The sequence below is a fragment of the Caviibacter abscessus genome (assembly GCF_001517835.1).
Lineage (GTDB): Bacteria > Fusobacteriota > Fusobacteriia > Fusobacteriales > Leptotrichiaceae > Caviibacter > Caviibacter abscessus.
Genome location: NZ_LOQG01000039.1, coordinates 1 through 57,671, shown reverse-complemented (window position 1 = coordinate 57,671; position 57,671 = coordinate 1). Strand labels below are relative to the sequence as shown.

Genomic DNA, 57,671 nt, shown 5'->3' with positions numbered 1-57,671 from the left:
GGTTCATATGATAGAAACTATAAACAAAATAAAAAAAGAAAGTAGAATAATACTTCAAGAAACAGGAAAGGAACCTACTCCAGAAGAATTATCAATGAAGCTTGAAATTCCTGTTGATAAAGTTAAAAGTATACTTGAAATGAATCAAGATCCTATATCACTTGAAACTCCTGTTGGAAGTGAAGATGATAGTGAACTTGGTGATTTTGTTGAAGATGATAAATTCTTAAATCCATATGATGCAACTACAAGAGTTTTACTTCGTGAAAAACTTGAAGATATATTAAAAGATACTTTAAATGAAAGAGAGGAACAAGTTTTAAGACATAGATTTGGTCTTGATGACGGTTCTCCAAAAACGCTTGAAGAAGTGGGCAAAATTTTTGAAGTAACAAGAGAAAGAATAAGACAAATAGAAGTTAAAGCAATAAAAAAATTAACATTTAATAAAAATAAAAAGAGTTTAGAAAATTATAGGATTCATTAGGAGTTTATATTATGGAAAACTTAATACCAAAAGCTGTCGGTCCATATAGTGCATATAGAGTAATTGGCAACACTATTTACATTTCAGGTCAACTAGGTTTAGAGCCTAATACAAATATGTTAGAAAAGACAGTTGAAGAACAGGCAAAACAATCATTAAATAATTTAAAGAATATATTGGAATTAAATGGTTTTAATATGAGTAATGTGATTAAAACTACCGTATTACTTAGTGATATTTCAGATTTCTCAAAAGTAAATGAAATATATGCAAGCTTTTTTAGTGAACCATATCCTGCAAGATCAGCATTTGCAGTAAAAGATTTACCTAAAAATGCTTTAGTTGAAATTGAAGCTATTGCAATAAAAGAATAAATAAAGAGGATAGAGGTGCAAAATTTATTAGTAATTGATGGAGGTGGCAACCAAAGAAGTTAATGAAAGGAAATTTTGCCGAAATATCCGGGTTGCAAGCCCTGATATTGGGTATACGTGAAATACGCGTATAACTGTCATTAGAAATAATGGAGTGCTATCAAATGTATATAAAATATTTTTTGTTATACACTGATAGCTAATCTATCAGTTTTTTTTATAAGAAAGGAAGATTAGCAATGAAAAAACTTATTGTTGTACTTATTACTACAATATCTATTATTATAAACGCAGAAGGTACATTAAGAGTTGGAATGGAAGTTGGTTATGCTCCATTTAACTGGTATCAAAAGGATGATAAACACAATGCTGTTAAAATACCGTCAGGATATGCAAATGGATATGATGTTCAAATTGCAAAATTAATTGCTGAAAAATTAGGTAAAAAATTGGTAATAGTTCCAAGTGATTGGGATTCTTTACTTGGACCAGCATTAAATTCTTCAAAAATTGATTTGGTTATTGCAGGAATGTCACCAACACTTGAGAGAAGAAAAAGTATAGATTTTACAAAATCATATTATGAATCAGATATAGTAGTTGTTGTAAAAAAAGATAGTAAATATAATATGGCTAAAAGACTAAATGATTTTAGACATGCCAGAATAACAGGTCAATTAAATACACTTCATTATGGACTTATAAAACAATTAAAAGGAGCTAAAAAGCAAGTTGCAATGGAAAATTTTCCGGCTATGATAGTTGCTCTTAATTCAAATAAAATTGATGGTTATATAGCTGAGAACCCAAGTGCATTGTCAGCAAGTTTTTCAGATCCTAATATTACATTTATTAAATTTAAGGATAATGGGTTTGAATATGATAAAAATGAAGTAAATGTTGCAATAGGTGTAAAAAAAGGTAATATAAAATTACTTAATGAAGTAAATAGAGCACTTTCTGAAATACCTAAAGAAGTTCGTGAAAAATTAATGGAAGATGCAATAAAAAACCAACCTTTATCATCATCAAAAGAAAATATTCAAAATAATGGACCAAATGGATTTTTTTCTTGGGTAAAATATATATTGATTAATTATGGCAATAGATACTTACTTGGGACTTTAACTACGGTTTATCTTGCAATAATAGGTACTAGTGCTGGGTTTATAATAGGTTTAATAGTTGCCCTTGTTAATACAGTATCAACTGAAGATAGCAGAAGAAAAGTTCATAATATAATATATAAAATACTTAAAAAATTAAATTGGATATATATTTCTGTGTTTAGAGGAACACCTATGATAGTTCAAGCCATGATATTTTATTATGGTTTAGGACAAGTATTTGACATTAATTTATCTCCTATAGTTGCTGCAATGATAATAATATCAATAAATACAGGTGCATATCTTTCTGAAATAATAAGAGGTGGAATTGAATCTGTTGATAAAGGTCAATATGATGCTGCACAATCATTAGGATTTACACATAGACAATCAATGATATATATAATTTTACCACAAGCTATTAGAAATATTTTACCTTCAGTAGGTAATGAGTTTATTATAAATATAAAAGACTCAGCTGTGTTATTTGCAATAGGAGTAACAGAGCTTTATACAGTTTCAAAACAAATAGCAGGAACTAATTTTAGATATTATGAAGTCTTTATTATTACTTGTGTAATATATTTTGTACTTACTACAGTTTTAAGTAAAATACTTAAATATATTGAAGTAAAAATGGACGGAAGCAATACATATGAAATAGTGGAATAGGAGTTTTGAAAATGAACGAAATATTAAAAATAAATAATTTAACAGTAATGTATGGAAATAGAACTGTGTTAGATAATATAAGTATAACGGTAAAAGAAAAAGAAGTTATAAGTATAATAGGTTCATCAGGTAGTGGTAAATCAACATTTTTAAAATGTATAAATTTACTTGAAGTTCCTACAAGTGCAGAAATTCTTTTTCATAATGAAAATATTATGACAGGAGATATAACAAAGGAACAATATCGTCAAAAAGTCGGTATGGTATTTCAAAATTTTAATTTATTTAATAATTTAACTGTACTTGAAAATTGTATATTGGCTCCAACAAAAATATTAAAAATGTCAAGAGAAGAAGCAGTTACAATGGCAAATATGTACTTAAAAAAAGTTGGTATGGAAAAGTATATAAATGCAAAACCTAAACATTTGTCAGGTGGACAAAAGCAAAGAGTTGCAATTGCAAGAGCATTATGTATGAAACCTGAAATTATTTTGTTTGATGAACCAACATCAGCACTTGATCCTGAAATGGTAAATGAAGTTTTAAAAACAATGAATGAACTTGCAAAAGATGGAATAACTATGATTGTAGTAACACATGAGATGGATTTTGCAAGAAATGTATCAAGCAGAGTAATATTTTTAGATAAAGGTAAAATACTGCAAGATGGAACAGCTGATGAAGTTTTAAATAATCCTACAAATGATAGAATAAAAGAATTTTTGAATAAGGAAAAAAATTATGAGCAATAATTATAAATATTTATTATAGTTATTAAAAAAATTGGTTATAAAAAGTTAATTACGTATATTTTTGTATTAATTATTGTGTATATATTATCAGTGTTACAACCACTTTTTATAAGTAACAGTATAGTTCATAAAAATAAATATTTTATTTTTCTTTTATTATTTCTTTAATAGTAGAAGAATTTTTAGGATTTTATAATAACTATATTATACAAAAAATAAGAAATATTCAAAATTAATACTTTAGAGAGGAATCCAAAATAAGAATTATTTTGAATTCTTAAATTTAGGGGAAATACAAAATTTAATTCAAGAAGGCTATTTTTTGATTAGAAGTATTTATGATGTTTCATTAAGGAATTTAAAAAATTTCATGATGATAGTAGTGTATACGGTTGTACTATATAAAGTATACAAATTAATTGGAATAATATATTTAATAAATATTTGAATGATAGAACAGTAATTATAATTTCACATAGTAATGTTATTAATATATAACAAATAATATAGGAATTACTTGGGTTTTATAAAGTAATTCCTTTTAAATTTATTTTTTGTTTTATGATTGAAATATAAATATGTTTCAATTGAAAACGCAAGATAATCGTGGTATAATATATTAAACTGGGGTGATTGTTTTGAAAAAAGCTAGGATATTTAATTTACAAAAATTTAGTTTGCATGATGGTCCGGGAATTAGAACTGTTGTATTTTTTAAAGGTTGTCCTTTAAAATGCCCTTGGTGTTCTAATCCTGAATCGCAAAAAAAAGAGATACAACTTGTTTGGAAAGATAATAAATGTAATTATTGTGAAGATTGTGGTATTACTGAACTATTATGGTTGTCAAAAGATGGAGAAAAGTTAAAAAAAGGTGATAATCAACGTTATGTTAATTTGAAGAAAATAACGGAAGAAGAAGCTATATTTTTGAAAAAAAGATGTAAAACGGGTTCTATTTCATATGAAGGTTATGATAAAGATCTTGAGGATATAATTTCTGAAATAAAAAAAGATATGCCTTTTTACGAACAATCTGGTGGGGGCGTAACTGTCTCAGGTGGCGAAGTTTTGACACAGGCAGATATTGCGACACAATTACTTAAAAGATGTAAAGAAGAAGGTATACATACTGCTGCTGAAACAACTTGTTATGCTCCTGAAAATAAATTTATTAAATTTGTTGAACAACTTGATCTTTTATTGTGCGATGTGAAGCATTGGGATAATGAGAAGAGTAAAAGAATATTGGGAGTTCCTCTTGATAGAATAAAAAGTAATATTAAATATGCTACCAGTGTTAAAACGTTGGAAGTTATAGGTAGAATTCCAGTTATACCTAAATTTAATTATACGATTGAAGATGCTAAAAAGATATCTGAATTATTGGTTGAATTAGGAATAAAAAATGTAGAATTGTTGCCTTATCATAATTTCGGAGAAAATAAATATAAACTTTTAAATATTCCTTATGAATATGAAGATGTTGAACAATTACATAAAGATGATGAAAAATTTATTGAATATAAAAGGATTTTTGTTGATGCTGGTTTAAATGTTAAATAGATATATTTGAAATGAAAAAAGTTTCAATTGTAACTTCTGATATTGACAATTGAAATATACAGGGTATACTTTGGATAGAAAGATAAAAAAATAACAATCTATTTAAAGGAGAAAAATTTCATGGAAAAACAAGAGTCAAGAATTTTTGAATTACTTCAAAAAATGAGTAAATCATTCTTTTTACCAATTTCAATTTTACCTTTTGCAGGTATATTTTTAGGGATAGGAGCTTCATTTACTAATCCAGCAAATATCAAAAGTTTAGGTTTAGAAACAATACTAGCAGATGGAACATTTCTAAACATACTTTTAAAAATATTTAGTGGTGTTGGAGAAGTTGTCTTTGGAAATCTACCTTTATTTTTTGCAATAGCAGTTGCAATAGGACTTGCTAGACAAAATAAAGAAGTTGCTGCAATGGCTTCTGCTGTTTCTTATCTTGTAATGAATATTACAGTAAATAAATTGCTTGTAAGCAGTGGGGAAATATTAGCAGATGGAAGTATAAGTTCTGATGTACCTTTAGGTTCAATAACATCAGTTTTAGGTATACAATCACTTCAAATAGGAGTTTTTGGTGGTATAGTTGTTGGGATGGTAGTGGCATATTTACATAATAAATATTACAAAATTGAATTACCATCAGCTCTTTCATTTTTTGGAGGGACTAAATTTGTTCCTATCATTTCAATAATTTTTGGAGTTTTTATTGGAATATTCTTTTATTTATTTTGGCCTTTTATACAAGCAGGTATAAGTAAACTTGGAAATGTTGTAATAAATTCAGGATATTTGGGTACTTTCATATTTGGCGCAACTGAAAGAGGTTTAATACCGTTTGGATTACATCACGCATTCTATTTACCTATTTGGACTACTGAACTTGGAGGTTCAATGGAAGTTGCTGGTAAAATAGTTTCAGGTGCACAAAGCATATATTTTGCACAATTACAAGATCCAAATACAACATCATTTTCAATTAATGCAGTTAGATTTTTAGTAGGTAAATATCCATTTATGATGGGTGGACTTCCAGGTGCAGCTCTTGCAATGTATCATTGTGTACCTAAAGAAAATAGAAAAAGAGTAAAAGGTCTTTATTTAGGAGCAGGACTTACAACTTTTTTAACTGGAATAACTGAACCAATAGAATTTACTTTCTTATTCCTTTCTCCTTTATTGTTTGTTATTCACGTTATATGTGCCGGATTTGCATTTATATCTTGTCATGTTCTAAATATCGCAGTTGGTACAACATTCTCTGACGGGCTTATAGATTTTACAATGTTCGGTTTATTACAAGGAATAGAAAAAACTAGATGGCCACTACTTGTAGTGCTTATGTTAGTATATTTTGTAATATATTATGTAATGTTTAAATATTTAATAATTAAATGGGATGTTAAAGTTCCGGGTAGAGATAATGAAAATTCTAAACTTTATACTAAAGCTGATTATCTTGCAAAAAATGCTCATGAAAAAGAAGACTTAGTTTCTGAATTAATAATAAAGGGTCTTGGAGGAAGAGAGAACATACTTGATGTAGATAATTGTGCTACAAGATTAAGAGTAACTGTAGTAAATGGAACTTTAATAGATGATGAGATATTAAAGGCAACAGGAGCAAGTGGAGTAATAAAGAGAAATACAGCTATTCAAGTTGTATATGGACCAAGAGTATCAATAGTAAAATCAAATTTAGACGATTATATGAGTACACATTTGGAAGATCAAGAAATCACTGAAAAAGAATTTGAAGAAATCAAAAAAGAAAAAGAATTGCCAAAAGAAAGACAATTAAGATGTGATATGGTAGTTCCAGTTAATGGTGAATTATTATGTATCAATAAATGTAGTGACGAAGGATTTGCAAGTAAAATGTTAGGTGATGGATATGTATTAATACCTAAAGATGGAAATATATATTCACCTGTTGATGGAGAAATAACAATAATATCAGATACAAAACATGCAATTTCTATATCTACAGCTTCAGGAGACGAAATGCTTATTCATATGGGACTTGATACAGTAAATATGAATGGAGAAGGTTTCAATATTTTATGTAATGTTGGCGATAAAGTAAAAATGGGACAAAAAATAGCGGAAGTAAATTTAGAAAAAATAAAATCACAAGGATATAGTACAGAAATGATATTTGCATATCCTGAATTAGAAGACACTTGCTTTGTAGAAGTAAAAGAGGGAGAAGTGAGTGCAGGAGACAAAGATAAAATTTCAATAAATAAAAAGTAAACTTTAACGGTTTGAATTGACAGAACTAAAACTTAATTATATACTTATTTCATAATATATGAAAGAAAGAAGTGTTGTAATTGAAAAGAAGAGATCAGATTTTAGATTTAATAGTATCAGAAGGAAAAATTTCTGTTGTAGATTTAGCTGAAAAAATGAGAGTATCGCAAGTTACTATTAGAAAAGATTTAGATTATTTGGTTTCAAAAGGTCTAATAACAAGAGAATACGGATATGCATTAACTTTAAGTAACGATGATATATCGAATAGATTAGTTCATAATTATTCAATAAAATTAAAAATAGCTAAACTTGCAGCACAAACTGTGTCAGACGGTGAAATTATTATGATAGAATCTGGTTCTACATGTGCATTACTTGCTGAAGAGTTATGTAAAACTAAAAAAAATATAAAAATAATTACAAACTCAATCTTTATAGCTAATTTTTTAAGAGAATATAGAAATGTTGATATAACAATCTTAGGTGGAGAGTTTCAAAGTATTTCTCAAGTAAACACAGGACCTATTACAAGATTATGTGCTGAACAGTATATGGTCGATAAATTATTTCTTGGTGTAGATGGATTTGATGAAAAATTTGGTTTTTTTGGTGCAGATATTTTAAGAACTTATGCAGTTAAAGATATGTCGGAATGTGCTAAAAAAGTTATAGTTCTAACTACATCTGAAAAATTTAAAGAAAGAGGTTTAGTTAAGTTATTCAAACCTGAAGAAGTATATGCGGTTTATACGGATTGTTCTACTTCTGAAAAAGTAATAAAATTCTTAAGGGAACAAAATATAGAAGTAAATATTGCAAAATAATAAGGGAGGCATAATGAGTAACAATTATTTTGGAAACTTAACAGACAGAATGAATAAATACAGAAATGATGTATTAGAAACAAAAAGAATGGTATGCGTTGAAAGGGCAATTTATACTACACAAGCTTATGATAAATATGCAGCGATGCCTTTAGCTATAAAAAGAGCTGAAATGTTAAAAAATATATTATCTAATATGAGTATATACATAGAAGATGAATCATTACTAGCAGGAAATCAGGCTTCTTCAAATTGTGCAGCACCAATATTTCCTGAATACGCAATGGATTGGGTTATTGATGAATTAGATAAATTTGAAAAAAGAGATGGAGATGTATTTTTTATAACTGAAGAAAATAAACAAATTTTACGTGATATAGCTCCATTTTGGAAAGGTAAAACAGTAAAAGAAATAGCTCTTTCTGCAATGCCAGAAGAAAGTAGATTATTCTATGATTTAGGTATAATTAAAGCTGAAGGAAATATTACAGCAGGAGATGCTCATTTATCTGTAAATTATTCAAGACTTATAAGAGAAGGACTTAAGAGTTTTGAAAAACAAACTAAAGAAGCAACGCAAAAACTTGATATGTCAACTTATGAAAATCAAGAAAAAATGCATTTTTATAAAGGAATATTAACAACTATTGAAGCAACAGTTAAATTTGCAAAAAGATATGCAGATTTAGCAAGAGAATTAATAGAAAAAACTGATTGTGAAAAAAGAAAAAAAGAATTACAAAGAATAGCTAATACATTGGATAAAGTTCCGTATGAGCCAGCAGAAAACTTTTATGAAGCAATTCAATCAATATGGATAGTTCATTTAGTATTACAAATTGAAAGTAATGGGCACTCACTTTCATATGGAAGAATGGACCAGTATTTATATGATTTCTATATTAACGATATAAAATCAGGTGTAATTAGTGAAGATGAAGCTATAGAATTATTATCAAACTTATGGATAAAGACATATACTATAAATAAAATTAGATCTTGGAGTCATACTCAATATTCAGCAGGAAGTCCTCTTTATCAAAATGTAACTATAGGAGGACAAACAAAATTTGGTGAAGATGCAGTAAATGAACTTACATATGCGATAATAAAATCAGATGCACAAGTGCATTTACCTCAACCTAATTTAACAATTAGATATCATGCAGGACTTGATGATAGATTTATGAAAGAAGCTATAGAACTTATGAAACTTGGAACAGGAATGCCTGCATTTAATTCTGATGAGATTATAATCCCATCTTTAATAGATAAAGGTGTTTCAGTTGAAGATGCATATAATTATAGTGCTATAGGTTGTGTAGAAGTTGCTGTTCCTGCAAAATGGGGATATAGATGTACAGGTATGAGCTTTTTAAATTATCCTAAAGTTTTACTTATTGCTATGAATGATGGAGTAGATCCTAAAACCGGTAAAAAATTAATGGAAGGTACAGGTAAATTTACTGATTACACAAGTTATGATGATATGAAAAAAGCTTGGGACAATATAATAAAACAATTTACAAGAGAACAAGTAATAATGGATACATCAGTTGACAGAACACTTGAAAAAACAACTATGGATGTTTTATGTTCTGCATTAGTAGATGATTGCATAGACAGAGGTTTAAGCTTAAAAGAAGGTGGAGCTGTTTATGATATGATATCTGATTTACAAGTAGGAATTGCAAACTTAGCAGATTCGTTATCTTGTATAAAAAAATGTGTATTTGAAGATAAAAGTATAACTACAAAAGAATTGTGGCAAGCTCTTATGAATAATTTTGAAGGTGAAGAAGGAGCTAGAGTTAGACGTATTTTACTTGAAAATCCACATAAATATGGTAATGATGATGACTATGTTGATAGCTTAATAAGAGAAGCATATGATTCACATATAGTTGAAATTAAAAAATACAATAATACCAGATTTGGTAGAGGTCCTATAGGTGGAAATTATTATGCAGGAACATCATCAATATCTGCAAATGTAGGTCAAGGACTTGGAACACTTGCAACACCTGATGGAAGATTTGCAGGAGAACCTCTTGCTGAAGGTTGTGCACCTTGTCATAATGCTGATATAAATGGACCAACGGCTGTATTTAAAACAATATCAAAATTACCTGTTATGGATATAACAGGAGGAATACTGTTAAATCAAAAGGTTAATCCTCAAACTATTTCAAATGAAGAGGATAAAATGAAGCTTATTATGTTAATTAGAACATTCTTTAATAAATTAAATGGATTTCATGTTCAATATAATGTTGTTTCAAGAGAAACATTAAGAGATGCACAAAAAAATCCAGAAAAACACAGAGATTTAATAGTAAGAGTTGCAGGATATTCAGCGTTCTTTAATGTTTTATCTAAGAAAACTCAAGATGATATAATAGAAAGAACAGAACAAAGTCTGTAACTAATTTAGGAGGCATAATGTATATTGATACTGCGAATTTAATTGAAATAGAAAAAGCATTAAAAACGGGTGTAATAAAAGGAGTAACAACAAATCCTACTATACTTAAAAAAGAAAATAAAAATAGAAAAGAACAAATAAAAGAAATATTATCACTTGGAGTTCAAGAATTATTTATTCAACTTTTAGGTGAAACTTCTGAAGAAATGATTTTAGATTTTGAAAATTTAAAAAAATTTGAAAAAGAAATAGGATTTAAATTGAGTTTAAAGGTTCCTTTAAGTTTTGCAGGGCTTGAAACTGTATCAAAAATAAAAAAAGAAGATAGTAGTAGAGTAGTGTTAGGAACGGCTGTTTATTCGTCAGATCAAGCAATACTTGGAGCTGTTGCAGGTTGTGATTATTTGGCACCATATGTAAACAGAATGCAAAATAATTCAATTGATTCTATTCTTGAAATAAGTAAAATAAGAACTTTTATTGATGATAGAAACGTAAAAACTAAAATATTGGCTGCAAGTTTTAAAAACTCTAATCAAGTAGTTGATTCATTAGTTAATGGGGCACACACAGCGACAATTCCGTATGATATTTTAGTTCAAATGATTGATAAACAAATAGCATTAAATGCAATAAAAGTGTTTAATGAGGATGGTAAAGTTACTATATAAATTTTATAGCAGTTCAGCAATTAGCTGAACTGATTTATTTATTAATTTTTATTCTTTTTTTTATATATTTTTGATATAATAAAATGAGGTGATTATAGTGAATGCTTTAATTTTTCAATCAGATTTTGGTGTATGTGATGGAGCTGTTGCAGCAATGCATGGTGTAGCATATAGTCAAGATTCAAATTTAAAAATATATAATCTGACACATGATATTCCACAATATGATATATGGGAAGCATCATATAGATTAATTCAATCTATATCTTTTTGGCCAAGTGGAAGTGTTTTTGTATCAGTTGTAGATCCAGGTGTTGGAAGTAGTAGAAGAAGTGTTGTCGTAAAAACAACTACAGGACAGTTAATTGTAACTCCGGATAATGGAACTTTAACACATGTCAAAAAAATGCTTGGAATTGAAGAAGTAAGGCTTCTTGAAGAAACGAAAAATCATTTACCCATCCAAGAATTATCTTACACTTTTCATGGACGTGATGTATATGCATATACTGGTGCAAGACTTGCATCAGGAAAAATTAAATTTGAAGAAATAGGACCTAAAATAGGAGTATCTAGTATAATAGAGCTTAAAACAGTTTCACCTATTATAGAAGAAAATAAGGTAACGGGGACTATTGATGTGTTAGATGTAAGATATGGAAGTCTTTGGTCAAATATACCTTATGAAGATTTTAAAAAATTAAATATATCAGTTGGAGATAAAGTTGAAGTAACGATTACTCATTCAGATAGAGTACTTTATCAAAATTTTATTTATTTTAAAACAAGTTTTTCGGATGTTAGAATAGGAGAACCTTTAATATATATAAACTCATTAAATAATATAGGACTTGCAATAAACCAAGGTTCATTTGCAAAAGCATATAATATTAAAACCGGAATAAATTGGAAAATATCATTTAAAAAATAAAGGAGATAGGTTATGAAGTTATTATCAATTAAAAAAATAACAGCAATAGGAATAGGAACAGCATTATTTATTGTATTATCATATTTAATTATTCCTACAGGTGTACCTAACACAAGTATACAACCAAGAATAGCAATACTATCGTTTTTTAGTATAGTATTTGGTCCAATTGTAGGATTTTCAATTGGTACTTTAGGACATGCTCTTGCTGATGCTTTTCAATGGGGTTCAATATGGTGGAGTTGGGTTATTGCAGATGGAGCATTAGGACTATTAATTGGATTATTTTATAAACAACTTGACGTAGAAAATAAGCTGTTTGATATTAAAAATATAATATACTTTAATGGGATTCAAATAATAGCAAATTCAGTATGTTGGATATTTTTAGCACCTACGTTGGATATATTAATGTATAAAGAACCTTTAGATAAAGTATATTTTCAAGGTATAATTTCATTTATAGTAAATTCGTTTACAGTTTTAGTAATTGGAACTATAATTATAAAATATTATTCAAAATCTAAAGCGGGTAATAATAACTTAACCAAGGAAGATTAATAATGAAAAAAATAATTGAATTTAAAAATTTTACTTTTAGTTATAAAAATAATGCAAATCCAACTTTAAAAAATATAAATCTTGATATATATGAAGGCCAAAAAATACTAATAGTTGGTAAATCAGGATGTGGAAAAAGTACTCTTGCAAAATGTATAAATAAGTTAATACCTAGAGTATATAAAGGTACTATAACTGGAGAAGTAAAAATAAATTCAAAAAATATAGGAACTATACTTCAAGATAGCGATAGTCAATTTGTTGGTATGAATGTTGGTGAAGACATTGCATTTGCACTTGAAAATGATTGTATAAACAAAAATGAAATGACTAATAAGGTAAAAACAATAAGTTCATTTGTAGATATGAGTGATTTTTTGCTATCAAAACCTCAAAATTTATCAGGAGGTCAAAAACAAAGAGTGGCTCTTGCCGGAGTTTTAATAGAAGATGTAGATATACTTTTATTTGATGAACCTCTTGCAAATCTAGATCCTAAAACAGGTATTGATGCAATCAAATTAATAAATGATGTACATAAAAGAACAAATGCAACAACTATAATAATAGAACATAGAATAGAAGATGTTTTGTTTATAGATTTAGATAGAATAATAGTTATTGATGATGGAATTATAGTTGCAGATGGAGATATAGACGAAATAATAGCGATAAACATATTACCTAAAATAGGTATAAGAGAACCTTTGTATATAACAGCAATGAAGTATAGCGGTGTTAATATTGAGAAGAGAGTAATGCCAAGTAAACTTGATAATATAGATATTAATTTATATAAAGAAAAAGTTACAAATTGGTATAAAAGTATAGATATACCTAAAAAAGAAATAAAAAAAGAAGATATATTAGTATTTGAAGATGTTTCATTTTCATATACAGATAAAAAAGTTTTAAAAAATATTAATTTTACAGTAAAAAAATCTGAAATAATAAGTATCGTTGGAAAAAATGGAGCAGGAAAGAGTACACTTGCTAAAATTATATGTGGATTTGAAAAAGATTATACAGGAAAAATATTTGTTGACGGTTATGATATATCAAATTTTTCTATAAAGGAAAGAGGAGATATGATAGGTTATGTGATGCAAAATCCAAATCAAATGATTTCTCAAAATTTAGTAAATGAAGAAGTTTCATTTTCACTTAAAGTTAAAGGAGAAGAAGAAAAAGTAATTAGTGAAAAAGTAAATAGCATACTTAAAATATGTGGACTTTATCCGTATAGAAATTGGCCAATATCATCACTTAGTTATGGTCAGAAAAAAAGAGTTACTATTGCAAGTATATTAGCTACAAATCCTAAAATACTTATATTAGATGAACCAACGGCCGCACAAGATTATGTTCATTACCTTGAAATAATGGAATTTATTAAAAGTATAAATGAAAAATTGGGTATTACTATAATAATGATAACACATGATATGCATTTAATGCTTGAATATACAAGCAGAGCTATTACTTTATTAGATGGTTGTATTATTTCAAATGATAGTTGCATAAAAACTTTAGCTAATAATGATATTATTGAAAGAGCAAATCTTAAAATACCTTCATTATACAAATTGGCTAAAAAATTAGATATTGATGAATATAGTTTTGTATATAATTTTATAAACTATGAAAGAGGATTAAAAATATGAGAATATTCGGGTATGAATATAAAAAGACATTTATTCATGACTTAAATGGTGTTACAAAATTAGTAATATTTTTATTATGGTCAACTCTTGGTATGTTGACATATAATACATATGTCCTATTTTTTATGTTGATATCCAGTTTAATTGTTCTTTACATTTCAAAGATTAAATATAAAGATGTTTCTTTTGTTTTTTGGGTAATATTAATATTTTTAATTTTAAATACTGTAACTATTTATATTTTTTCTCCACAAGAAGGAGTAAAAATATATCATAGTATGACAAAAATAACTAATTTTGGTAATATTTATGACCTAACATTGGAGCAAGTATTTTATGAAGTAAATGTATTTTTAAAATATATGGTTGTTGCACCTGTTGCTTTAATATTTATATCTACAACAGATCCAAGTGAACTTGGGTCAAGTTTAAATAGAATAGGTGTACCTTACTCAATCTGTTATGCTATAAATATTGCGTTTAGATATATTCCAGATATACAACAGGATTTTTATAATATAAAAAATACAAAAGAAGCAAGGGGAATAGAACTTTCTTCAAAACAAAATTTATTAAAAAGAATAACAAATACCATACCTATATTATTTCCATTAATATTTACAAGTATTGAAAGAATTGAAAATATAAGTACTGCTATGGAACTTAGAGGATTTGGTAAAAAAAATAAAAGAACTTGGTATAGTTATAGAGAGTTGAGATTATCAGACTATATTTCAATTATAGTTACACTTATTATTGTCATATTTTGTTTATATATTACGTTTAAAGATGGCTCAAGATTCTATAATCCATTTATGAGGTAAAAAATGAGAAATATATATTTTGATAATGCCGCATCAACAAAAATGCGACAAGAAGTAATTGATTTTTTATGTGAAAGTTATAATAATGTTTATGCAAATCCTTCTGCTGTTCATACTTATGGCAGAAATGCAAGAGCTTTACTTGAAAATGCACGAAAAAATATTGCCAGTAAATTAAATATTAAACCCAATGATTTAATATTTACATCGGGAGCAACAGAATCAAATAATCTTGCAATTAGAGGGATTTTATTAAAAAGTGAAAAAAAGGAAATAATATGTTCAAGTATAGAACATTCAAGTATACTAACACTTTGCGATGAACTTTCAAAAGAAGGATATAAAGTTAAGTATATAAATATAAAGCCTAATGGAGAAATTGATATAGAACATTTAAAAACTCAAATAAGTGATGATACTGCACTTATAACAGTAATGGCAGTAAATAATGAAACTGGTGTGAAACAACCACTTGATAAAATTTCTGATTTAATAAAAGGTAAAAATATATATTTTCACAGTGATGCTGTTCAATTAATATCAAAAGAATATTTTAACCCTTATGAATTGGGATTAGATAGTTTTAGTGCATCACCACATAAATTTTATGGACCTAAGGGCATAGGATTACTGTATATTAAAGATGATATTGAAATATCAAAATTAATGTATGGTGGAAGCCAAGAAAGAAATAAAAGGGCTGGAACAGAAAATATTAATTCCATTCTTGCAACTTCACTTGCACTTGATTTAAGTGTTCAAAATATGGAAAAAGATAATAAATATCTACAAGATTTGATGGATTATTTTATTAGTGAAGTAAGTAAATTAAATTATATAAAAATAAATGGTGAAAACAGAGTAAATAGTATAATAAGTATACAAATAGAAAATCAAGATATACAGCTATTATTACCTATGCTTGATATGAGAGGTATATATGTAAGTGGAGGTTCTGCATGTATGTCAGGAAGTTTAAAAGCGTCACAAACTTTAATTAATATGGGACTTAGTGAAAAACAGGCATTATCTTCTGTTAGGATAAGTTTTAGTATATATAATACAAAAGAAGAAATAAAATATTTAATTGATACTTTAAAAAATATATGTGAAGGAGAATAAATAAGTGAACATAAAAAGAGTTTTTTTTGATATTGATGATACGATTTTACAAAATAATGACAATAGTACAATAAGTACTGACCTAATTAAAAGAATAAGTGAAATGCAAGAAAAAGGGATAAAAGTTCATTTAGCAACAGGAAGGGGATATGTTTCAACTGTTCCAGTTGCTAAAGCATTAGGTATAAAAGACGAGTTAATATTATATAATGGTGCTGTTGTTGTAGATGTAAATGGAAATATTTTATTAAATAATTTAGTTGATAAGAAAGTATATAGAGAACTTATAAAAATTTCAAGAGAAGAAAATGTACATTTAAATTTATACTATAACGATACTATTTATGTTGAAAAATATGATGAGCATATAAAAGATTATATGAGTAAAACATTACAAGGTCTTATAATCAGAGATTTTGATGACTATGACAATGAATTTTCAATTAAGTGTCTTTTTATTGATGAAACGGATGTATTAGATGAATTAAAGAAAAAAATTGAAAGTAGAATATCAAATATTTATATAGTTAGATCAACACCAAATTATTTAGAAGTGTTAAATGAAAAAGCTAATAAAGTTAATGGAGTTAAGTTTGTGTTGAACAAATATGGCGTAGATAAAAATGAGGCTATGGCATTTGGCGATCAAAATAATGATTATGACATGCTAAAATATGTAGGACATGGTTATATAATGGGAAATGCAAAACAAGAATTAAAAGATTTATTTGATGAAAATAAAATAGCAGGACACACAAAAGAGCAAGGTGTACTAAATAAAATTAATGAAGTGATATTTGGTATATAAATGGAAAAATATGAAAAAAACGGATAAACTTAAATGGTTTGATATTTTAATTTTAACTTTTATTTTATGGGGAGCAGCAATACAAGAATCGACACAATGTTATTTAGAACTTATTAAAGGAAGTTCAACTATAGAAGAAATGACTACTTTTACAGCATTAGATAATTATACGATGTTATTAAAACAGATAGTTTTATTTTTAATAGCTATATTTTATCTTATAATTAGAAAATTTAATTTTAAAACTTGGAACATTCATTTAAGCTTAAAAGCAATAATATACGGAGTTTTGTTGTTTATTGGTTCAGGATTAGTATTTGATATATATTCATTTATTACAAATCCTATCGTAGAAAATTTACCATTTCCTGGAAGAATAAGTATATTTTTTTTAAATCAAAATGTATCAGATGTTATATATGCTATTTTTAATGGTATTTATGAAGAGATATATTTTTTAGGTATATGTCTTGCAGTATCACCCAAACAATTAAAATGGTCAATCTTATTTTCTTTAATTATTCGTGTAAGTTTTCATACATATCAGGGAATTATTGTAGCTATAGGTATAGGAATTGTATATGGAATATATATGCTTTGGTTTTATTATAAATCACAAGACAAAAATCTTTTTCCGTTTTTTATAGCACATGCTTTGGCAGATATTTTTGGTCTTACAATTTTATGGATATTTGGAATTTAAATAATGGTAAATCGCTTATGATTTACCTTTTTAAATTTGCTAATTGAAAGTAAATAAAGTATAATAAAAATAAACGATAAATAGGTGGTAAGAAGTTATGGAATTTGTAAATCTTAAATTACATACGGATTACAGTTTACTTGAAGGTGTAAGTACTGTAGATACATATATACAAAAAGCCAAATTAAATAACTCAAAGTATCTAGGGATAACAGATACTTCAATGTTTTCTGCTATAAAATTCTATAATTCTTGCAAAAAAAATAATATATCACCTGTAATTGGTCTAGAACTTTTCTCATATGGCTTATTTATTGAAGGTGAATATAGTATAAATGTTTATGCAATAGGATATGAAGGATATAAGAAATTAGTGAAATTAAGTACACTTTCTTATTCAAGATATGTTAGTGGAAGACCTATAATAGATATACAGGAAATACAAAAAAACAGCAGTAATTTAGTTTGCATAACTGGTGGAGTAAATTCAGAAATACTAAAAGCCATAGTTGAGATGGAATATGATTATGCAAGAAAAATAATTATGAAATATTCTCAAATATTTCAAAATTTTTATGTGGAAATACCTGCATTTGAAATAAAGAAAAGGCATTTAGATAAGTACATACAAATAGTAAAGGAATTAAAGGTGCCCTATGTAATAACAAATGATGTATATTATGCTGATAGTAATGACTTTTACCTTCAAAAAATAGTAAGTGCAATAAAGGAAAATGTTAGTATTGATAGAGTAAAAAAAGCTTATCCATATAATGACTTATATTTAAAAACAACAGAGCAAATAATAAAAAGTTTTAAAGAAGAAGATTTAGAGTTTGTAAATCAAGGTATTTTAAATACGGAAAAAATATCTGAAATATGCAAATTAGAAATGCCACAAATTGAATTTAAATTTCCTAAATTAAAATTAGATGTAAGTGAAAAAGAATACTTAAGAGACTTGGTTTATAATGGGGCTAAGATTAAATATAAAAATTTATCAGATGAAGTAATAAATCGTATCGAATATGAATTATCAGTCATTGATAATATGGGATTTAATGGTTACTTTATAATTGTTTCAGACATAGTTAAATACGCGAATGAAAATGATATATTAATAGGTCCAGGTAGGGGTTCTGCTTCAGGAAGTATAGTTTCATATACATTAGATATAACAAAAGTCGACCCTATAAAATATGGATTAATTTTTGAAAGATTTTTAAATTCTGGTAGAAAATCAATGCCAGATATAGACATAGATTTTGAACCTAGTAGAAGAGATGAAGTAGTTCATTATTTAATGCAAAAATATGGTATGGAATATGTTTCAAATATAATAGTTTTTTCAAGACTTCAAGAAAAGCAATTACAAAAAGATTTAGAAAGAGTTTTAGGAAATAGTAGCAGGGTTATAAAGCAAGCACTTGAAAAATTAGAGGGTAATGTAAGACATAGTTCTATACATCCATCAGGAGTAGTTATATCAAAATATCCATTAATTGATGAAGTTCCAACATATAGAGATGATAAGTTAAATATTAATGTAACTCAGTATCAGATGGAAGAATTGGAATATTTAGGGTTACTTAAAATTGACCTTTTAGCACTTAAGAACTTAGAGGTTATAAAACAAACAATAAATGCAGTAAAAATTAAATTATCAGATATTGATTTAAATGATAAAAAAACTTTTGAAATGTTTAATACAGGTAATACTTTAGGAGTATTTCAATCCGAATCACCAGGGATGGTAGATTTAATAACAAAGTTTAAAGTTGAAAATTTTTTGGATATTTCGGCAATACTTGCTTTATATAGACCGGGACCATTAAATAGTGGTATGACATATGAAGCAATTAAAAGAAAACATAGTGAAAATATAGACTATATTTTTCCTGAACTTGAGGAAATATTAAAGGATACTTATGGAGTAATAATATATCAAGAACAAATAATGAAAATTGCAAGCATTATTGCAGGATATACTTTGCTTGAGGCAGATGATTTAAGAAAAGCAATAAGTAAGAAAAAAATTGAAATATTAAAACTACATAAGGATCAATTTGTATCAAAAGCAATATCCAAAGGGTATGATAAGCAAAAAGTAATAAATCTTTATTCAATGATTGAAAGTTTTGGAGGTTACGGTTTTAATAAATCACATACCATACCTTATTCAATGTTATGCTATTATACAGCATATTTAAAAACAAATTATACATTGGAATATATATGTTCATTATTAAATAGTGATATAAATGATTATAAGAAATTAAGAAAATATGAGATAGAATTAAAAAAATATAAGCACCAAATATTAAAACCTAGCGTAAATAAATCAAATTGTTATTTTAAGGTATATAATGATAATGTAATTTATGGAATTTATTCAATAAAAGGTATTAGTGAAAATATAGCAAAATCAATAGAAACAGAAAGAGACATAAATGGAGAATTTAAAAATATAAATGATTTTTGTTATAGAATGATAAAATACGATCTTAATAAAAAACATATTGAAGTATTAGCACTTTCAGGAGCGTTTGATGAATTTAATTTAAGTAGAAAAGAGATATTTATTTATTCACAAGAAATATATGACATTGCTTATACAAAATATGATAATGAAATTAATGTGGGTAGAAGTCTATTTTTAACTAATACAGAAAATTTACTTAAATATGAAAATAAATTTATAGATGAATATAATGAGGATGAATTAATAGAAAAAGAAATGGAAAGTATAGGTTTATTACTTTCAATTGACTTAAAAAAAGAGAGTAGTGATATTTTATCTATATTACGTTTAGAAGATAATTTGAGAGTGGGATTGGTATTATCTTCTGAAATTAGTTTGACACGTAGAAAAGAAAAAATGCTAAAATTAACTATAGATGAAAATGGGGAAATAAAAAAATATATAATATTTTCAAATTTATATGAAAAAATACAAAATATTAATTTAAAAAATAAAATATGCTTATTTGAAGTATATAATGATGTAATAAAAGATATAGTTACAATAGATGAAGTTTCCAATTTAAAAAATACAAGTATAAATATTTTAATTGATGATTTAAGTGATGAAAATAAACAAAAATTAAAGTCTCAATTTAAACAAGGTGGATTTTCGTTAGTTAATTTCTATAAACAAAAACAAAGATTAAAAATGAATAATAAAATATATGCGAAGTTAAGCAATGACTTTATAAAAACATTGATTTTAATAGTTAATTCTAAAAATATTAACGTATATATAAAAAATCTAAGTCGTGTAAATATTAAAAAAAATTAAAACTTATGATATAATAAATGAAAAGCTTAAAGGGAGATTAAATATGGAATTTTTAGGAAATATAATAATATCACCAAATGTTATAAAAGACATAGTAATAGAAACTTTAAAGGAAATAGAAAACGTTAAAGGTATATCAACACAAACAGGTAAAAATGAGATAGTTAGCTTTCTAAAAGGAACAGATAAAAGAAATTTAGAAGTTGAAATGGGAGAAACTGAGTGTGTAGTTGACTTATCAATAGCTGTTGCATATGGCTGTGAAATAAGAAAAGTAGCAGAAGTAGTGCAAAGACAAGTTGCGGAAAAAATAAAAGAATTTACAGAAATTAATGTTAGAGAAATAAATGTTACAATAGAACAAGTTGTTAAAGAAAGAGAGGAATAATAATGTTTTTAGTAATTTTATATATTATAAACATCATGTTAATAATAGGGCTTTTATCAACTTTATATTTTATTGTAGTAAATCCTATTTTAGTGTCAACGATACTTACAAAACTTGCTATATTTTCTAATGAAAAATTAGGGCAAATAATTATTTTTGTATCAATAGTTACATATATTTCATTGTTAGTACTTTCATTACTTGAAAAATTATTTAAAAAACCAGGAAGCATTAAAGTAAGAAATGAAAATGGTTTTGTTGAAATAACAATGAATACTGTAGAAACATTATCAAAAAATTTCTTAGAAAATAAAGAAATAATTAGATATGCAAAATTAAAAGTTTACAGCGGATTTGGAAGTGTTAATATTATTGCTGTGTTAGAATGCTATACTGTAGAAGATTTAAATGAAAAATTAGGTAAAATAAAAGAAGATTTAGGCGAATATGTTCAAAAAATGACAGGAATTAAACCTAATAGAATAAATCTTAAGGTATCTAAAATTAATCCTGAAAAAGTAATTGAAACAACAAATATATCAAACACAGAAGTAATAGGAGAAGATATTACCGTAGATTCTGTTATACTTTAAGAGGTGAAATATGGAACAAAGAACACTAAGAAAAGAAATATTTAAGATTTTATTTGAAAGAGAACTTATTGAAGTTAATATTGATGAAAGAATAAATCAATTTTTAAGTAGTCATAGTTTATCAGAAAGTAAACAAGAGTTTTTTATAAAATATATAAGAAAATATATTGAAAATGAAAAAATTGTTATAGAGAAAATAAAAGAAAAATTAAATGGTTGGACTTTTGAGCGTCTTGCAATAGTTGAAAAAGTTCTTCTGAAAATGTCATTTTTTGAGATAATAATTGAAGACACTGGGCATGAAATAGTTATAAATGAAGCAATTGAAATTGCAAAAGTATATGGAGATTTAAAGAGTAAAGATTTTATAAACGGTATACTGGCAGGACTGGTGAATAATTAAAGGATCAAAATGTTATGGAAGAACAAATAATTAAATTTGTAGATTTTAATAAAACATATAATGAAATTATAAATTTAAGTGAAAAATTTGATAGAATAATTTTAGATTTAGAGGATTTAGAAATAAATCCTTCTTTCTTAAATTATATGTTAAAACTTTATAGATATTCTATAAAAAATTCATTTGAACTTATTTTTTTTATACAAAATGAAAAAAACTCTCATATATTAACTGACTTTAAAAAATATTTTAAAATTTTTAAAGATTATAATGAATTTATTAATATGAGAATATATACAAATTTTGAAGTTAAAATGTATATGAACAATGAATACATGAGAAATTTACTAAAAGATATGCTTATGAATAATGGTTTTAGAATTAAGGAAAGAAGAGAAGCAAACTTTTTAAATAAGGAACATGATAGTAAATCAACAGATATATACATAATAGATTATGATTCATATAAACAAGAAAAAATAAATGAAATTATAAAAATAAAAAATAAAAATTCACATACAAATATCATACTTCTTGTAAGTGCAAAATCAACTGAAGCTGCAATTAAAACAGTAGATATTGGTGTTGATAGCATAATTGAAAAACCTATTAATAAAGAAGAATTATTAAAGATAATAAAAAAACTTGCAATTCAAACTAATTTATATTTAGAAAATAACAGTCTTAATAATAAAATAAAAAATTTATATAAAAACCTTAATAAAGAATTAAAATTAGCAAGAGATATTCAGCAAAGTATATTACCGCCCAAAAATGTTGAGTTTAACGGTTATAAAATATCATATATTTTTAAACCTTCTCAAGATATAGGAGGAGATTTTTTAGATATTATAAAACTTGATAATGATAGAATAGGAGTATTATTTGCAGATATTGCAGGACATGGTATACCGGCAGCACTATTATCATCAATGTTAAATATGGTTATTAAATCAGAAATACATAAATATGATAAAACAAATGAATTTTTAGAAATTTTAAATGAAAAAATAATTGAAGTATTTCCAAAAGGGAAATTTGTTTCTGTGTTTTATTTAATAATTGACACAAATTTAAACAAGGTTAGTTATTGTAGATCCTCTCAAGAACCAGCACTTTATTTTAAAGATAATTCTGTAGAAGAACTTGAAACATGTGGTCAAATACTTGGAGTTTTTTCAAAAAAAATGTTTAAAGATATGATAGTATTTGAAGAAAAACAACTTGATTTTTATAATAACTCAAAAATTATTCTTTATACTGATGGTATAACTGAAGCACAAGATAAAAATGGAAATTTTTATGGTATAGATAAATTAAAACGTGAAATTATAGATACAAATGCAAATATTTATGAAATTGAAAAAAGTACAAAAGACTATACTGTAATTGATGACTTAACTTTATTAGTTATAGAAAGGGAAAAATGATAAAAAAATTTTTTAAAATAAAAAACATGACTTGCAGTGCTTGCAGTGCAAAAATTGAAAATATTTTAGAAAAGAATAAAATAAGGGCAAAAGTCAATCTTATATCTGAAAAACTTATAGTTGAATATGATGATAGTATTCATAGTGAAGATTACATAAAAAATATTGTAAAAAGTATAGGGTATGAGTTAGTTGATGATAAAAGTTCTAGAATGGTTGATGAAAATAATAATAAGCTATATATAATAGGTTTTTTTACTGTAATTATTATGGTACTTTCAATGGGTCATATGATAAATCTTAATATTCATATTAATATGAGAAATGCAATTATTCAATTTTTAATAACAACAAGTATAATCATATTTTCACGATATATTTTAATAGATGGTATAAGTAAAATTTTTAAAATAGAATTTAATATGAATACCTTGATATCTGTTGGAGTAATATCATCATATTTATATAGTACTTATAATTTAATTAATAACGACTTACATAAATTATACTTTGAAGGTGTCTGCGTAATAATATTTGTTGTTTTATTAGGCAAGAAAATTGAAAGTAACTTGAAAAAAAATACTAATGAAACAATATCTAAACTATCAAATTTAATACCGTCAACTTGTTATATTTTAGAAAATGGAAGTATAATAAAAATACTTACAAAGGATATCAAAAAAGATGATATATTAGTTTTAAAAGCAGGACAAATAGCACCTGTTGATGGAATTATTGAATCAGGTAGTGCAAGTTTTGATGAAAATGTTATTACAGGAGAAAGCCGATATATTTTAAAAAATATTGGAGATGAAGTGATAAGCTCAAGTATTGTAGTTGAAGGTAATGTTAATGTAAAAGTTACTAAAGTAGGAGAAGATACATTAATATCTAAAATAATTAATATAGTTGAGCTTGCAGGAGAAATAAAGCCTCCTATAACAAAATATATAGATAAAATTTCTCTTTATTTTGTTCCAAGTATATTTTTCATTGCAGTAATTACCTTTGTTTATTGGTATATACTTACAGGAGATTTCTCAAAAGCAATAAATCATTTTGTAACTATATTAGTTATTGCGTGTCCTTGTTCAATAGGACTTGCAACACCGACATCTATAATTGTTTCAGCTGGAGTTTTAGCCAAAAATAATATATTGATAAAAGATGGAGTAGCTCTTGAAAAAAGCTATAAAATAACTGATATAATTATGGATAAAACAGGAACTATAACAAACGGTACACCACAAGTTATTGATATTTTACTATTAGAAAAAAATAATATGGTTGATATATATAATATTGAAAAATATGTGGAACATCCTATATCTAAAGCAATAACTAAATATATAAAAGCAAATTATGAAATACTAGAAAAAGAATGTAAAGTAAGAACATTAAATGGTATGGGCGTAATGTCAGATAATTATGTTATTGGTAATGAAACTCTTATGAAGAGAAAAAATATAGATATATCAATTTTGAGTGATAAATATTTAGAATATTCAAATGAAGGAAAAACGGTAATATTTGTTGCATATGATAATAAAATAATAGGGCTTTTAACATTAATTGATGATATAAGAGAAACTTCATATAAGTTTATAAATAAAAAAAGAAGAAATGATATTAAGTTTTCAATACTGACTGGTGATAATATAAATACATCAAAATATATCGCAAATAAATTAAATGTTAAAGATGTTAATGCTCAAGTTTTACCTTATGAAAAAAGCAAATATGTTGAGCAAAAATTAGGTGAAAATAGAGTAGTTGCAATGGTAGGAGATGGAATAAATGATACTCCCGCATTCACAGTTGCTGATATCTCAATAGCAGTTGGAAGTGGTGTGGATATAGCACTTAAAACATGTGATGTAATACTTATGAAAAATGATTTAAATGATATAGATAAATTAATTAAGATGAGTAAATATACAATGTTAAATATTAAAGAAAATCTATTTTGGGGATTTATATATAATATATTTGGAGTTGTTATTGCAACAGGAGTTTTTAAATTTGAAATAACACCAATGTTAGCAGCTATATTTATGATGCTTAGTTCAATATCAGTTCTATTAAATGCAATAAAATTAAAATTTAAAAAATTGTAGGAGGAAAAGTGGAAAATAGAGATAAAATTTTAATTGTTGATTTTGGTTCACAGTACAGTCAACTTATAGCAAGAAGAATAAGAGAATTACAAGTATATTGTGAGCTTGTAGAAAAAATTAAAATTGAAGATATAAAAGAAAATGTAAAGGGTATAATTTTATCAGGTGGACCTGCATCAGTTTACGAAGAAAATTCTCCTACTATTGACAAAAGAATATTTGATATGAGTATACCAATTTTAGGAATATGTTACGGTATGCAATTAATTACTCATTTAAATGGAGGAACAGTTGAAAAAGCAGATAAAAGAGAATTTGGTAAAGCTGTACTTGAAGTAATTGATGAAACATGCCCTCTATTTTTAGGTGTTAATAAATTTTCGAATATATGGATGAGTCATGGAGATCATATTACAAAAATGGCTTGTGGATATAGACAAATAGCAAAAACTTCATCTTCAAATGCTGCTGTTACAAATGATAAAGGAGTTTATGCGTTGCAATTTCATCCAGAAGTATATCATTCTGAACAAGGTATGAAAATGATTTCAAATTTTTTATTTGAAATTTGTAAATGTACTCAAAACTGGAAAATGGATAATTTTATAGAAGAAAAAATAAAACAAATTAGAGAAATAGTTGGAAATAAAAAAGTAATGTTAGGACTTTCAGGTGGAGTTGATTCATCAGTTGCAGCTGTTTTAATTAATAAGGCAATAGGTGAAAATTTAACTTGTGTTTTTGTTGACACAGGGCTTTTAAGAAAAGACGAAGCAAAAAAAGTTAAAGAATTGTATGGAACATTCTATAATATGAATATAGTTTTTGTAGATGCTAAAGATAGATTTTTAGATAAGTTAAAAGGTATTACGGAGCCTGAACAAAAAAGAAAAATTATCGGACGTGAATTTGTTGAAGTATTTAGAGATGAGCAAAGAAAATTAAAAACAGATGGCAAAATTGAGTTCTTAGCACAAGGAACTATATATCCTGATGTTATTGAATCACAATCTGTTAAAGGACCATCTCATACTATAAAATCGCATCATAATGTAGGAGGACTTCCTGAAGACCTTGAATTTAAAATATTGGAACCTTTAAGAGAATTGTTTAAAGATGAAGTTAGAAAACTTGGTATAAAACTTGGTATGCCTATTGAAAGTATCAATAGACACCCTTTCCCTGGACCTGGACTTGGAATTAGAGTACTTGAAGAAGTTACAAAGGAAAAGGTTCAAATACTTCAAGATGCAGACAATATTTTTATAGATGAATTAATCGCAGATGGTCTTTATGACAAAGTATCACAAGCATTTGTTGCATTATTTCCTGTGAAATCTGTAGGAGTAATGGGAGATAAAAGAACTTATGAATATATAGCAAGTATTAGAGCCGTTGTTACGGAAGATTTCATGACTGCAACTTGGGCACATTTACCTTATGAATTTTTAGAAAAAGTATCAAATAGAATAGTAAATGAAGTAAGTGGAATAAATAGAGCTGTTTATGATATTAGTAGTAAACCAGCGAGTACTATTGAGTATGAGTAGAGCAAATAGACTCCAAAGCCTTATAAATAGACGTTTTATGAGTTATATGCTTGCAAATTTTAGAAATATATCACCTGAAGAACAATTCTTTGGGTGATTTTTTGTTCAATAAATAGGCTTTTAATACAAAATATTTTACGTATTGTAGGTATCGTATATAATTGTGTCAAATACATCAATCCAAATTTTTACAACATACAAATCCAATGTGAAAGTATTAGGAATTTGTCATTACCTTGTCTCCATAGATATGCTATTTTTGGGGAATATAGATTTAATTATTGAATCAATAATTGATATTTCAATTTCATTTTTTCCGAATATTTTTTCGATTACTGGTTTTGTAGTTTCCCATAAAGCATTTTTATCGTGAGTGTATGGAACTTTTGAATTGCTGTAAGATAAAATATTTTTTTATGATAATTCCAAATATTGCATATAATTAAACATGACAGAGTAGACCATATAGTCAGCCGTAACGTCCATAGAATATTCAACTAAAATATCATCTTTTTTCTTGAAGGACATAATATAACCAACTTCTTTTGTTGTTTCTGAGAAATTATTTAACCAATGTATTTTGACCATATATCTCATATTGAAATATAATAAAGAGTGTATGTTTTTTTGAATATCACTTCTATTTTTGTATAAAAATTTTATAATTTCATCAGTAGTTTTAAAATCTATATCTGTTTTATTTATACAGGTATATTTGATTTTTTTCCAGTACATGATGTTATTAGGTTATATAGTTCTTTATCTATTTGTCCTCCTAATAATTAATTTACAGCAAATTATTTTGTTTCAGATATTCAATTTTCTTTTTTATAATCTCATCTCTTGAAAGTTCTTCAAACTCTTTTTGTGTTAGTGATAGAGAGTAATATTCTACAGATTTATTTTTACTGGAATCAAATTGCTCTTTTGTAATAGAGTAGGACTCTAAGTCGAACAGATTATCCGATAGTTACTTTAAGGTGTTACATACATTAGCATTAAACGGAAGTTCTTTGTCATTACCATAAAATACAAGATTAACATTCCACTTATTTTCATCGGTTTCAATGTCATTATTGGGGAATTTGTCTTTCACAATTATTTTAAACCCTATTTCTTTTGTCATAGCCAGTTCATATATAAATAATACAAAATCTCTCATGTTTGAAAGACCGAATGTGCAATTATTTGTTCCGGAAGAGGTCAGTTTTGAAGAAGTACATCAAGTTGGAATTGAACTCTGTGAAAAGATTTTAGGCGGGAATATGAATATGTTTTAGCTACTCATATAGACAAAAACCATATCCATAATCACATCATTTATAATTCCATAGTTGTTGATAAGGGCAAAGTTTATCATTCCTATTATGGTTCATACATGGACATCAGAAATCAAAGTGATAGACTTCGCAAGGAATATAATTTATCAGTAATAGATGTGGAAACGTAAAGATAAATCAATGAAATTAAGCGAAGAAAATTTGTGAATTGGGATGACAATAATGAAGATAAAAAGGGAAACAATTATAAATCAAGGCTTCAATTTGATATGGATAGAGAGCAATAAACTGGGAACATTTTCTTAAAATAATGGAACAATATGGATATGATATTCATTTCAAACAAAAAAATCAGTAGAGATTTACCAGAGCGAAAACTATATGGACTAATTACACAGAAGAAAAAATTAAAGAAAGAATCCGAAATAAAGACAATGAAATAGGAGAGTTTGTTGATAAAACGAAATACGAAAATCAGGATTGGGGTAGTTCATACCAACATGCAAGTAGCATCAAAAATTTTATTAAAAATAAGGGATAAAGGCTTTAATTTTATGGAAGCATTGGAAAAAGGAATCCAAAAAATATCATTTCAAAAAATGAATTGAAATGAGAAATTTATAAACTTTCATTGGAACAAAAGAGGATAAAGGAAATAGTTAAGCATATTCAAATCTGTATTAGCAAAAGAGAATATTACGAGGGGGTATCGTAAAAATCCGAATGATAAAATTTATATGATGATGAACCGAAAAGATGTGGAAGCCTATCAGAAAATCCTATGAGGAAATAGATATTTTTCTTAAGCAATTTCCACACTTTAGGTTAGGAGAGTTGAAGACAAAATCAGGTAAAAATCTTTTCAGGAAATTGAATGAGCATTCTAAGAATTTACAGGTAAAATAATAGGAGATTGCCAAGAAACATAATTCATTATTAGTATAGTATGGGGAATTGGAGTATCTGAAAGTTAATATGAATGAGAAAGAAAAAAATGAGAAAAAAGAATCTGTTATAAGTTATATTTATATGTTATAATAAAAATGATATAATAATAGAGCTGGAGGATAATTATGTCAAAACTTATGTAACAGGATACATTAGAAATAGTAATATTGCTTTTGGATAATATAGTTGTCACAGAGTATTATATATCGAGATACCAGGTAATTGGCAATTTGTTATTGATATAGTTAATATGCTGAAAACATTAGATATACTACCAGTACAGATAATAGATTTTGGACATCCAAATTTTAGAGATTTAAATTTAAAAAAATATAAGGAAGGTAAACCAAATTATTGGAAAAAGGAACATAAAGTAAAGATATGGGAAAATTAATTTTTGCCTATAGGATTTAATATTGTTCATAGGTAAAGGGCGTTAGAAAGATATGTTGAAGAACTGCTTGATTATTTAGACAAAAATAAAACGCATCAATTTTACTGGGAAAAACCTGTCAGGTTAATAAATAAGTCTATTCATCTTATGGAAAATGATGATAGCTTGCATGAAAAAATAATAGGTAAGCATTTTGATTCATGTACTCAATTAGCAAAGGAGTTGGGATATGGTGAATAACATAAGAAGTGAATTTGATTTATATCTAGGTATGTGCAAATGGTTAAATACATACTTAAAGGCAAGTTTAAAAACAAAATGTGAGAAGTATTTGTACTAGATTGTCATTTTGTATATTTGGATTCAATTTTAGACAAATATGATGTGATACAATATTATCAACCAGTTGTTGGATTGAAAATTGAAATTGATGTTTTAGGAATTGTAAAATAGAAAGATAGAGCCGAAATTTATCTTGTTGAAGCAAAAAAGACAGCTTTAAATTATCAAAACTTAGGGCAATTATTAATATATTGTAAATTTTGCAATTCTGCAGAAGCATATCTATTATCCTCTGGTTGTTTGGGTAGTCTGAAAAAAGTTTTTAATAATTTAATAGAGAAGATTTGCTTGATTATGGAAGCGGAAAAAGAATTAAAAAAATTAAAGTTGCCAGATGGGATGTCACTAAAGATGGGATAGATAACCATTCTATTGTACCTAAAATTTAGAAATGTTTAAATAAAAAAGAAAGGTTTATAAAATGCAAGAACTAAAGCTAGAATTGGAAAATTGTTATGGAATTAAGAAAATGAACGAAACTATTGATTATTCAAATAATAATGTTGCTATTATCTATGCACCAAATGGCACAATGAAGTCTTCATTGGCAAAAACATTTGAAGCTATAAGAGATGACAGGCAAGTTGAGGAAAAAATATATGGATTAAAGAGTTTGTGTAATATTTTCGATGAAGATAATGTAGCAATTTTAAAAGATAAAATTATAGTAATAAACCCATTTGATGAAAATGCATATGAAGGTCAGGGATTATTGATGGCTAACGAGTCCTTGAGAAAAGCATATCTAAGTATCCATGATTCAATAGAGTCTAAAAAAGAATCATTGTACAGTAAAATAAAAGAGAAGTTTGGGTATTCAACTCGCAATAATTTCGATGTTAAAAATACCATGCTGAATGATTGGGAGTTAACATCAAAGAAAGAATATGATTGTTTAATTAAAATAAAAGAGTTACTACACAATCCAGCAATGGTTTGCTCATTACATGAAGATGATTTGGAGTATGCTTCATTATTTAATGACAAAGTTTACTCAATGATAAAAACTGGAAAAACAGGAGAATTAATAGAAGCGTATGAAAATAAGTACAGAGAGTTGGTTGCCAAATCTCTATATATGCAACAAGGTATTATTGACCACAATAATTATGGGAATATAAGTAATGCATTGAATACTAACGGCTTTTTTGCAGCCAATAATGAGGTTATACTAAAAGCTAAAGACGGAAGTGCATCTATAACATTAAAAGAGCAAAAGGAATTAGATGATCTTATAAAAAAAGAAAAAGAACAAGTACTAGATTCAAAGGAAATTAAGGATTTATTCGAAAAAATCAACAAAGCAATCAGTAAAAACAAAGATACACAAGCATTTAATACCTTCTTACAAACCCATCAAGATATAATCGTAGAGTATAAAGATATAGATTTATTCAAGAAAAAAGTGTGGGTTAAAGCTTTTCTTTATTATGAGCATTTACTAGATGAATTGCTAGATAATTATAACAAAGCACAAAAAGATTTAAAGAAATTGTATGATGAAGCAAGGGAACAAGTCACAGATTGGAAGAAAGCGTTAGATTTATTTAAAGAAAGATTTTTTGTCCCTTTTTCAATTGAACCATCGAATCAGGAAGATGTTATTTTGAATATGGAATTACCAAGTTTTAAATATATTTTTTCGGATGATCGAGGGAAAAAAGAAGTAACGAAAGATAATTTGCTTGATGTTTTAAGTACAGGTGAGCGTAGGGCATACTATATATTAAATATGATTTTTCAAATCTTAGTTGCAAAAAAACAAGGTAAAGAATGTTTGGTTATACTTGATGATATTTCTGAATCTTTTGATTACAAAAATAAATATGCAATTATAGAGTATATTAGTGATATTTCGGAATACACTGATACAAATGATGAAAAATTATTTAAAATTTTATTACTAACACATAATTTTGATTTTTATAGAACAGTATCTTCGAGAATCACAAAACGCAGTAATTCTTTTATAGCTTTTGTAGATTCAGACAAAATAAAATTAGAAAAAGGGCAGTATACAAAAAATATTTTCATGTACTATAAAAATAGTCTGGTTAAAAAATATAGTGATAATATTATGGTTGCATCCATACCGTTTGTTCGTAACCTAATTGAATATACGGAAGGTGATGATAATGAAGACTACTTGACTCTTACAAGTGTTTTGCATTGCAAGGAGAATACAAAAAAGATTACTTTAAATCAAATTCAAGATATTTTTAATAAATATTGGTGCAAAAAAGAACCTGCTACATTTGCAGTAGGTAGAGAAAATGAATTAGTGTATAATATTTTAATTCAAGAAAGCGAAAAAATTACAGATATAGAAAAGTTGGAAATTGAGAATAAACTTATCTTATCTATGGCAATAAGATTGATAGGCGAGTCATATATGCAGAATAAAATAATATCTGATTTATCAAATGGACATGATATATTGAAAGATGTATTCAGCAAAAAAAATCAGAGTGCATGGCTTATCAAAGCGTATAAAAAGTATATAAATGATGATGCAATGAATATTTTAGAGATTGTAGCAATGATAACACCAGAAAATATCCATTTGAATTCATTTATGTTTGAGCCAATTCTCGATATGTCATTGAAGTATCTATATAAAATATATAATGATGTAAAAGTGTTGTCTAACCATCAGTAGATATAAAAGAAACAGAAAAATGTCTAACTCTTAATTTTCTTGTTATAGGTATAAGGATTACCGCTATTGAAAATAATATTAGATTTTTGAAAGAGTATGGTTATATAAACGAGTAGGCTCTAATAAGACTGGTTATTGAGAAGTTAAGGAATAGTTTCGTACTTGCAATTGAATATAAAAAAATGAGACCGTAGCTTAGTTGTTATAGTCTTTTTGCATTTATTGAAATTGAATTTTTTTTAAAATTTTACTATGAAAATAGCAAAATTTATGATTAGAAAAAAATAAATTTTATAGGGTGAACATAAATCATCTTTTGTTTAAGTTTGTTACTTTCATTTTTTGATGATGAATTGTCAATTCAAGTGCAACACCTAATGTAAGTTACCGAAAAAGTACTTAATTAGGTGTTTTGTATTGGATACATTTTCTTGGTCTGTTATTTAGTTTTTCCAAATTTAGTTTTAGATCTTCAACATTTACATAGGATAAATTCATTCCTTTGGAATAAAATTCTCGCAGTAATCCATTCGAGTTTTCGTTTGTACCCTTCTGCCATGCACAATAAGGATCACAAAAATATGTTTTGCAATCCAAGTGCTATATATCCCGCGAACTCTTTTCCTAGGTCAAAAGTTATTGTCTTTACCAACTCTTTCGGAAACTTTTTCAAAGCATTTATTATAGACCTTGTCACTATGTTTTCTGTTTGATTTTTTACCAGAATAGCCAAATAAAATATCGATTTTCTTTCCGCTAAAGTAATAAAACAATACGAGCTTAATTCTTCCAGACTTTACGGTGTCACATTTCCAATGACCCAATTCTTCACGTTTAAATACTTCCTTTGGACAATTTTTTTATTGTTCTACTATTATCATTGAACTTCACTTTTTTTCCGAGGGTCTCTTAAACTTTCCTTTGAATGAAACGGTAGATTGTTGAAGTAAAGGGGATAAAGTTTATTGCATCAGTTTACCGATGTGAAATTTGTTCGGGAGACCAATGTTCTAAGGGTTTTGATTCCACATATTTTAATGAACACTCATCAAATTATTATTTCGTTTACTTAGGTGCCTACGGCATCGATATTTATTATTTGCAAGGATTGGGAAATACTTAGTAAACGATGCATGAACATTCTTTGAAGTACATGAATTTCGTTTAATCTCTCTAGAAATTGTACTTGGGGAGCTGTGTAGAGCTGTGGCAATTTTTCGGATACTCATTCCTAAATTAATAAATTGATAGACACAATCTCTCTCTTCTGTGGTAAGATGTGTATAGCTCATAGAATATTCTCTTTTAAAATGTTTGTTTGGTCACTTACATTTTAACATAGTCTATTTCTATGGGCTATTATTAGTGTTGCACTTATTATGATAGGATGTATTTAGGCATATTGTTTACAAACAACATTTATTAATGCTCCATATTCTGACACTAATTATAGATTTCATATTTATAATTTGACGATATAAAATTCTTTATTTTAGGTAGCTCATCAATACATATACTACTATTCTCTTTAATGATATCTTTTGAGATTTATATAACGTTACAAACAACTTAAATTATATAGCCAAACGAGTAAATTAAACAGGAATGATTTATAAAAATGATATTAATGATAAGAAGAAATCTATTTAAAGGGCTGTGGGATGTGCATTCGTTGTTGTTTAGAAGAATGAAAGGAATATAATTAAAATATTTTAGTCTTTGAAACAAGACTTCAAAAGTGGTATAATATTTATATAAAAATTTCATAAACTTATAGATGAGAGATAATTATATGAAAGTTATAATGGATTATGAAATATTTTAATAAATAAAAACATGAATAAAAGCTTAATGTGGATTTTTTAGATATGTTTTTTTATTAGGAGAAAAAATGGATAATAACAATATATTTGATTGGGTGGATTTTTATAAGGCGTTTGCTAATAGTTTATTGGCATATAAAAATAAACGTAATGAGTTAATTGATATAATTAAAAATATTTATGAAGAAATAGATATCAATATGCCAACACTTGAAAAAGACAATAATATTATAGATATTGATCCATTTACAGTTTTTGGACTATTTAATAAGAGTTCTATGAAAGAATCTAATAGGGTTAAAATAATATCATCATTTGTTAAAAAACTACAAATTAATGTCAATATACCCACTTCATTTGCCAGTATACCAGTTCTTAATAATCAAAACGCAACTTTTTATTCTTTTAATGATGTATCAGAAAATGATATTAATGAATTATGGTTATTATTTGAAAGTGCTCTAAAATATTCAGAAAATCCATCTGAAGAAAATCGTAGTATTGTATCAAAATACTTTGATATAGTTATTAACAAAAAGGGAAATGATAATAGTAAAGTTACAATGGGTCTTTATTGGATTTCTCCGAATGTATTTCTTAATCTTGATAGAAAAAATGAATGGTATATTTATGAAACTAAAAAAATTCCTGAAGAAGTTATTATGAATTTACCTAAGATAAAATCAAAAATTAAAGCTAAGAATTATTTTGATATTTCTGAAAAAATTAAAACCTATCTTCAAAGTGATAGCAGTCAACTAAAAGATTTTAAAGAATTATCTTTTGCAGCATGGAATTATTCAAATAAAGTTAATGAAAAAAATAAGGCTAAGCGGGATGAAAAAGGCGAGGCACTTGCAGATGATGATGTAGACACAATTCATTATTGGATATATTCTCCTGGAGAAAATTCAAATATGTGGGAAGAATTTTATGATACTGGAGTGATGGCTATTGGTTGGAGTGAAATTGGTGATTTATCTTTATTTAATTCAAAAGATGAAATGAAAATGGAATTAAAAAAAGTTTATGACCCAACTAAAAGCTATAGAAATACAGCTCTTGCTACATGGCAATTTGCAAACGAAATGAAAATAGGTGATATTGTATATGTAAAAAAAGGGACGTATCAACTTATAGGAAGAGGAATTGTTGAGTCTGATTATGTGTTTGATTCTGAACGTAAAGATGATTATAAAAATATTCGTAAAGTAAATTGGACACATAAAGGAGAATGGTTACATCCTGGTCAAGTTGTTATGAAGACATTAACAGATATTACTGTGTATACAGAATATATAGAAAAATTAAGGATTTTATTTGACAATGACGAAATAGAAAAAGTAGAAGATGAAACTCCTGATATAGTTTATCCTGTATATGATAAAGCAAAATTTCTTGAAGATGTATTTATGAGTAATGATCAATATAATACACTTGTAGGTTTAATTAAAAGTAAGAAAAATGTAATACTTCAAGGAGCACCTGGCGTTGGTAAAACATTTGCTGCCAAACGTTTAGCATATTCTATTATGGGGTGTAAAGATCAAGAACGAGTTATGATGGTTCAGTTTCATCAAAGTTATTCTTATGAAGATTTTATTGAAGGATTTAGACCCATAGGAAATGGAAATTTTGATATTAAAAAAGGCTCTTTTTATAATTTTTGTAAAAGAGCAGCAGATGATTTAGATAAAGATTATTTTTTCATAATTGATGAAATTAATAGAGGTAATTTAAGTAAAATTTTTGGAGAATTGTTTATGCTTATAGAGAGCGATAAACGTGGAAATGCATTGCAACTTTTATATTCGGATGAAAAATTTTTTGTACCTAGAAATGTATATATTATTGGTATGATGAATACCGCAGACCGTAGTTTAGCAATGCTTGACTATGCATTGCGTAGAAGATTTGCATTCTATGAAATGAGACCAGGTTTTGATACAGATGGATTTAGAAAATATAGAATGACTTTTGATGATAATAAATTTAACTCTTTAATCAATTGCGTTGAAAATCTTAACTATGTTATTTCTTCAGATGAGTCCTTAGGTGAAGGTTTTTGTATTGGACATAGCTATTTTTGCAATTTAAATGAAATAAATGATGAAATACTTATGAATATTGTAGAGTATGAACTTATACCAATGTTAAAAGAATACTGGTTTGATGAACTATTTAAAGTAAAAGATTGGTCAGAAAATCTAAGGAGATCGATTAAATGATACCAGTAAGGAATGTATATTACATGTTATCATATGCTTTTAAAGTTTTGAATGAAAATGGCTACAAGAATATGGCTAATGAACGATTTAATAATGTTGCAGAGTTATATGCGGCTATCTTATCAAAGGGTGTATCGGTACAATTAAAGAAAGGAATTGGCAGAGAGTATATATCTGAAACGGAAGTATTATCATCTTTACGAGGCAAAATAGATGTATCAGAATCTATAAAAACAATGTCTATGTATAAAGGAAGAATGATTTGTACGTATGATGATTTTTCAGTTGATTCTAAAATGAATCAAATTATTAAAGCAACAATAAAATTTTTAATACATGCAGATATTTCTAAAAATAGGAAAAAAGAACTTAAAAAGTTACTTGTTTTCTTAGATGAAGTGAGTGACATTGATATTTATACAATAAATTGGAACCAACAGTATAATAGAAATAATCAGACTTATAGAATGTTAATTTCTATTTGTTATTTAGTCATTAAAGGATTACTTCAGACAAATAATGAAGGTAATACCAAAATGATGGAGTTTATAGATGAGCAAAGAATGTGTAAACTCTATGAAAGATTTATTTTAGAATATTATCGTAAAGAGCATCCAAAACTTAAAGCAAATGCTTCTCAAATACCATGGCAATTAGATGATGGAATCGATGATATGTTACCGGTTATGCAAACTGACATTACACTTAGTAAAGGAAATAAAGTATTGATTATTGATGCTAAATATTATTCTAAAATTACACAGTCACACTTTAATGTCCATACAATTCATTCAGGTAATTTATATCAAATTTTTACTTATGTAAAGAATAAAGAATTAGAATTTTTAGATACTGATCACCAAGTATCAGGAATGATTTTATATGCAAAAACGGATGAATTAATAATTCCAAAGAGTACATATAAAATGAGTGGAAACAAGATAAGTGTAAGAACACTTAATCTTGATTGTGAATTTAGTGAAATTGCACAACAGTTGGACAATATAGCAAAAGAATTTTTTTATGATGATTGAAAATATAAATACTCCATAAATAACATGTTAAATAATAAAAAAGGTTTATGGAGTTTTTTGATAGAAAAATAGATTAATAATAGTTTCTTTTTATTAATATTTAATAAAGTAACAAAAGTAAGTTCTAGTCTCATTAAAATTTTTAGAAGAAATGATTAAAAACTATAGTAATTGTAAAATTTTTATGCTATAATCACTAAGGTTGCAATTTGCAACGACTTTTTATATTATTAGAATACGAGGTGATTAAGGTGGCAAAACAAGACGTTTTAGAGCTTGAAGGTGTAATATTAGAAGCTTTACCTAATGCTATGTTTCAAGTTAAGCTTGAAAATGGACACGAAGTTTTAGGACATATCTCTGGAAAAATGAGAATGAATTATATTAAAATTTTACCAGGTGATAAGGTAACAGTTGAAATATCACCATATGACTTATCACGTGGTAGAATAGTATATAGAAAGAAATAAAAAATAAGGAGGGTTTTTATGAAAGTAAGAGCATCTGTAAAAAGTATTTGCGATAAATGTAAGATAATTAAAAGATCTGGTATCGTAAGAGTAATATGCGAAAACCCTAAACATAACCAAAAACAAGGATAAATAAAACATATAGATTTTATAGACATTAATTGCAGAGACAATTGATATAAAATTGTAAAAGTATGTTTAGCCGTAGGGCTTATTCTTATCGGTTATAGGGTAAGGCATATTGAAGAAGGTAAATATCAAAATTAAGGAGGAAAAAATTGGCTAGAATAGCAGGAGTAGACATTCCAAGAAACAAAAGAGTTGAAATTTCACTAACTTATGTATTTGGTGTTGGAAGAAGCACATCAAATGAAATCTTAAAAAAAGCTGGAGTAAATAAAGATACTAAAGTAAAAGATTTAACAGAAGAAGAATTAGGAAAAATCAGAAAAATCATCGACGAATATAAAATTGAAGGTGAATTAAGAAAAGAAATTAGACTTAATATAAAGAGATTAACTGATATAAAATGTTATAGAGGTTTAAGACATAGAATGGGACTGCCAGTTAGAGGACAAAAAACTAAAACTAACGCTAGAACAAGAAAAGGTCCAGCAAAAATGGCTGTTGCTAAGAAGAAGTAATAAGGAATAGGAGGAAACCGTAAGTGGCTAAGAAAACAGTAGTTTCAAAAAAGAAAAAATTAAAAAATATACCAAACGGTATAGCATATATACATTCAACATTTAACAACACTGTTGTTACAATTACAGATACTGAAGGAAAGGTTATTGCTTGGAAATCAGGTGGAACATCAGGGTTTAAAGGAACTAAAAAAGGAACACCTTTTGCAGCTCAAATAGCAGCAGAACAAGCAGCACGTACTGCAATTGAAAATGGAATGAAAAAAATTGAAATAAAAATTAAAGGTCCTGGATCAGGAAGAGAAGCATCAATAAGATCTATACAAGCAACAGAATTAGAGGTAACTAGAATAGTTGATATAACACCAGTTCCTCATAATGGGGCTAGACCACCTAAAAAAAGAATATAATAGTGTAAGGGAGGAAAATGACTAATGGCAAGAAATACACAACCCGTTCTAAAAAAATGTAGAACACTTGGACTTGATCCAGTTGTATTAGGAGTAAATAAAAAATCAAAAAGAAATATAAGACCAAATGCAAATAAGAAACTGACAGAATATGGAATACAATTAAGAGAAAAACAAAAAGCTAAATTTGTTTATGGAGTTATGGAAAAACAATTCTATAAATTATATGAAGAAGCTACTAGAAAAGAAGGAGTAACAGGGGAACTTTTACTTCAATATCTAGAAAGAAGATTAGATAATGTAGTATATAGATTAGGTTTAGGAGCAACAAGAAGACAAGCAAGACAATTAGTAAACCACGGACATATACTTGTAAATGGAAAAAGAGTAGACGTTGCATCATATAGAGTTAAACAAGGTGATGTAATTGAAATGAAAGAAAATTCAAAAGAATTAGATGTAGTAAAAAATTCTTTAGGTTCAAAAGCTATACCAGCTTGGCTTGAATTAGAAGAAGCAAAAAGAGCAGGGAAAGTTTTAGAAAATCCAACAAGAGATGTTGTTGATTTTGAAATTGATGAAGCAATGATAATAGAATTCTATTCAAGATAATAATAATTGTTATAATATATCTAACTAAGGAGTTGATTTATCTTGCTAAATATAGAAAAGATAGCTAAAAATATAAAATTAACAGAAGAAAAAAGCAGTAAATATGCAGCCCAATATACTTTAGAACCACTTTATAGAGGTTATGGTAATACAATAGGAAATGCCTTAAGAAGAATATTATTATCTTCAATACCTGGTTCAGCTATAAAAGGTTTAAGAATTGAAGGAGTTCTAAATGAATTTTCTACAATTGAAGGTGTAAAAGAAGCTGTTACTGACATAATTTTGAATGTTAAAGAAATTATAATAGAGCTTGATGAACCAGGTGAAAAAAAGATGTCTTTATCTGTTAAAGGACCTAAAGTTATAACTGCTGCTGACATAACGCCTGAATTAGGAATAAATATAATTAATCCTGATCAAGTAATAGCAACAGTAACAACAGATAGAGAAATAAATATGGAGTTTTTAGTTGATTCTGGAGAAGGCTTTGTTGTTTCAGATGAAATAAACAAAGATGGTTGGCCATTAGATTTCTTAGCAGTTGATGCAATATATACTCCAATAAAAAAAGTAAATTATATAGTTACAGATACCATGGTTGGACGTGTAACAAATTATGATAAATTAATACTTGAAATTGAAACAGATGGTTCTGTTGAAATTTATGATGCATTATCATATGCGGTTGAATTACTTCTTACACACGTAAAACCGTTTACAAATATAGGAACTTCTATGGCAAAATATAGAGGGGATAGTGACGATGAATTAGTTACAACTACAGATATACGTAACGCTTATTCAGATTTAAAAATTGAAGAATTACAATTTTCAGTAAGAGCTTATAATGGTTTAAAAAGAGCCAATATAAACACAGTTTCTGATTTATCTAAAATGACTTTAGCTGAATTAGAAAAAATCAAAAATCTTGGTAAAGTTTCTTTAAATGAGATAATTGAAAAGTTAAAAGAGTGTGGCTTTGACGTAGAAAGTAATTCAAGAGACTAAGATTGGAGGTTAGTACTTAAAATGAATCATAATAAATCATATAGAAAATTAGGAAGAAGAACGGATCATAGATTAGCGATGTTAAAAAATATGACAATTTCTTTAGTAACAGCTGAAAAAATTGAAACAACAGTAACAAGAGCTAAAGAACTTAGAAAATTTGCAGAAAAAGCTATAACTTTAGGAAAGAAATTCAATGCAACTGATGATACTGCAAGACAAATACATTTAAGAAGACAAGCATTTGCATTCTTAAGAAATGAAGCAGCAGTTGTTAAGATATTCAAAGAAATTGCTCCTAGATATATGGAAAGAAATGGTGGATACACAAGAATCATCAAAACTGATGTAAGGCGTGGAGATTCTGCTGAAATGGCAATAATTGAATTAGTTTAATAAATAAATTCTCCCATTTATATGGGAGTTTTTTTTAAAAGGAAATAATTATGAATCTAATAATTAGAAAAATAAAAGAAAAAGATAAAGATATTTATTTGCAATTAACAAATGAATTTTATAATTCAAATGCAGTACTTCATACAGTACCTAACCATTATTTTACAGATACTTTTAACTATTTAATGAAAACTGATACGTATGCTTCTTGTTACATTTTAGAATGTAATAATGAGGTTTCTGGGTACTGTTTAGTATCAAAAACCTATTCACAAGAAGTGTCAGGTATGGTATTATTAATTGAAGAGGTATATATAAGAGAGAAATTTAGAGGTCAAGGTATAGGAACAAAAGTATTTGAATTTTTAAAAGAAAGTTATAGCGACTATAAAAGATTAAGACTAGAAGTAGAGAAGAAAAATACTGAAGCAAAAAAATTATATGAAAAAATTGACTTTAAAATTTTAGATTATTTACAAATGGTAATTGATAATTAGGAGGTGTATATATGCCAGTTAAAAAATTATATCGTAGTAGAAAAAACAGAATAATTTTTGGAATTGCAGGTGGAATTGGAGAATTTCTTGATGTTGATCCGACTATAATAATAATATTGTGGTTACTATCTGCATTTTTAGGAGCTCCTATTATATTTTACATTTTACTTTTATTTGTAATACCAGAAAAACCAAATTACTGGGGTTAAAATTAAAAAGACACAGCTGTGTCTTTTTTTTATAAGTCGATTATTACTTTTACAACTTTTCCATATTCAACAAATTCATCATATTCATTAACTATCATATCATCATAATTATCATTTAAAGAATGAAGGATTAATTTTCCATTTCCAATTTTTTTCTGTTTAACAAAATTTTCGCCATTTAATCTAAATGCCCCAATTTCATTATTTTCTATAAGTACATTTTGCTTTATAACTATAGTTGAATTATTAGGTATTCTTGGAAACATGCTATCTCCTTTTACTTTGAATGCAAAATATGTTTTTTCATCTCCTCTAACAATAGCAGGAATAAAATCAACGAAATCAGTATCAAGCCTTCCATATCCTGCACTTATACTTGAATATAAAGGAATCATGCTAACATTTTCATATTTATCATAAGAAATATTAGTATATGTATTTGAACGCTTTATATTTGAATATCCCATAAGATAATCCATATCTACTTTAAATAATTCACATATTTCTTTTAATACATTAAATTTAGGCTGTCTAAGTCCATTTTCATACATTGATATAGCACTTTTGGTTACTTTTAGTTTATCGGCTAATTCTTGTTGAGTTAATTTAGACTGACTTCTTAATAGTATTAACCGCTCATTTTTCTTAGGCATATTTTGCACCTCCTTTTTCTAATATAGTGTACACTAAAAGTAAACAAAAAGCAATATTTATAAATAAAATAGCAAAAATATGTGAAAAATATAGTTTTTTCTACTAAATTGTAAATAAATGATGTTGCTTTTAGCAAAATAATAATGTATATTCTATTAAGAGTGGGAAAAAATGGAAAAAAGTGGAAGATTGTGGGGTGAGATTATATGTTTATTGGTGAATTTAATTGTAAAATGGATTCAAAAGGTAGAATAACTTTTCCAGCTAAATTTAGAGAACAATTAACAGATAATTTTGTCATCACAAGAGGACTTGATAACTGTATCAATTTATTTACACTTGAAAAATGGAATGAACAAACTAAACAAATTGAAAATATGAAGTATACAAATAAAAATCATAGAGCATATTCAAGATTTATATTATCAGCTGCAACAGAGTTAAATTTTGATACACAGGGAAGAATAAATATTCCGCAATCATTAATAGAATACTCTAAATTAGAAAAAGAAATCATAGTTACTGGAAATATTGACAGAATTGAAATTTGGTCTAAAGATGTTTGGAACAAATATCTTGAAGAAAATCTAGAAAATATTGAAGAATTAGCAGATGATATTTAAGGGGTATAAATGTATCATAAAGCCGTATTATATGATGAAGTAATTGAAAATATTATTTCAAATAAAGATAGCATATATTTAGACTGCACTTTAGGTGGTGGAGGTCATAGTAGAGGAATTTTAGAAAATTCATCAAAAAATTCAATTTTAATAGCAATAGATCAAGATCAAAACGCAATAAACTATGTTAAAGAAAATTTAAAAGAATATGAAAATAAAATGAAAATTTTTAAAAATAATTTTCAAAATATGGATACAGTTGTATACTTGGCAGGCTTTGATAAAGTTGACAGAATATTAATGGATATAGGAGTTTCTTCTAAACAATTAGATGATGTTGACAGAGGTTTCTCATATAAATATGATGCTAAATTAGATATGAGAATGAATGAAGAGCAAGAGCTTACAGCATATAAAGTAATAAATGAATATAGTGAAAAAGAATTAGCAGATATTATTTATAAATATGGTGAAGAACCAAAATCAAGAAAAATTGCAAACTATATCGTAAGAGCAAGACAAGAAAAAAATATAGAAACAACAGTTGAACTTGCGAATATAATTATAAAAGCAATAGGTAAAAAAATGAAAAAACACCCTGCAAAAAGAACTTTTCAAGCTATAAGAATATATGTAAATAATGAATTAGAAGTTTTAGAAAAAGCAATAGATAAAGCAATGAATTTATTAAATGATAATGGAAGACTTTTAATAATAACATTCCATTCATTAGAGGATAGAATTGTTAAGGAAAAGTTTAGATATTATGAAAATCCATGTACTTGTCCTAAAGATATACCAGTATGTATATGTAATAAAAAATCATATGGCAAGATTTTAAATAAAAAAGCAATTATAGCTAAACAAGATGAGCTTAATAAGAATAATAGAGCTCATTCAGCAAAACTTAGAATATTTGAAAGGAAAGAAAAATGAATAATATAAGAGTAAATGTAAAACAAAAGAGTGTAGCAATCCCTAAAATAAAGGCAAAGACGATAAATAAAACTTTAGTAGAAGTATTTTTAGCTTGTATATTAGTATTAATAATAGCATCAGCAAATATAATAACAGGAAATAGCCTTTATTCAAATGCACAAAGTAACGAAGCATTAAGAAAAGAATTAAAAGTATTAGAAAAAGAAAATTCAAGACTTGAAGTTGTTAAAGCAAATATACAAAATATTCGTGAAATACAACAAAAATCTGAAGAATTAGGGTTTGTATATAATCAAAAAATAAATTATGTTAAATAGGCACTGTAACTGCTGTAATTTTAGTGGTTACAGTTTTTTTTATTTAAGGAGATTCAAATTTGATTTTTTAATAAAAACATGGTATCACCATATTAGAAAAAATTATTGATCATAACAGGCGTGTAACAAATATTTTAAAATTTAACTGCTGTTTGCACTTATTTTGCTAATTTCTTAAATTAAGAGATAGTAACGACCCATATATACTGTCATGATCTTATAAATAATATGGAATAGAAAATAATAAAATGTAGTTTTTTAACTGTAAGTATATTATACGAGGAGGTAAAAATATCAGAAGTTATATAGGAAAGAATATGAGTATAAATTCAGAGAGAACAGTATTAAAGAGAGTAGGGTGCATAATAGAAAATCCGTTTTTTTATCCTAATTTAACAGGGACTGAACTAAATTAAGAGGAATAGATCAACTTTCTGTGAAGAAAGCTTTAGAATTGGTAAATTTACCATATAAAGATAAAAAGCTATTTTCGAAGTATTCATTGTGAATGAAGAAGAGATTAGCTATTGCAAATGCAATTATGCATAATCCCGATATTTTGGTTTTGGATGAATCCATAAATGGGTTAGATCCTATTGGTATTGCAGAGGTAAAGTATATTGATATCAAGATATCTTATCCGAATTGGAGAGTTTAGCCGATCGTATAGGGATTATTGATTCTGGAAAATTTAAGAAATCATAGTGCAAGAATGGAAAAATAAAGAAAATAGTGGTGTTCGAGTTTTTGTAAGAAAAATTGAGAGAGCCAAAATACTACTGTATGCCAAGGGAATAGGTTCAGAGTGTATTTCTGAGTTTAATGAAATTTTTAAATAATAATTTGGAAGGGAATTTTACTATCATAAGAAAATTTTTTTGAAAAAATCAAAAGATATTATAAGTTTAGTTTAACTTAATTAATGATTTAAAGACAGGTGTAACAAATTGTTAGGAGTGAGAAATGAATGATAATTAAATTGGAAAATGTTAGTAAATCATATTCTGATAAGAATATATTAAAAAATATAAATCTTGATGTTATTCAAGGAGAAAGAGTGGTGATACTTGGAAAGAGTGGAAGTGGAAAAACAACGTTATTAAATATAATATCAACTATAGATACAAATTATGAAGGGAATATATATGTATACGATAAATGTTTACGTAAATTAAAAAATTTTGAGCTGTCTGAGTTGCGACGAGATAAACTAGGATTTATTTTCCAAGATTTTGGGCTTTTAGAGAATTTTAATGTTGAAGAAAATATATTACTTCCTACCAGAAGTGCAGGGATTGATATAAAAAAAGATGAATATTTTAATAAACTTATAAAAGTGCTCAATATTAAGGATTTCTTGTTAAAATATCCTTCAGAACTATCTGGTGGAGAGAAACAAAGAGTTGCTATTGCTAGAGCTATTATTAAGAGACCTACACTAGTTATTGCTGATGAGATTACATCTGCACTGGATATTCAAACTTCTAGAGAACTTATCAGATACTTAGATGCAGTAGTTACCAAATTTAACATAACCTTATTGATGGTAACTCATGATCTTAATATTGCTAAAGTTTGTAATTCGGTATATTTTATAAAAGATAAAAAGTTGATTAAACTTAGTGATTTAGAGAAGGCGAAAGCATTATTTTTTGAAGGTGGTGAAATTTAAATAAATGCAGAATAATAGAGGTGATAAAAAATATTATTACATGTTTAGCATGTCCTTGATATTTATGTTTTTTTATTCCGTTCTTATTTTAATAAATAACGAAAAAATATATGAATTAGCAGATAATATGGAAGAGGTTAAAAGCCTATTTCCTTTAATAGTTATTGTTGCATTTATTGTTTCAATGAAATTTGCAATGGATGGAATAATGCATGTTTTAATAAATCATAAAGAAAAGTTAGGAATATATTCTTTGGCGGGTTGTAAGAATATTTACTTGGCTTATATTATAACAGTTGATTTGGTAAAAAGTGTATTTTTAGCATCAATTTTTGGAGCAGTGTTAGGAATTGTATATAGCTACTTTATAATCTCACTTTTAGAATTAATATTTGGAATTTCGAATATATCTGTAAATATTATAGGCATAAAAATTATGCTTGAATATTGCTTCTTGATTGTATCTGTAATACAAACTAATTATTTTATAGCATGTCTAATCCTTAACAAAAAGGATATTAAAGATTTAATGTATCATGAAAATATTTTAAAAGTTGAAGACGCTATTATAAAAAGAACAAATATACAACAGTATTCAATTATTACGCTTTGCATATTATACTTAACCGTTTTTTTTATTTTGTTATCAATAAAGAATATAACTTACAGTGTAAGCATATATTATATTATGATTAGCTTGGTGCTTATAAGTTGTGTTATTTATAGAATTACTAAAATTATACTTATAGTAAAATTGAATAGAAATTTGAAATTTTTGCCAAGGAAACTTTTTGAATATGTTTTTTCGAATGAGGTAAAAAGAAATTGGAAAAATTATTATACAAATCAGTGTATATCTATAACGATTCTTTCTTTAGCTTGTGTGCTTTTATTTGTATCACTGACAATTGGATATTCATATAAAGAAAATATTGCTAAGGAAGCTCCTTTTGATTTAGCGATATCAGTTGATGCTAAAAATGTTAGCTTTGCAGATGTAAAGAAGAATATAGATGCTGAAAATATATCTGATGAAATTGAATATAAGATATACTTGAATGAAGACATGGAAAAAAGTAATTTACCTAAACAGTTTATAAAACTTAGTGATTACAACTATTTGCGTAAATTACTAAAAAAAGAACCAATTAATTTGGAGAAGAAGCAATACTTAATACAGGTAGAAGATGTTTCAGTTGAAAATAAAATTAAAAAGGAAGTTCATGATACTCAACGTATAATAAAGAATGAAAAGTATTTTATGAATAAAGAAATACAAAATTTTCCATTTTTACAGTCTAACATAAATGGTCAATTTGAATTACTTGTATTCAATGACGAAGAGATTGACAGAATGAATCTTCCTGTAATAAGAAATGTATTTATAGTAGAATTTAACAATAAACCTGCCCCACAATTAAAGAGAAAATTATTTGAAGTATTAAATTCGTCGTCTAATTTAGTGATAGATAGGGATAAGGACCATATAACAATTAAAGTTGTTTTAAAAGAATGGACTAGATTAAATGGTTTAGTTGCATTATCTATATTTACAATTTTTGGTATTTTTTTAGGATCTATTTTAATGCTGATAGCCATTAGTAATATTGCATTTTTTAGTATTAAAAATTTGGAAAAAATTGATAGAGAAAACAAAATATATTTTAATCTTGGTTGGAATTCGGAAGAGATTAACAGGTATAATACTTATAGAATTAAGAAATATTATGAAAATTCTATATATATGACATTATTAAGTTTGGTTATTGCTACTATCTCACTATACTTATTGGTGAAAGATTATTTAGATAAAGATATGTATATTTTGGTGTTTAGCATAGTCTCGTTTTGTTTGTATTTGTTTATTATGATTGGTTATAGGATAAGTTTACTAAGAATCTTATATGACAGAAAATAATAGTATTGTTAGATATAATAAAAAAATTTAGAAATTTTAAAATAGAGCAAGCAATATGTTTCGGATTTTCTTTTATTAGCATATTATTGATGTTAACACTACCTTATGTGTTAAAAACAATAGGGTTAAATTGAAAAAAATTATTTGCTCAAAAAAATAATGGATATACCTGATAAAATTAGAAATATCAATGGAGAATTTCTTTCTAAATATACCACCGGAAAGGTTGTTAATTTTATAAGTGATGATTTAGAACAAATCGGTGCTTCTTTTACAATAATATTTTTTGATGGGGATTTTTGCGTCTATATTTTTAATTAACATGAATATTAAATTATTCGGTATATTGATAGTATAGTATTCTATGCAAGGCGTTCAATAATTGAGGAATTAAATACACAAATGAAATTTTAAAGGATGTTAATTTGCATGACAAAATAAGCCGATTGGAAAAGGGAATAGATTCTATTATTGATTAAGAGTTTTCTATGTCAGTAGGAGAAAAACAAAGATTATGTTTGGCTAAAGCACTGCTGAAAAACAAAGATGTATTGATATTGGATGAATTCACATCAAATTTAGACATATGTAACGAAGAAGAAATTACAAAAAATATTTTGAAGAGTTTGAATGACAAAATTGTGATTGTAATAACTCGTAGATTTAAAGTGTTAGACTATTGTGATGTGGTTTATGAAACTAAGGATGGATGTTGTAATATTATCTTACAAGATAAAATCTGACATGATACCCCATAAGTAGAAAAGGAAAATAACCAAAACTACTTATGGAGTTTTTTTATTGAAAAATCACCATATACCCTAGAGTTTAAAGCACAGATATCACAAAAATATTTTGATGGATTTGGTTCATATGAATCTTTATCAAAAAGATATAGAATTTGAATAACTACATTAATTCACTGGATTTTGTTGGGATTTTTGTTGAAAAAAGGAAGTTTAAATTTTTGCTTTCTTTACCTAGCTTATTTTGCAACAGATTCTTTTTTGAATATTTTTTGCACTATTTTATGTAATATATTTGAAATTTACTTTATGTTTTTTTTAGTTATACTGGTAATAAAGTAGGTGATAGAATGTTACGGGAAAGAGAAAGAGAAATTATAAATTTATTTTTAAGTAGTGAAAATGAAATAATTGAGAACTATTTAAAATATTTAAATATTAGTAAAAGAACTTTTTGGTATTATTTAAAAGGCATAAATACAGTATTATTAAAAGAAAAATTAAATAAAATACGTGTAAAAAATAATACAGTAATTTTTTATAAAAATGATATGAAAAAATTACTAGATAAATATTGTAATAATCAAAATATGTCTAAAAATAGTATAAAAAATTTAATATTTTTATATGCTGTTTTTTCTAAACTAGGACTTAATATATCAAAATTATCATCTACCATATATATTTCAAGAAACACAATTAGCTATATGATAAGAAATTTAAATTATGAATATAAAGATGGAAGATTTATTAATCTTAAATTAAAAGATAGAGCAAAATTGTTATATGACATACTAAATGATAATGATATAAGCAAATATACGTATGTTGTAATTGAAAAAGACATAATAAATAAAATAAAAGAATTTATAAATAAAGTATCAAATAAAATTGATTTAAAATTAAATTATTCTTTATATATTAATTTAATATCATATATTTATTGTTATATTACTTTTGAACAAAGTGATAAACCGAATAATTTTGTTAATTATAAAGAATTTAAAATAATTTCTGATATATATATTAGTTGTTTTAATAATAAAGATAAAGTTAATTCAATTTCTGATTTAATAATTGGTTTATCCCTAATACCTGATATAGAATCTTGGATAAATGAAAGTTTTTGTTAGGAAAATTAATATATTCAGTAAGTAAAAGAATAAATGTAGATTTAACAAAAGATCAAATTTTATATAATTTTCTTTTATCGCATTTAAAGATTGCAATATATAGACTTAAAAAAAATATTTCATTGGATAATACATATTATGTTGATTTAATAAATAAACATGACAAAATGTTTCATTTAATTACTGAAGAAATACAGGAGATAGAAAAAATATACAATATAGTATTTACAAAAATTGAAATATCATTATTATGTTTTCATTTTAATGCTTCATTAGAAAGGGTAATTTATAAAGATAGAAAAAAAGTTGTATTAGTCTGTGCATTAGGATATGGTAGTTCAAAAGTTTTAGAATATAATTTGAAAGAAAATTTTGATATAGATATATTAGATGTCTTACCTATACATATGTTAAATGAAAGTTTGTTAAATGATAAAAATATTGATTATATTTTAACTACATCAGATTTAGATAACATTAATGCGATAAAAATAAATCCCTTATTAAAAGAAGAAGATTATAAAAAACTTATGAACTTAGGAATAAAAAATAAAAAGAGAAAAATTTTAGTTGATAGTTTCGTAGAAGACATTAAAAATAATTTAGGTGTTGAAAATAAAGAATTAAAAAAATATTTATTAAAAATATATGGTGAATATTTTTATACAAATCAAATGAAATATAGTTTTTTAATTAATATGATAAATGAAAATAATGTTAGGGTTATTAATAGTATTCCTACATTTGAGGAGGCTATAAAGGAAGTAGGAAATATACTTATAAAAAATAAAACTTGTAGCGTAAAATATGTAAATGGAATGATAGAAAATGTTAGAAAATTTGGTTCGTATATTATTGTTGAAGACGGTATTGCTATACCTCATTCTAATCTTGAAACAGAAGCATATAAAACAGATTTTTCTATACTTATATTAAAAAAATTTATAAAATTTGGAAATAAAAAAGCAAAAATTTTTTTTGGATACAGTAGTACAAATAAATATGAACATTTAAGCTTTTTAAAAGAATTTTATAATTTAATACTTAACAAGGATTTTTTAGACAATTTAGATAATATTAATAATGCAAATGATTTTATAAATTACTTAATTCAAAGTGAGGTTCAATATAATGTTTAATAAAAATAATACTATAATTTTAGATAAAGTATCTGATTGGAGAGAAAGTATAAAAGAGGCGTCTAATCCATTAATAAAAAATGGAAATATAAATTGGAATTATGTAGATAAAATAATTGAAAACATCAATAAATTTGGATTTTATATAGTTTTAGATGAATATGTTGCCATACCTCATGCTAGACCTGAAGATGGAGTATGTGAAACAGGAATTTCATTTTTAAAATTAAATAATTCAGTTTTATATGGAAATGAAAAAGTATATTTAATATTTGTAATTGCAGCAAAAAATGCAGATTAACATATAAATATTTTAAAAAGATTGATGGATATAATACAAAATAAAAAACTTAAAGATTCATTAATAAAATCAAATAATGAAATTGATATAATAAATATTTTAAATGGGGTTAACTAATATGAAAATAGTAACAATATGTGGTAATGGTATAGGAAGCTCACTTATGTGTAAACTAAAAATTGAAGAAATTCTTGAAGAAGAAAGTATTCTAGGCGTAGTAGTAGAATCTTCAGATTTTAATTCAGCACTTTCAAAAGGAGCAGGTCTTTATGTCAGTGCTCTAGAATTAATTGAACAATTACCAAAAGAGGTTGAATCGGTAGTTATAAGAAGTTACGTGAATAAAAAGAAAATAAAAGAAGATGTAATTATAAAAATTAGAGAGTTATTAAAATAAAGGAGGAAATTATTATGAGTCATTTTCTTAGTTTTTTAAGAGATATATTAAAGGAACCTGCATTACTTTTAGGTATAGTTTCGTTAATAGGTTTAGTTTCACTTAGAAATATTAGTGGGAACTTTAGGACCTATATTAGGGTATATAATGCTTGGAATAGGAGCTGGAGCTATTGTATCTAGTTTAGATCCTTTGGGAAAATTAATAGAACATGGATTTAAGATTAGTGGCGTAATACCAAATAATGAAGCGGTAGTTGCAACAGCACAAAAATTATTTGGTATAGAAACAATGTCAATATTAGTTACAGGTCTTATTATAAACATATTAATAGCTAGATTTACAAAATATAAATATGTATTTTTAACAGGACATCATAGCTTTTTTATGGCATGTTTATTATCAGCAGTTTTAGGTGCATTAGGATTTAGAAGCTATTCATTAATATTATTAGGTGGATTTTTCCTAGGAGCTTGGTCTGCAATATCGCCAGCTATTGGTCAAAATTATACTTTAAAAGTAACTGATAATGATGAAATAGCTATGGGACATTTTGGAAGTTTAGGATATTATTTATCTGCATTCATAGGAAGTAAAGTTGGAGATTCAAAAGAAAGTACAGAAGATATCAAAATACCTGAACAATTTGGATTTTTAAGAAATACAACTATATCAACTGCTATAACAATGTTAATATTTTAAATAGTGTGTGGTTTAGTTGCGAGCTTTTCATTTGTTTTAACTCTTTCTGATGGTCAGCCACCTTTGGTTTTCTTAGTAATGACATCATTTAAATTTGCTATAGGAGTTACTATTGTTTATTCAGGTGTAAGAATGATATTAACTGATTTAATCCCTGCATTTCAAGGTATAGCTAAAAAAGTAATACCTAATGCAATTCCGGCAATAGATTGTGCTGTATTTTTTACATATGCACAAACTGCTGTTATAATTGGATTCATATTTAGTTTTTTAGGTGGAATAATAGGAATGTTAATTTTAGGTTTTTCAGGTTCCATTTTGATTATACCAGGTTTAGTACCTCATTTTTTCTGCGGAGCAACAGCAGGTATATATGGAAATGCAACAGGAGGTAAAAAAGGAGCTATAATTGGTTCATTTTTCAATGGTTTATTAATTACATTTTTACCTGCTTTATTATTACCTGTACTAGGGAAATTGGGATTTGCAAATACAACATTTGGAGATTCAGACTTTGGAGTTTTAGGAATACTTTTAGGAAAATTTGGAACTATAGGTAATTTAGGAATATATATAATAGTGGTTATAATTCTTGCAATTTTAATAATTCCTAATTTTATTAAAACTAAATCAAATGTTATTAATTATATTGAAGAAGGTGAGTAATAAAAATGAGTATAAACATATATGCAGATGGTGCAATATTAGAAGATATGTTAGAACTTTACAATAATTATCCATTTATCAAAGGTTTTACAACTAATCCAAGCTTAATGAAAAAAGCAGGAATAAAAAATTATGAGGAATTTGCACGAAAAGTTTTAGAAAATATAAAAGATGTTCCTATATCATTTGAAGTATTTTCAGATGACTTTGAAACTATGAAAAAAGAAGCTGAGATAATATCATCTTGGGGAGACAATGTTTATGTAAAAATTCCAATAATGGATTCAAGAGGAGTTTATTCAAATGATGTTATAACGTATTTATCAAATAAGGGAATAAAGTTAAATATAACAGCTATATTAACGCTTGAGCAAGTTAAACTTGCTGTAAATTGTTTTAAAGATGGTACTAAAAATATAGTTTCAGTTTTTGCAGGAAGAATATCTGATTCAGGCAGAGATGCTACAATTTATATGAAACAAGCAAAAGAAATATGTAATAGAAAAAATGGAGTAGAACTTTTATGGGCAAGTCCAAGAGAAGCTTATAATATAGTTCAAGCAGATGAACTTGGAGTAGATATAATAACAGTTACAAAAGATTTAATATTGAAGTATTCGAAATTTGGGAAAGATTTAGAACAAATATCGAAAGAAACAGTACAAATGTTTGTTGATGATGCTAAGAGGTTAGGATATACTATTATATAAAATATTAATGAAATCTTCCATTCATAATAATGAGTGGAAGTTTTTTTATAAAACACATAAATATTATTGACAAAAATTTATAAAGTTAAATATCAAAATAGATGACTTTGAATTTATATTAATTATGAGAGCTTCAGGTTCAGGAAAATAGTTGATGTAAAGTTGTTTTCAATAGAAACTTTGATTTAGTTAAAGATATATTTTATAAATTTTCTTTTAATTTTTCAATCTTGTATTTATTTTTTTATATTATTTAATTTTCAGAGAAAATTTTTAAATCAACAAATACAATTAAATTATGGCAATAAAAGTGTTAGGACTTTGCATGTTAAAAGATGGAAGTCCTACTTTTTTTGTTAGTAAGTTTCACATATTGGTAAAATTAGTGGTAGATAAATTTTTATAAAATGTTTTTTTATTATGATATAATAAACGCGATTAAAACAAAAAAATTAAAATGAAAAGAGAAAAAACATGAAGAAAAATAAAAAATTACTACTGTCATTAGCGGCATTAAGTGCATCGACGATGACATATACAAAGGTTGAAGACAAGGTAAAGGCAGAAATTACCTTTGGAATTGATACCCATTTTGGAGCAGACGCAGCAGAGAGGGTATCAAGAATGGCATTTCCAGCAATGGATCTAATATTTGCAAAAAAAGTACAAGATTACGACAAAAAGAAAGAACCGAAAAATCAAAGTGTAGGAGAAACAGCACAACAAACATCGAGGAATTACTATTTACCAAAATATCCAGAAAATAGAGACTTAGACTTAGCAATAAGATATATATCAAAAGAATACAAGTTTAGAAAAAGACTTGGAATAAAACTTAGTGAAGATTATTTTGGATTAAGATTAGGATTAGATGTAATAGGAAAAGATAATGATTACGAAAACTTTATTGAGAAAAATGAAATAGATAAGTTAAGATTAACATTAACATCAGAGAATAAATATTTAAGTGGAACATTAAAGTATTACGTAATTGGAGAAGAAAAGAAAAAGTATGGAATAGATAAAATAGAAGAAGAGAAAGACAAGATAGGGAATAAAGAAGTAGACTACAATGTAACATTTAATCCATTAGCAGATTATCCGATACAAGCCTTTGTAAATGTAAGAGGACAAGGTAAAAGAGCAGAGATAAATCCAAGTTTGGGAGGAGCATACAAAGGTTTTTACTTTAACGCAGGGCCGGTATTTGCGACCAATAGAGAAAAATTAGATGTAAATGAAGAGATAGAAAATATATCATATGCAGCTCCTGGATACGATAAAATAGAGTATTTTAAGAAGTGGGAGAAGAAAAACGTAAATTTAAGCACTAAAAATGAATATGAAAAAGATAAAGCAGATTTAGAAAAAGCAGAAGTATCAGGATATAAGGGAACATATAGACTACTTGGATATTATTCAGGCTCATTATTTGGAGATAGCCCCGTAAAATTAGCAGTAAATACTTTTTTAGATGAGATACATAGTAATGATAAAACTAAACATATTTCAGGATTATTAAAAGATATTGAAAATGGAACAAATATTTTAGCTTTAGGTGTTAAGTATGGATTTCAATATCAAAAATTAATTAATGAAGCAAAAGATAAAGCTACAATAAACTTAATAGCAACAAAAGTAACACAAAAAATGCTAGATAGAGCAGGAATAGGATATGGAAGAAAAACTTCACATTTAGGACTAATAAAACAAGTTCCAAATGATTTTAAACAGCTATTTCCAGGTTTATTGCCTAACTTTGATTTATTTGGAATAAATCCAGGAATACTTGATCCAACATACCTATATTTCAACGGATTTACATATAATGATCCAAAAATACCGAATAATTTAGCTAAACCACTATCACTTAGTTTAACAAGTAAAGAACCAAAATCAGAAATGCCACAAGCATTAACGGTATCTAACGCAGAATATGAACTAAAAAATCGTTGGCATTACCTTGGAGAAGATTTATTTAATTATTCACTTCCAGATTTTGAAAATTATTATGGTTTTCAAACTTTAGCGAAAAATTTTACAGAAGGAAGTGGTTGGACTAAATTCATAAACATATTTAATGTGCCAGAAGCTTTAGGAAAAGCAACAGAATTATTGCAAAATCCATATGAGATGAGGGGAATAGACCTAACAAGAGCAATGTACTTTCATGCAAGTGAAAAAGAAAAAAATATATTTAAGGTAGAAGAAACACTTGCAAAAATTAAAACGGATTTAAAAGATATAAAAGATGTGAAACAAACAAATAATATATCAGCAAAATTAAATGCAGGTTATGTTGGAAATGGATATAGAATTGACCTACATTCAAGAATAAATGATAGAACAGATATTAAATCAGATGACAAAAAATTAGACTTTACAAAAATCCAACACACAGCAGGAATAAATGTACAAGGAATGTATAAAGGTTTCATAGCCCAAACGAGTTTAGATACAACTTACACTGATATTAATTTACAGTATAAAGTTAAAAATATTGAAAATAATAAAAATAAAAAAGAAAAGGAAAAAGAAAGAGAAATAGTATTAAAATATAAGGATCTTAATTTAGTAACACAAACATATTTAGGATACAGAATAAAAGCAGGTTCAAAATGGGATATAGATTTAGGATTATCACATTATGGTGAATATGGATATATAATGCCAGAAACATTTAAGGTAGATGGAAAAAATTATGAACTTTCTGTTGTTAAAAGAGATAGTAAAGGAAATCCTATAGATTTAAATGATAAATCTGTAGATGTAAGTAAAACTACAGAGAAACATCTAGTAGATGAGGCGTTTAAAAATAAGGAGAAAATTGAAGATAAGAAAAAAGAAAATTCAAAAAGAAAATTCAATGCAGACGATGCTTTACAAAAAGAGAAGAAACCATTAGAAAATTCATGGAGAAGTATATACAATATATTATCACCAGAAATAGGGGTAACATATAGACCATATAAGAGCTTTGAGATAAGAAATGAATTTCAGCTACCGGTAGCATTTAATAAGAATGAATTTTCAGGTGTTAATATAATGTATAAAACGGAATTTAAATATTTGCTAGGAAGTTCAGATTTTGATATATTTACAGATATGAATAAAGCCTTTAATTTAAGGACAAAAGGGAAAGTAGATGCTGGAGTAGAATTAGTAGAAAGAAATGGAGTATATGCAAATTACGATATATTTGCAGATTTATCAGCGGCAAAAGTAAGCTTATACGGAAAAAATCTAGATCCAAATATAGATTTA

Annotated in this window: 56 protein-coding genes, 1 pseudogene and 1 riboswitch (1 of these 58 running past the window's edge); of the genes and pseudogenes, 53 read left to right on the top strand and 4 right to left on the bottom strand. The window is 26.3% G+C overall.

Annotated elements, in window-relative coordinates; all coding sequences use genetic code 11:
* From rpoD to guaA, 23 genes are all read left to right on the top strand, one after another.
* On the top strand, positions 1 to 487 hold the final stretch of the coding sequence (rpoD, locus tag AWT63_RS05930; protein WP_068269164.1) for an RNA polymerase sigma factor RpoD. 659 nt of this gene lie to the left of the window's left edge; 487 of the gene's 1,146 nt are visible here — the last part of the coding sequence; its start codon lies beyond the left edge, outside the window; the stop codon is at positions 485 to 487.
* A gap of 11 nt (positions 488 to 498) precedes the next feature.
* Positions 499 to 861, top strand: a complete 363-nt coding sequence (locus AWT63_RS05925) for a Rid family detoxifying hydrolase (protein ID WP_068269161.1) — start codon at positions 499 to 501, stop codon at positions 859 to 861.
* A gap of 2 nt (positions 862 to 863) precedes the next feature.
* Positions 864 to 1,029, top strand: a riboswitch (Lysine riboswitch).
* A gap of 71 nt (positions 1,030 to 1,100) precedes the next feature.
* Positions 1,101 to 2,642, top strand: a complete 1,542-nt coding sequence (locus AWT63_RS05920; RefSeq protein ID WP_068269158.1) for an ABC transporter substrate-binding protein/permease — start codon at positions 1,101 to 1,103, stop codon at positions 2,640 to 2,642.
* A gap of 20 nt (positions 2,643 to 2,662) precedes the next feature.
* Complete coding sequence (locus AWT63_RS05915; RefSeq protein WP_197407543.1) at positions 2,663 to 3,397, top strand: amino acid ABC transporter ATP-binding protein; 735 nt, start codon at positions 2,663 to 2,665, stop codon at positions 3,395 to 3,397.
* Positions 3,398 to 4,035: 638 nt separating this feature from the next.
* Positions 4,036 to 4,962: a glycyl-radical enzyme activating protein gene (locus AWT63_RS05910; RefSeq protein ID WP_068269152.1), complete on the top strand. Its 927-nt coding sequence runs from the start codon at positions 4,036 to 4,038 to the stop codon at positions 4,960 to 4,962.
* Positions 4,963 to 5,082: 120 nt separating this feature from the next.
* Complete coding sequence (locus AWT63_RS05905) at positions 5,083 to 7,218, top strand: glucose PTS transporter subunit IIA (RefSeq protein ID WP_068269149.1); 2,136 nt, start codon at positions 5,083 to 5,085, stop codon at positions 7,216 to 7,218.
* An 80-nt stretch (positions 7,219 to 7,298) separates the two neighbouring features.
* Positions 7,299 to 8,045, top strand: a complete 747-nt coding sequence (locus AWT63_RS05900) for a DeoR/GlpR family DNA-binding transcription regulator (RefSeq protein ID WP_068269145.1) — start codon at positions 7,299 to 7,301, stop codon at positions 8,043 to 8,045.
* A gap of 13 nt (positions 8,046 to 8,058) precedes the next feature.
* A complete protein-coding gene (locus tag AWT63_RS05895; protein ID WP_068269142.1) occupies positions 8,059 to 10,470 on the top strand; it encodes a glycyl radical protein in 2,412 nt (803 codons plus the stop codon).
* Positions 10,471 to 10,487: 17 nt separating this feature from the next.
* Complete coding sequence (locus AWT63_RS05890; RefSeq protein WP_068269140.1) at positions 10,488 to 11,141, top strand: transaldolase family protein; 654 nt, start codon at positions 10,488 to 10,490, stop codon at positions 11,139 to 11,141.
* 97 nt (positions 11,142 to 11,238) lie between these two features.
* Positions 11,239 to 12,072 carry an SAM hydrolase/SAM-dependent halogenase family protein gene (locus AWT63_RS05885; RefSeq protein WP_231723231.1) on the top strand — a complete coding sequence of 278 codons (834 nt, stop codon included), beginning with the start codon at positions 11,239 to 11,241 and terminating at the stop codon, positions 12,070 to 12,072.
* 12 nt (positions 12,073 to 12,084) lie between these two features.
* Entirely contained in the window at positions 12,085 to 12,633 is a 549-nt protein-coding gene (locus tag AWT63_RS05880; RefSeq protein WP_068269137.1) for an ECF-type riboflavin transporter substrate-binding protein, read from the top strand.
* 2 nt (positions 12,634 to 12,635) lie between these two features.
* Positions 12,636 to 14,297, top strand: coding sequence for an ABC transporter ATP-binding protein (locus tag AWT63_RS05875; protein WP_068269133.1), 1,662 nt, complete (start codon positions 12,636 to 12,638; stop codon positions 14,295 to 14,297).
* Positions 14,294 to 15,121, top strand: a complete 828-nt coding sequence (locus AWT63_RS05870) for an energy-coupling factor transporter transmembrane component T family protein (protein WP_068269129.1) — start codon at positions 14,294 to 14,296, stop codon at positions 15,119 to 15,121. The genes AWT63_RS05875 and AWT63_RS05870 overlap by 4 nt, the downstream gene beginning before the upstream one ends.
* 3 nt (positions 15,122 to 15,124) lie before the next feature.
* Positions 15,125 to 16,243: a cysteine desulfurase family protein gene (locus AWT63_RS05865; protein WP_068269124.1), complete on the top strand. Its 1,119-nt coding sequence runs from the start codon at positions 15,125 to 15,127 to the stop codon at positions 16,241 to 16,243.
* Between the two features lie 4 nt (positions 16,244 to 16,247).
* The gene (locus tag AWT63_RS05860; RefSeq protein WP_068269121.1) at positions 16,248 to 17,051 is read left to right on the top strand and encodes a Cof-type HAD-IIB family hydrolase; all 804 of its coding nucleotides are present in this window, start codon (positions 16,248 to 16,250) and stop codon (positions 17,049 to 17,051) included.
* 10 nt (positions 17,052 to 17,061) lie between these two features.
* Positions 17,062 to 17,754: a CPBP family glutamic-type intramembrane protease gene (locus AWT63_RS05855; protein WP_156414519.1), complete on the top strand. Its 693-nt coding sequence runs from the start codon at positions 17,062 to 17,064 to the stop codon at positions 17,752 to 17,754.
* 97 nt (positions 17,755 to 17,851) lie between these two features.
* Positions 17,852 to 21,052: a DNA polymerase III subunit alpha gene (locus tag AWT63_RS05850; RefSeq protein WP_068269115.1), complete on the top strand. Its 3,201-nt coding sequence runs from the start codon at positions 17,852 to 17,854 to the stop codon at positions 21,050 to 21,052.
* 43 nt (positions 21,053 to 21,095) lie between these two features.
* Entirely contained in the window at positions 21,096 to 21,440 is a 345-nt protein-coding gene (locus AWT63_RS05845; RefSeq protein WP_068269112.1) for an Asp23/Gls24 family envelope stress response protein, read from the top strand.
* A gap of 2 nt (positions 21,441 to 21,442) precedes the next feature.
* Positions 21,443 to 22,033: an Asp23/Gls24 family envelope stress response protein gene (locus tag AWT63_RS05840; RefSeq protein ID WP_068269110.1), complete on the top strand. Its 591-nt coding sequence runs from the start codon at positions 21,443 to 21,445 to the stop codon at positions 22,031 to 22,033.
* 10 nt (positions 22,034 to 22,043) lie between these two features.
* A complete protein-coding gene (gene nusB / locus AWT63_RS05835; protein ID WP_068269108.1) occupies positions 22,044 to 22,436 on the top strand; it encodes a transcription antitermination factor NusB in 393 nt (130 codons plus the stop codon).
* Positions 22,437 to 22,450: 14 nt separating this feature from the next.
* Positions 22,451 to 23,866, top strand: coding sequence for a fused response regulator/phosphatase (locus tag AWT63_RS05830; protein WP_068269106.1), 1,416 nt, complete (start codon positions 22,451 to 22,453; stop codon positions 23,864 to 23,866).
* Entirely contained in the window at positions 23,863 to 25,983 is a 2,121-nt protein-coding gene (locus tag AWT63_RS05825) for a heavy metal translocating P-type ATPase (RefSeq protein WP_068269103.1), read from the top strand. The genes AWT63_RS05830 and AWT63_RS05825 overlap by 4 nt, the downstream gene beginning before the upstream one ends.
* An 8-nt stretch (positions 25,984 to 25,991) precedes the next feature.
* Positions 25,992 to 27,533, top strand: a complete 1,542-nt coding sequence (guaA, locus tag AWT63_RS05820; RefSeq protein WP_068269100.1) for a glutamine-hydrolyzing GMP synthase — start codon at positions 25,992 to 25,994, stop codon at positions 27,531 to 27,533.
* Between the two features lie 414 nt (positions 27,534 to 27,947).
* On the opposite strand, the gene AWT63_RS06385 is transcribed toward guaA, so the two are convergent.
* Together AWT63_RS06385 and AWT63_RS06460 are read right to left on the bottom strand one after the other, a co-directional pair.
* Positions 27,948 to 28,121, bottom strand: coding sequence for a hypothetical protein (locus tag AWT63_RS06385; RefSeq protein ID WP_197407869.1), 174 nt, complete (start codon positions 28,119 to 28,121; stop codon positions 27,948 to 27,950).
* 382 nt (positions 28,122 to 28,503) lie between these two features.
* Positions 28,504 to 28,695 carry a hypothetical protein gene (locus tag AWT63_RS06460; RefSeq protein WP_231723230.1) on the bottom strand — a complete coding sequence of 64 codons (192 nt, stop codon included), beginning with the start codon at positions 28,693 to 28,695 and terminating at the stop codon, positions 28,504 to 28,506.
* 126 nt (positions 28,696 to 28,821) lie between these two features.
* Here AWT63_RS06460 and AWT63_RS06615 point away from each other — a divergent pair, with 126 nt between their 5' ends.
* The 4 genes from AWT63_RS06615 to AWT63_RS05790 all read left to right on the top strand — a co-directional run bounded on the left by AWT63_RS06615 (position 28,822) and on the right by AWT63_RS05790 (position 33,156).
* Complete coding sequence (locus AWT63_RS06615) at positions 28,822 to 28,983, top strand: relaxase/mobilization nuclease domain-containing protein (RefSeq protein ID WP_197407871.1); 162 nt, start codon at positions 28,822 to 28,824, stop codon at positions 28,981 to 28,983.
* Between the two features lie 282 nt (positions 28,984 to 29,265).
* On the top strand, positions 29,266 to 29,421 hold the full coding sequence (locus AWT63_RS06375; RefSeq protein WP_197407868.1) for a hypothetical protein: 156 nt from the start codon (positions 29,266 to 29,268) through the stop codon (positions 29,419 to 29,421).
* 590 nt (positions 29,422 to 30,011) lie between these two features.
* The gene (locus AWT63_RS06255; protein ID WP_197407867.1) at positions 30,012 to 30,155 is read left to right on the top strand and encodes a hypothetical protein; all 144 of its coding nucleotides are present in this window, start codon (positions 30,012 to 30,014) and stop codon (positions 30,153 to 30,155) included.
* 811 nt (positions 30,156 to 30,966) lie between these two features.
* Positions 30,967 to 33,156: an ATP-binding protein gene (locus tag AWT63_RS05790; RefSeq protein ID WP_156414518.1), complete on the top strand. Its 2,190-nt coding sequence runs from the start codon at positions 30,967 to 30,969 to the stop codon at positions 33,154 to 33,156.
* Positions 33,157 to 34,190: 1,034 nt separating this feature from the next.
* Here the strand turns inward: AWT63_RS05790 and AWT63_RS06610 are convergent.
* Positions 34,191 to 34,448 (bottom strand): helix-turn-helix domain-containing protein, encoded by a 258-nt coding sequence (locus tag AWT63_RS06610; RefSeq protein ID WP_197407866.1) that lies wholly within the window; start codon positions 34,446 to 34,448, stop codon positions 34,191 to 34,193.
* Positions 34,449 to 35,047: 599 nt separating this feature from the next.
* Between AWT63_RS06610 and AWT63_RS05785 the strand changes: the two genes are divergently transcribed.
* The 11 genes from AWT63_RS05785 to AWT63_RS05735 all read left to right on the top strand — a co-directional run bounded on the left by AWT63_RS05785 (position 35,048) and on the right by AWT63_RS05735 (position 42,490).
* Positions 35,048 to 37,207, top strand: a complete 2,160-nt coding sequence (locus tag AWT63_RS05785) for an AAA family ATPase (protein ID WP_068269094.1) — start codon at positions 35,048 to 35,050, stop codon at positions 37,205 to 37,207.
* Entirely contained in the window at positions 37,204 to 38,241 is a 1,038-nt protein-coding gene (gene mcrC, locus AWT63_RS05780; protein ID WP_068269090.1) for a 5-methylcytosine-specific restriction endonuclease system specificity protein McrC, read from the top strand. Before AWT63_RS05785 ends, mcrC begins: the two co-directional genes overlap by 4 nt.
* A 251-nt stretch (positions 38,242 to 38,492) precedes the next feature.
* Positions 38,493 to 38,711 (top strand): translation initiation factor IF-1, encoded by a 219-nt coding sequence (gene infA / locus AWT63_RS05775; RefSeq protein WP_068269087.1) that lies wholly within the window; start codon positions 38,493 to 38,495, stop codon positions 38,709 to 38,711.
* Positions 38,712 to 38,729: 18 nt separating this feature from the next.
* Positions 38,730 to 38,843: a 50S ribosomal protein L36 gene (gene rpmJ, locus AWT63_RS05770; RefSeq protein WP_068269078.1), complete on the top strand. Its 114-nt coding sequence runs from the start codon at positions 38,730 to 38,732 to the stop codon at positions 38,841 to 38,843.
* A gap of 146 nt (positions 38,844 to 38,989) precedes the next feature.
* Complete coding sequence (gene rpsM, locus AWT63_RS05765) at positions 38,990 to 39,355, top strand: 30S ribosomal protein S13 (RefSeq protein WP_068269072.1); 366 nt, start codon at positions 38,990 to 38,992, stop codon at positions 39,353 to 39,355.
* A gap of 23 nt (positions 39,356 to 39,378) precedes the next feature.
* A complete protein-coding gene (gene rpsK / locus AWT63_RS05760; protein ID WP_068269069.1) occupies positions 39,379 to 39,765 on the top strand; it encodes a 30S ribosomal protein S11 in 387 nt (128 codons plus the stop codon).
* Between the two features lie 24 nt (positions 39,766 to 39,789).
* Positions 39,790 to 40,377, top strand: coding sequence for a 30S ribosomal protein S4 (gene rpsD, locus AWT63_RS05755; RefSeq protein WP_068269067.1), 588 nt, complete (start codon positions 39,790 to 39,792; stop codon positions 40,375 to 40,377).
* Positions 40,378 to 40,419: 42 nt separating this feature from the next.
* A complete protein-coding gene (locus AWT63_RS05750; RefSeq protein WP_068269063.1) occupies positions 40,420 to 41,388 on the top strand; it encodes a DNA-directed RNA polymerase subunit alpha in 969 nt (322 codons plus the stop codon).
* A gap of 21 nt (positions 41,389 to 41,409) precedes the next feature.
* Complete coding sequence (gene rplQ / locus AWT63_RS05745; protein ID WP_068269058.1) at positions 41,410 to 41,784, top strand: 50S ribosomal protein L17; 375 nt, start codon at positions 41,410 to 41,412, stop codon at positions 41,782 to 41,784.
* Positions 41,785 to 41,834: 50 nt separating this feature from the next.
* Positions 41,835 to 42,281: a GNAT family N-acetyltransferase gene (locus AWT63_RS05740; protein ID WP_197407541.1), complete on the top strand. Its 447-nt coding sequence runs from the start codon at positions 41,835 to 41,837 to the stop codon at positions 42,279 to 42,281.
* Between the two features lie 11 nt (positions 42,282 to 42,292).
* Complete coding sequence (locus AWT63_RS05735; protein ID WP_068269052.1) at positions 42,293 to 42,490, top strand: PspC domain-containing protein; 198 nt, start codon at positions 42,293 to 42,295, stop codon at positions 42,488 to 42,490.
* A gap of 29 nt (positions 42,491 to 42,519) precedes the next feature.
* Here the strand turns inward: AWT63_RS05735 and AWT63_RS05730 are convergent, their stop codons facing one another.
* On the bottom strand, positions 42,520 to 43,143 hold the full coding sequence (locus AWT63_RS05730; RefSeq protein ID WP_068269049.1) for a helix-turn-helix domain-containing protein: 624 nt from the start codon (positions 43,141 to 43,143) through the stop codon (positions 42,520 to 42,522).
* 207 nt (positions 43,144 to 43,350) lie between these two features.
* On the opposite strand from AWT63_RS05730, the gene mraZ reads away from it, so the two are divergent.
* From mraZ to AWT63_RS05665, 15 genes and pseudogenes are all read left to right on the top strand, one after another.
* A complete protein-coding gene (gene mraZ / locus AWT63_RS06365) occupies positions 43,351 to 43,767 on the top strand; it encodes a division/cell wall cluster transcriptional repressor MraZ (protein ID WP_068269046.1) in 417 nt (138 codons plus the stop codon).
* A gap of 9 nt (positions 43,768 to 43,776) precedes the next feature.
* Positions 43,777 to 44,703: a 16S rRNA (cytosine(1402)-N(4))-methyltransferase RsmH gene (gene rsmH / locus AWT63_RS05720; RefSeq protein ID WP_068269043.1), complete on the top strand. Its 927-nt coding sequence runs from the start codon at positions 43,777 to 43,779 to the stop codon at positions 44,701 to 44,703.
* Complete coding sequence (locus tag AWT63_RS05715; RefSeq protein WP_068269040.1) at positions 44,700 to 45,023, top strand: hypothetical protein; 324 nt, start codon at positions 44,700 to 44,702, stop codon at positions 45,021 to 45,023. Before rsmH ends, AWT63_RS05715 begins: the two co-directional genes overlap by 4 nt.
* Before the next feature lie 508 nt (positions 45,024 to 45,531).
* Positions 45,532 to 45,681, top strand: a complete 150-nt coding sequence (locus tag AWT63_RS06635) for a hypothetical protein (protein ID WP_197407865.1) — start codon at positions 45,532 to 45,534, stop codon at positions 45,679 to 45,681.
* Positions 45,682 to 45,990: 309 nt separating this feature from the next.
* Positions 45,991 to 46,695 (top strand): ABC transporter ATP-binding protein, encoded by a 705-nt coding sequence (locus AWT63_RS05710; RefSeq protein WP_068269038.1) that lies wholly within the window; start codon positions 45,991 to 45,993, stop codon positions 46,693 to 46,695.
* A 4-nt stretch (positions 46,696 to 46,699) separates the two neighbouring features.
* Positions 46,700 to 48,613: a hypothetical protein gene (locus tag AWT63_RS05705; protein ID WP_068269035.1), complete on the top strand. Its 1,914-nt coding sequence runs from the start codon at positions 46,700 to 46,702 to the stop codon at positions 48,611 to 48,613.
* 159 nt (positions 48,614 to 48,772) lie between these two features.
* On the top strand, positions 48,773 to 48,934 hold the full coding sequence (locus AWT63_RS06355) for a hypothetical protein (protein WP_197407864.1): 162 nt from the start codon (positions 48,773 to 48,775) through the stop codon (positions 48,932 to 48,934).
* Between the two features lie 167 nt (positions 48,935 to 49,101).
* Positions 49,102 to 49,356: an ATP-binding cassette domain-containing protein gene (locus AWT63_RS05700; RefSeq protein WP_068269033.1), complete on the top strand. Its 255-nt coding sequence runs from the start codon at positions 49,102 to 49,104 to the stop codon at positions 49,354 to 49,356.
* Between the two features lie 353 nt (positions 49,357 to 49,709).
* Complete coding sequence (locus AWT63_RS05695) at positions 49,710 to 50,492, top strand: BglG family transcription antiterminator (RefSeq protein WP_068269030.1); 783 nt, start codon at positions 49,710 to 49,712, stop codon at positions 50,490 to 50,492.
* Positions 50,486 to 51,631, top strand: coding sequence for a BglG family transcription antiterminator (locus AWT63_RS05690; protein ID WP_068269027.1), 1,146 nt, complete (start codon positions 50,486 to 50,488; stop codon positions 51,629 to 51,631). The genes AWT63_RS05695 and AWT63_RS05690 overlap by 7 nt, the downstream gene beginning before the upstream one ends.
* On the top strand, positions 51,624 to 51,932 hold the full coding sequence (locus AWT63_RS05685) for a PTS sugar transporter subunit IIA (RefSeq protein ID WP_082680471.1): 309 nt from the start codon (positions 51,624 to 51,626) through the stop codon (positions 51,930 to 51,932). The genes AWT63_RS05690 and AWT63_RS05685 overlap by 8 nt, the downstream gene beginning before the upstream one ends.
* A 118-nt stretch (positions 51,933 to 52,050) precedes the next feature.
* Positions 52,051 to 52,329, top strand: a complete 279-nt coding sequence (locus AWT63_RS05680) for a PTS sugar transporter subunit IIB (protein WP_068269023.1) — start codon at positions 52,051 to 52,053, stop codon at positions 52,327 to 52,329.
* A gap of 147 nt (positions 52,330 to 52,476) precedes the next feature.
* Positions 52,477 to 53,697: pseudogene (locus AWT63_RS05675) on the top strand (PTS ascorbate transporter subunit IIC).
* 5 nt (positions 53,698 to 53,702) lie between these two features.
* Positions 53,703 to 54,407: a transaldolase gene (locus AWT63_RS05670; protein WP_068269019.1), complete on the top strand. Its 705-nt coding sequence runs from the start codon at positions 53,703 to 53,705 to the stop codon at positions 54,405 to 54,407.
* A gap of 474 nt (positions 54,408 to 54,881) precedes the next feature.
* A partial coding sequence (locus tag AWT63_RS05665; protein ID WP_082680470.1) for a hypothetical protein occupies positions 54,882 to 57,671 on the top strand: 2,790 nt, incomplete at its 3' end.

Bases quoted from the DNA above. Each gene is read 5' to 3' on its own strand.
- AWT63_RS05850 (WP_068269115.1), top strand. From the start codon at position 17,852: ATGGAATTTGTAAATCTTAAATTACATACGGATTACAGTTTACTTGAA.
- AWT63_RS05845 (WP_068269112.1), top strand. From the start codon at position 21,096: ATGGAATTTTTAGGAAATATAATAATATCACCAAATGTTATAAAAGAC.
- AWT63_RS05785 (WP_068269094.1), top strand. From the start codon at position 35,048: ATGGATAATAACAATATATTTGATTGGGTGGATTTTTATAAGGCGTTT.
- AWT63_RS05890 (WP_068269140.1), top strand. From the start codon at position 10,488: ATGTATATTGATACTGCGAATTTAATTGAAATAGAAAAAGCATTAAAA.
- nusB (WP_068269108.1), top strand. From the start codon at position 22,044: ATGGAACAAAGAACACTAAGAAAAGAAATATTTAAGATTTTATTTGAA.
- AWT63_RS05840 (WP_068269110.1), top strand. From the start codon at position 21,443: ATGTTTTTAGTAATTTTATATATTATAAACATCATGTTAATAATAGGG.
- mraZ (WP_068269046.1), top strand. From the start codon at position 43,351: ATGTTTATTGGTGAATTTAATTGTAAAATGGATTCAAAAGGTAGAATA.
- AWT63_RS05895 (WP_068269142.1), top strand. From the start codon at position 8,059: ATGAGTAACAATTATTTTGGAAACTTAACAGACAGAATGAATAAATAC.
- rplQ (WP_068269058.1), top strand. From the start codon at position 41,410: ATGAATCATAATAAATCATATAGAAAATTAGGAAGAAGAACGGATCAT.
- AWT63_RS06610 (WP_197407866.1), bottom strand. From the start codon at position 34,448: ATGAGCTATACACATCTTACCACAGAAGAGAGAGATTGTGTCTATCAA.
- mcrC (WP_068269090.1), top strand. From the start codon at position 37,204: ATGATACCAGTAAGGAATGTATATTACATGTTATCATATGCTTTTAAA.
- AWT63_RS05855 (WP_156414519.1), top strand. From the start codon at position 17,062: ATGAAAAAAACGGATAAACTTAAATGGTTTGATATTTTAATTTTAACT.
- rpmJ (WP_068269078.1), top strand. From the start codon at position 38,730: ATGAAAGTAAGAGCATCTGTAAAAAGTATTTGCGATAAATGTAAGATA.
- AWT63_RS05925 (WP_068269161.1), top strand. From the start codon at position 499: ATGGAAAACTTAATACCAAAAGCTGTCGGTCCATATAGTGCATATAGA.
- AWT63_RS05710 (WP_068269038.1), top strand. From the start codon at position 45,991: ATGATAATTAAATTGGAAAATGTTAGTAAATCATATTCTGATAAGAAT.
- AWT63_RS05680 (WP_068269023.1), top strand. From the start codon at position 52,051: ATGAAAATAGTAACAATATGTGGTAATGGTATAGGAAGCTCACTTATG.
- AWT63_RS05700 (WP_068269033.1), top strand. From the start codon at position 49,102: ATGTCAGTAGGAGAAAAACAAAGATTATGTTTGGCTAAAGCACTGCTG.
- AWT63_RS06355 (WP_197407864.1), top strand. From the start codon at position 48,773: ATGGATATACCTGATAAAATTAGAAATATCAATGGAGAATTTCTTTCT.
- AWT63_RS05790 (WP_156414518.1), top strand. From the start codon at position 30,967: ATGAACGAAACTATTGATTATTCAAATAATAATGTTGCTATTATCTAT.
- AWT63_RS05920 (WP_068269158.1), top strand. From the start codon at position 1,101: ATGAAAAAACTTATTGTTGTACTTATTACTACAATATCTATTATTATA.
- AWT63_RS05670 (WP_068269019.1), top strand. From the start codon at position 53,703: ATGAGTATAAACATATATGCAGATGGTGCAATATTAGAAGATATGTTA.
- AWT63_RS06255 (WP_197407867.1), top strand. From the start codon at position 30,012: ATGCTGAAAACATTAGATATACTACCAGTACAGATAATAGATTTTGGA.
- AWT63_RS05685 (WP_082680471.1), top strand. From the start codon at position 51,624: ATGTTTAATAAAAATAATACTATAATTTTAGATAAAGTATCTGATTGG.
- AWT63_RS05830 (WP_068269106.1), top strand. From the start codon at position 22,451: ATGGAAGAACAAATAATTAAATTTGTAGATTTTAATAAAACATATAAT.
- AWT63_RS06460 (WP_231723230.1), bottom strand. From the start codon at position 28,695: ATGAGAGATTTTGTATTATTTATATATGAACTGGCTATGACAAAAGAA.
- AWT63_RS05695 (WP_068269030.1), top strand. From the start codon at position 49,710: ATGTTACGGGAAAGAGAAAGAGAAATTATAAATTTATTTTTAAGTAGT.
- AWT63_RS06385 (WP_197407869.1), bottom strand. From the start codon at position 28,121: ATGGTCAAAATACATTGGTTAAATAATTTCTCAGAAACAACAAAAGAA.
- AWT63_RS05740 (WP_197407541.1), top strand. From the start codon at position 41,835: ATGAATCTAATAATTAGAAAAATAAAAGAAAAAGATAAAGATATTTAT.
- AWT63_RS05905 (WP_068269149.1), top strand. From the start codon at position 5,083: ATGGAAAAACAAGAGTCAAGAATTTTTGAATTACTTCAAAAAATGAGT.
- AWT63_RS06635 (WP_197407865.1), top strand. From the start codon at position 45,532: ATGAAGAAGAGATTAGCTATTGCAAATGCAATTATGCATAATCCCGAT.
- AWT63_RS05730 (WP_068269049.1), bottom strand. From the start codon at position 43,143: ATGCCTAAGAAAAATGAGCGGTTAATACTATTAAGAAGTCAGTCTAAA.
- rpsD (WP_068269067.1), top strand. From the start codon at position 39,790: ATGGCAAGAAATACACAACCCGTTCTAAAAAAATGTAGAACACTTGGA.
- AWT63_RS05880 (WP_068269137.1), top strand. From the start codon at position 12,085: ATGAAGTTATTATCAATTAAAAAAATAACAGCAATAGGAATAGGAACA.
- AWT63_RS05865 (WP_068269124.1), top strand. From the start codon at position 15,125: ATGAGAAATATATATTTTGATAATGCCGCATCAACAAAAATGCGACAA.
- rsmH (WP_068269043.1), top strand. From the start codon at position 43,777: ATGTATCATAAAGCCGTATTATATGATGAAGTAATTGAAAATATTATT.
- AWT63_RS05735 (WP_068269052.1), top strand. From the start codon at position 42,293: ATGCCAGTTAAAAAATTATATCGTAGTAGAAAAAACAGAATAATTTTT.
- AWT63_RS05825 (WP_068269103.1), top strand. From the start codon at position 23,863: ATGATAAAAAAATTTTTTAAAATAAAAAACATGACTTGCAGTGCTTGC.
- AWT63_RS05870 (WP_068269129.1), top strand. From the start codon at position 14,294: ATGAGAATATTCGGGTATGAATATAAAAAGACATTTATTCATGACTTA.
- AWT63_RS05875 (WP_068269133.1), top strand. From the start codon at position 12,636: ATGAAAAAAATAATTGAATTTAAAAATTTTACTTTTAGTTATAAAAAT.
- AWT63_RS05715 (WP_068269040.1), top strand. From the start codon at position 44,700: ATGAATAATATAAGAGTAAATGTAAAACAAAAGAGTGTAGCAATCCCT.
- AWT63_RS05705 (WP_068269035.1), top strand. From the start codon at position 46,700: ATGCAGAATAATAGAGGTGATAAAAAATATTATTACATGTTTAGCATG.